This window comes from Hymenobacter sp. UYAg731 (genome assembly GCF_054061335.1).
The window spans coordinates 57,672-115,342 of the sequence record NZ_JBSSEC010000003.1; the positions used below are offsets into that span (position 1 = coordinate 57,672).

Genomic DNA, 57,671 nt, shown 5'->3' on the forward strand with positions numbered 1-57,671 from the left:
ACGGGCGGCAGTTTCAACGCCCGCATCACGCTCTCCTACGCCACCGACGATTATGTGACCAATGCCACTACCACCTCACTGGTAGTGGCCAAGCGCAATGGCGGGGCCTGGGCCAGCATCGGCTCGACCAATGTAGGGACGAGTACCACGGCCTCCAGCACTCCGCTGACTGGCACGCTTACGTCGGGCACGTTCACTTCCTTCTCCGACTTTACCCTGGCCAGTACAACTCCCAACGTGGCCGGTACCTACCCTGGGTTCAACCCCCTACCCGTTGAGCTCACCCGCTTCGAGGCCACCGCCAAAGGTGCGGGCGTGAACCTGACCTGGGCCACCGCCAGCGAAAAAAACAGCGACCAGTTCGAGATTCAGCGCAGCGTCACGGGCAGCGAATACGCCACCATTGGCACGGCAAAAGGCCAGGGCAGCACCATTATGGCGCACGAATATTCGTTCGTGGATGGCCGCCCGTTGGCCGGCACCTCCTACTACCGGCTGCGGCAGGTGGATGCCGACGGCACGTTCAGCTACTCGCCGGTAGCGGCCGTGCAAACCGAAGCCAGCACCAAAGTGGAGCTTTACCCCAACCCCAGCGCGAACCAACTCATCCTACCCACCGGCGTGGGCGCGGTGCAGTACCGCATTTTCAATGCCCTGGGCCAGCTGCTGCTCAACGGCAGAGCGACCGATAATGACCGCCTCGACATCAGCAGCTTGCCCAAGGGCCCCTTCTTCCTGGAGCTGAGCAGCGCAACCGGCCACCATACCCAGCGCCTGCTGCGCGAGTAGCCCCCGCGTTGGCCCCGGCAACCAAGGGGGCCCCCACTTGCTGACCAAGCCCCGCCCCTACCCTGCGTAGCGGCGGGGCTTTTTTTGGACGGATTAGGCAGTGGCCCCATGCCGGCATTGCCTTTTTTGGCGTGCCGACGTAAACGGTATCTGATATAACCGCCTTTCATCGTCCGTTTTATGCGTATTTCTGTTCTTTCCATGGGGCCGGGTGGCCGGCTGCTGGCGCTGGCCAGCACGTTGCTGCTGGGGGCCTGTAGCAGCGGTGCCCCGCTGGAGCAAGCCAGCGGCGGCAACGGCCTTTCCACCGCCGTGCAATCGGATACCACGGCCACGCTGCCCACGGAGGCCTGCGGCCTGCTCACGCCCGGCGAAGTGGCCAGCCTCACGGGCCGTCCCGTGCAGCAGCAGGCCCAGGGTAACGTATGTCGCTTCGTGGAAGCCGACCAGCCCGCCAGCCCCGATGCCGTGGTGATGGTATCGTTCCGGCCGGCCGCCGCTTTCCAGATTGCGCAGGCCGGCAACGACCTGCGCCGCAGTATTTCGCCAGTCAGCGGCCTGGGCCATGAAGCTTATTACGACGACAGCCACGGTGACCTTTACGTGCGGTTGCCCAACCGTACCCTCGTCATCGGGATGCCGCGCCGCGTGAAAAGCTACTCACGCGAGCGCATTGCGCCGGAGCTGGGCCGCCTGGCCTTGGCGCGCCTCACGGCCGCCCGCGCACCGGCGCAATAAGGCCGGCGGGTACGCGGGCATGCGGCCGCTTCGTAGCTTGCGGCACATTCCCATTCGCTTCATGAAAAAACTTGCTTTGGCCGGCCTTGTCGCCGCCGCCCTCACCACGGCCTGCAACCAGACCAAAACCACCGAAACCGCCACCACCAGCGCCAACGGCACGGCGGCAGACTCCACCAAAGGAATCAACGGCCTGTTTGCCAGCTTCTGGGAGCGGCAGTCGCGGCTCGACCCGCTTTCGGCCACGGCCCAGGGCGACAACCGCTTCAACGACCGGTTGCCCAACGACCAGACCCAGGCGTTTCGGGACACGCTGACCACGTTTTACCAGGACTACCTGACGCGGCTGGGCAAGTTTGACCGGGCCGGGCTGGATGAGAACGATAAAATCAGCTACGACATCTTTCAGTACGACCTGAAACAGCGTGTGGCGGGGCTGAAGCTGAACACCTGGATGATGCCGTTTCAGCAGTTCTGGGGCTTGCCCATCTCGATGGGGCAGTTTGGCTCGGGGCAGGGCAACCAGCCGTTCAAAACGGTGAAGGACTACGACAACTGGCTGGGCCGGGTGCGCGGCTTCACGGTGTGGGCCGACTCGGCCATTGGCAATTTCCGGCGCGGCATGAAGGCGGGCGTGGTGCTGCCTAAATCGTTGGTCGAGAAGATGATTCCGCAGATGCGCGACAAGACCATGGTGGTGACGGACCCCGCGAAGTCGCTGTTCTACGGGCCGATAAATGCTTTCCCGAAGGACTTTTCGGACGCTGATAAAAAGCGCCTGACTGAGGAATATCAGAAGGCCATTCTGACGGAAGTTGTGCCGACATATCAGAAGCTGGGCAACTTTCTGGCCAACGAATACCTCCCCAAATCCCGCCCCACCAGCGGCATCAACGCCGTGCCCGGCGGGCCGGAAATGTACCGCTACTACGCCAGCTACTGGACCACGACGGACAAAACCCCGGCCGAAATCCACGCCCTGGGCCTGCGCGAAGTCGCCCGCCTGCGCGCCGAGATGGAGCGCATGAAAACCGAACTGGGCTTCAAAGGAACTTTGCGCGAGTTCTTTGAGAGCCTGAAGCACGACCCCAAGGCCATGCCCTTCAAAACGGCCGAGGAAGTGCTGGCCGGCTTCCGCAAAATTCAGGCAACCATCGACCCGAACCTGAAAAAGATGTTCGGGCGCGTACCCAAGTCGCCGTTTGAAATCCGCCGCACCGAGGCTTTCCGCGAAGCTTCCGCGTCGGCCGAGTACAACCAGGGCTCGCCGGACGGCACGCGGCCGGGCATTTTCTACGTGCCCCTGCCCAAGCCCGCCGAGTACAACGTGACGCAGGGCATGGAGTCGCTGTTTCTGCACGAGGCCATTCCGGGCCACCACTACCAGATTTCGCTGCAACAGGAAAACACCGCCCTGCCCAAATTCCGCCAGTTTGCCGGTTACGGCGCCATGACGGAGGGCTGGGCCCTCTACTGCGAAAGCCTGGGCAAAGAGCTGGGCCTCTACAAAGACCCCTACCAATACGTGGGCGCGCTCAACGATGAGATGCTGCGCGCCGTGCGCCTAGTGGTGGACACCGGCCTGCACACCGGCCAACTCACCCGTGAGCAGGCCATCGAGTACATGCTCGACAACATGCCCGCCAGCAAGGAGGACGACACGTCGGCCATTGAGCGCTACATGGCCATTCCGGGCCAGGCGCTGGCCTACAAAATCGGCCAGCTGAAAATCCAGGAGCTACGCGCCCGCTACGAGAAGCAGCTGGGCAGCAAGTTCTCGCTCAGCAATTTCCATGATGAGCTCCTGAAAGACGGCGTGATGCCGCTGGCCGTGCTAGAAACCAAGATGGACGCCTGGGCCGCCAAGCAGTAATTGCGTCGGAACGCTGAGTAGAATTGAAAGAACGTCATGCTGAGCGAAGTCGAAGCATCTCTGCCGCGCAACTAATCCTTTCGATTGGATTTGGTATTGCGGTAGAGATGCTTCGACTTCGCTCAGCATGACGTTTCTTTTATTTTATTACTTTCCGCATTGCATGACATTCTTTATATATTCTGCCCTTCCCGCATAAAAACTGGACTATTTACAGCCGTTTGTGTAGCTTGCCGGCTCACTTACTGGTTAATGAACAGATTTTTTGTTGCCCTACTGGCAATGTGGTGCCTTTTGGCGCACCCGGCCGGCTCCCAAACCCCACCCACCGGCGGTACCTCCGCCACGCTGCTCGCCGGATTATTCAACTCGTATTGGGAAGACCGCGCCCGGCTGTTTCCGCTGATGGCCACGGCCCAGGGCGACAACCGCTACAACGACCGCCTGCCCAATGACCAGACCCGCGCCTTCCGCCAGCAGCAGACACGCTTCTACCGCCGCTACCTCAATGACCTGCTAAACATTGACCGCGCCCGCCTTTCCAGCGACGACAAGCTCAGCTACGACATCTTTCAGTACGAGATGCGCAGCCGCCTCGAAGGCCTGCGGCTGACTACGTGGATGATGCCGTTTGCCCAGTTTTACAGCCTGCCCACCACGCTCAGCCAGCTGGGGGCGGGCACCGGCGCGCAACCGTTCAAAACGGTGAAAGACTACGACAACTGGTTGGCCCGGGTGAACAAATTCCCCGTGTGGGCCGACTCGGCCATCGGCAATTTCCGGCAGGGCATGAAGGCGGCCGTGGTGCTGCCCCACGTGCTGGTGCTGAAAATGGTGCCCCAGCTGCAGTCCCAGGTGACGGCCGATGCCGCCAAAAGCCTGTTTTACGGCCCCATTACGCACCTGCCGGCCAGTTTTTCAGAGGATGACAAGGCCCGCCTCACCAGTGCCTACCAGCAGGCCATTCTTACGGAAGTGGTGCCCACCTACCGCAAGCTGGCCGACTTCCTGAACACCGAATACCTACCCCAGGCCCGCAGCAGCACCGGCCTGGGCGACGTGCCCGGCGGGGCCGAAATGTACCGCTACGACGTGCGCCTGATGACCACCACCGACCGCACGCCCGACGCCATCTACCTCACCGGCCTGGCCGAGGTGAAGCGCATCCGGGCTGAGATGGAAGTGGTGAAAAAGCTGGTCGGCTTCAAAGGTAGTCTGCCCGGCTTTTTCAGCTACCTGGGCTCCAGCGCCAGATTCATGCCCTATAAAACGCCGGACGACGTGCTCAACGCCTTCCGCGCCATCCAGGCCCGCATCACGCCCAATTTGCCCAAGCTGTTCGGGCGTGCGCCAAAGTCGCCGTTTGAGATTCGGCAGACGGAGGCCTTCCGCGCCGCCACGGCTTCGGCCGAGTACAACCGGGGCACGCCGGACGGCTCCCGGCCCGGCATTTTCTACGTGCCCATTCTCGATGCCACCAGGTTCAACGTGACTTCCGGCATGGAGTCGCTGTTCCTGCACGAGGCCATTCCTGGGCACCACTACCAGTTGTCGTTGCAGCAGGAAAACACCAGCCTGCCCAAGTTCCGGCGCTTCGCCTCCTACCCCGCTTTCAGCGAGGGCTGGGCGCTGTACTGCGAAAGCCTGGGCAAGGAGTTGGGACTGTATACCGACCCCTACCAGCGCATCGGCGCGCTGGGCGATGAGATGCACCGCGCCCTGCGCCTGGTGGTAGACGTGGGCATGCACGCCAAAGGCATGAGCCGCGAGCAGGCCATCGACTACATGATGGCCAACGAACCCATCTCCGAGCAGGCCGCCACGGCCGAAATCGAGCGCTACCTGGCCATGCCCGGCCAGGCGCTGGCCTACAAAACCGGCCAGCTCAAAATCCGCGAGCTGCGCACCCGCTACGAAAAGCAGTTGGGTAAAAAATTTAACCTCAGGGCTTTTCACGATGAGATTCTGGCCGGCGGCTCCATGCCCCTGGCCGTGCTGGAGCGCCGAATGGACGCCTGGGCCGCCCGGCAGCGGTAAGAATAGCGTGGTCAGCATCCACCTGTCATCCTGAGCTCGCGAAGGATGACGGTACCGACACCCCGTGCCCCAAACTGTTACCTTGCCCCATCTTTCGTACTCTCCGAATCTCATCCTTGATGTCGCACTTCAATTCCCGCCACCGGCTGACTGGTTTTCTGGCCGGCCTCGGCCTGGCTTTCACCCTACTTCCCACCCCTGGCATGGCCCAAAACCCCGCTCCCGCTACGTCGGTTATCGTCCGCGCCGGCCAGGCCCCGCTGCTCCAGCCCTGGGGCGGGGCCCACGGCAGCGTGCCGGCTTTTGATAAAATTCAGGTAGCCGATTTCAAGCCCGCGCTGGAAGCGGCGATGGCCGAAAACCTGGCCGAAATCAACGCCATTGCCACCAACCCAGCCGCGCCCACGTTCGAAAACACCATCGCGGCCATGGAGCGCAGCGGCCGCACCCTCGACCGCGTGCAGGCCGCTTACGGCGTGTGGAGCAGCACCCTGAACGACAAAGCCTTCAGCGCCGTGGAAACGGAAATGGCCCCGAAGCTGGCGGCGTTCAGCGACCAGATTACGCAGAACGCGGCGCTGTTCAAGCGCATTGAGGCATTATATCAATCGCCCGAAACCAGGAAGCTGACGGCGGAGCAGCAGCGGCTGGTGGAGGTTGATTACAAGCAGTTTGTGCGGGCGGGTGCTAAGCTCGATGCCCCAGCCAAGGCCCGGCTCTCGCAAATCAACCAGCAGCTGGCGGGGCTGTTCACCAACTTTTCGCAGAACGTGCTGGCCGACGAGGCCGATTCGGTGCTGGTGCTGAAAACCGACCAGGACCTGGGCGGGCTGCCGGCCTCGCTGCGCGACGCGGCTAAAACCACGGCCGGCAGCCGCAAAATCGTGGCGGCGGGCGTGATTACCAACACCCGTTCCAGCATCGACCCGTTCCTGACCTACTCGGACCAGCGCGGGCTGCGCGAGAAGGCCTGGCGCATGTTCACGAACCGGGGCGACAACGGCGGCGCGCACGACAACAACGCCCTCATCACCCAGATTTTGCAGTTGCGGGCCGAGCGCGCCAAGCTGCTGGGCTATGCCACCCACGCTCACCTGCGCCTCGACAACACGATGGCCAAAACGCCGGAAGCCGCCATGCAGCTGATGGAGCAGGTGTGGAAGCCCGCCGTGGCCCGCGAGCACGAGGAAGTGGCCGATATGCTGGCCCTGGCCAAAAAGGAAGGTGCTCCCACCAGCTTCAAAATTGAGCCCTGGGACTACCGCTACTACGCCGAGAAGGTGCGCAAGGCCCGTTACGACCTCGACCAGAACGAGGTAAAGCAGTACCTGCAATTGGATAAGATGCGCGAAGGCATGTTCTGGGTGGCCGGCGAGCTGTTCAACTTCGCCTTCGTGCCCGTGACCGATGTGCCCGTGTACCACCCCGACGTGAAGGTGTGGCAGGTGAACGACAAAACTACCGGCAAACAGGTGGGCCTCTGGTACTTCGACCCCTACGCCCGGCCCGGCAAAAACTCGGGCGCGTGGATGAATGCCTACCGCAACCAGGAGCGCCTGGACAAGCCGGTGACCACCATCGTGTCCAACAATTCCAACTTCGTGAAGGGCAAAGACGGCGAGCCGGTGCTCATTTCCTGGACCGACGCGACCACGCTGTTTCACGAGTTCGGCCACGCCCTGCACGGGCTGTCGAGCAACGTGACTTACCCCTCGCTTTCGGGCACCAGCGTAGTGCGCGACTACGTGGAATTCCCCTCGCAGCTGCTGGAAAACTGGCTGGCTACGCCCGAGGTGCTCAACCGATTTGCGCTGCACTACCAGACTGGCCAGCCCATTCCGAAGGTGCTGGTAGACCGCATCAACAAGGCCAACTCGTTCAACGAAGGCTTCGCCACCACCGAGTTTCTGGCCAGCGCCCTCATCGACATGAAGCTGCATTTGGCCGGCGCGCAAAAAATTGACCCCGATAAGTTTGAGCGCGAAACCCTGGCCGAAATGGGCATGCCCTCCGAGCTGGTGATGCGCCACCGCACGCCGCAATTCTCGCACGTTTTCTCCTCCGACGGCTACTCGGCGGGCTATTATTCCTACCTCTGGTCGGTGGTGCTGGCAGCCGATGCCTTCAGCGCTTTCACCGAGGCCGGCGGGCCCTACGACAAGGCCGTGGCCGCCCGCCTGCGCAAAAACGTCTTCACCGTGGGCAACACCGTGGACCCCGCCGCCGGTTACCGCGCCTTCCGGGGCCGCGACCCCAAGATTGACGCGCTCATGAAGCAGCGCAACTTCCCGCTGGCGGGGGCCAAAACCAGCAACCCGGCTCTGACCAAAAAGCCGGTTGGCAAAGCCAAGCCGGCGGCGGCGAAGGGCAAATAGCCGTTCGTTGGCAATTGTTAATTCCAGGAAAGCCCCGTTATTGGGGCTTTCTTTTTACCATTGAAAAGTAGGGTGCGGGGCTTGTCCCCGCCTATCGTTGAACATAATCGCGGAAGCGGCGCAGACGACGGGCGGGTCCCCTACACATCAAATCTGAGAACGGCTTCAATTCACTACAGCCAGCATTAGCTGAAATCAACGCAACCTAACCGGGCCACCCGCCGACCTTTCGCGCCCAATCATACCACTCTTTAGCCTGCTCCTTCTAAAGCCTATGCATAAGTACGTACCGGCCCTGCTCGCGGCCGCGACCTTTTTCGTTTCCGCCGCCGCCTCGGCCCAGCAGTTGCCCGTTCTCACGGCCGAGGACTACGCCCGCGCCGAGCGCTTCCTGAGCTACAACACCCAGCCGCTGGTGGACCACAGCGCCGGCCAGCCCAACTGGCTCGCGGGCGACCGGTTCTGGTACCGCGTGCTCACGGCGCAGGGCAGCGAGTTCGTCCTCGTGGACCCCGCCCGCAAGACCCGCATGGCCGCCTTCGACCAGGCCAAGCTGGCTGCCGCGCTATCCACGGCCACCGGCAAAACCTACGAGGCGGCCCGGCTGCCGTTTCGCACGCTCACGTTTTCGCCCGATGAAAAGACCATTTCCTTCGCGGCCAGTGGCAAAAGCTGGAAATACGACGTGGCCAGCGGGCAGCTGAGCCCCGACGCCGCCCCCGCCGCCAAACCGAGCCCCAACGCTGAGAACGAAATCGAGTCGCCCGATGGCAAGCTGGCCGCTTACATCAAGGACTACAACCTGTGGGTGCGCGACACCAAAACCAACCAAAGCACCCAGCTCACCACCGACGGGGCCAAGGATTACGGCTACGCCACCGACAACGCCGGCTGGACCACCAGCGACAAGCCGGTGCTGCGCTGGTCGCCGGACTCGCGCAAAATCGCCACCTTCCGGCAGGACCAGCGCGCCGTGGGCGATATGTATTTGGTGAACACCAACGTGGGCCATCCCACCCTCAAATCCTGGAAATACCCGCTGCCCGGTGATAAGGACATTGCCACCATCGAGCGGGTAGTCATCGAAGTAAACAGCCCGAAAGTGGTGCGCTTCCAGATGGCCCCCGACCCGCACCGGGGCTCGCTCTCGGATGACATTTCGAGCAGCGGCACCTTTGATGATGTGGACTGGAGCGCCGATGGCCGCGAGCTGGCCTTCGTGTCGACCTCACGCGACCACAAGGAGGAAAAAATGCGGGTGGCCGATGCCGCTACCGGCGCGGTGCGCGACGTGTTTTCGGAAACCGTAGCCACGCAGTACGAATCGGGCCAGGGCGATATCAACTGGCACTACCTACCCAAAACGAAGGAAGTTGTCTGGTATTCGGAGCGCGACAACTGGGGCCACCTTTACCTCTACGATGCTGGCAGCGGCAAGGTAAAGAACCAGATTACCAAGGGCAACTTTGTGGTGACGCAGCTGCTGAAAGTGGATGAGACAAAGCGCCAGCTCTACTTTCTGGCCGATGGCCGCGAGCCGGGCAACCCGTATTTCACCCATCTCTACCGCGTGGGGCTGGATGGCAAAAACCTCACGCTGCTCACGCCGGAGGCTGGCAACCACCAGGTTATGCTTTCCCCTTCGGGCAAATATTTCGTCGATACATACTCGCAGCCCGACCGGCCCGGCGTGACCGTGTTGCGCGGGGCCGATGGCAAGCTGCTGGAGACGCTGGAGAAAACCGATATTTCCCGCCTCACCGCTACCGGCTGGAAGGCTCCCACGCCTATCACGGTGAAAGCCCAGGATGGCCAGATTGACCTGTACGGCCTGATGTTCACGCCCACGAACCTGGACCCCAACAGGAAGTACCCGATTATCAACTACATCTACCCGGGGCCGCAGGGCGGCGGCGTGGGCAGCTGGTCGTTTGCCTCGGCGCGGAACGACCACCAGGCGCTGGCTGAGCTGGGCTTCGTGGTGGTCGTCATCGAAGGCAGCTGCAACCCGCTGCGGTCCAAGAGCTACCACGATGCCTGCTACGGCAACATGGCCGAAAACACGCTCTCGGACCAGGTGACCGGCATGCGCCAGCTGGCGCAGAAGTATCCGTACATCGACCTGAACCGGGCCGGTATCTGGGGGCACTCGGGCGGCGGCTACGCCACGGCGGCGGCCATGTTCCGCTACCCGGATTTCTTCAAAGTCGGCATCTCGGAATCGGGCAACCACGAAAACCGCAACTACGAGGACGACTGGGCAGAGCGCTACATCGGCCTGCTGAAAACCAACGCCGACGGCACCACCAGCTACGATAACCAGGCCAACGCCACCTTCGCTAAAAACCTCAAAGGCAAGCTGATGCTGGCCCACGGCCTGATGGACAACAACGTGCCGCCCTACAACACCATGCTGGTAGTAGAGGCCCTCACCAAAGCCAACAAGAGCTACGACCTAGTGGTATTTCCGAACGCCCAGCACGGCTACGGCGCTTACTCGCCCTACATGATGCGCCGTCGCTGGGACTATTTCGTGCAGAACCTGGCCGGTGAACAGCCGCCCCACGACTACGAGATGAAGCCCCACGCCGACCCGCGCAACGCGGTGCAATAGCGGAACGAGGAACAAGAGGAACGTCATGCTGAGCGCAGTCGAAGCATCTCTACCGCAGCAAGTAATCCATTCGGTTTACTATTGCGATAGAGATGCTTCGCCTCTGCTCAGCATGACGTTTTTTATTAGTCTAATGCGTCCATGAAAAGTCTTCTGCTTCAACGGCTCCCAGTTCCCAAGTTTCTCTGGCTGCTGCCGCTGCTGCTGCTCCAGCCCGGCTTCGGCCATGCCCAGCGCCGCTTCGAGCTGGCCGATATCAGCCGGCTGGTGAATGTGGGCGACCCGCAGCTTTCACCCGATGGCAAAAGCATTCTGGTAACAGTAGCGCGGCCCAACCTCGCTACCAACCGCCACGATGCCGAGGTAGTGCTGGTGGACGTGGCCACCGGCCGGCAGCGCCTACTCGTAGCCGACCGGCCCACGGTGAAGCAGCCGCGCTGGTCGCCCACCGGCGACCGGCTGGCTTTTCTGGCGCGCACCAGCACCGGCAAGGACGCGCACACCCAGCTATTCGTGCAGAACCTGGCCTCCGGAGAAGCCCGCCAGCTCACCACGGCCGTGGCCAACGTGCAGCTTTACAGCTGGAATCCCGATGGCACGGCCCTCGCCTACTCGGCCGCTGATGCGCCGGCCAATGCGGCCGAAGTGGCCCGGGGCAACGACAGCTTCGAGGTGGGCAACAGCAGCGCCACCCTCACGGCTCCGCCCGCGCCCGACCACCTGTGGCTGGTTTCGGCCAATGATGGGCAGCCCGCCCGCCGCCTCACCAGCGGCCCGCTGAGTTTGCCCGATGACTCCTCGGCCCCCTTCGCCTGGGCTCCCGACGGCCGCACGCTGGCGTGCGTGCTGCGCCCCAGTGCCCAGACCGGCGACCCGGAAAGCGCCATTTACACGCTGGACGTGGCCACCGGCACGGCACGCGAGCTGCCCGGCTCCCCGCACCGCGTCGATTTGCCGGCCTACTCGCCCGACGGCCGCTGGCTGAGCTACCAGACGCCCCGGGAGCCGCCCTATTTTGAGTCGTTGGAATTTGACGTAGTGCCCGCGGCTGGTGGCCCGGTGCGCCACCTCTGCCGCGTCCTCGACCGCAACCTGCAACGGGCCATCTGGAGCCCGGATAGCAAAAGCCTGCTGGTGGGTGGCAACGACGGGGCCACGGTTTCCATCTGGCAGCAGGAGCTGAACGGGCGCAGCCGCAAGCTGCCGCTGGGCGTGGTGTCGCCGAATGGCAGCTACTGGGTGGAAATGGCGGTGGGCCGCCGCAATGCCGTGGCTATCACCGCCAACGAGCCGGGCCGCCCGGCCGAGCTATACTACCTGCCCACGCCCACGGCCGCCCCGCGCCGCCTCACCGATTTCAACCATGAAACCGCCGCCCTGGCCCTGGGCCGCATGGAAGCCGTGGAATGGCAGTCGGACAACCTGCGCCCTGATGGCATCCTCACCTACCCGCCCGGCTTCGACCCTGCTCAAAAATACCCGCTGGTGCTGATGATGCACGGCGGGCCGTCGAATGCCTCCCGGGCGGCATTTTATGGGCTGGGGCAGGCGGTGTCGGCGCACGGCTACGTGGTGTTCCAGCCTAATTACCGGGGCAGCGACAACTTGGGCTACGCCTTTCAGCGGGCTATTCGGGATGATGCGGGGGCCGGGCCGGGGTGCGATGTGCTGGCCGGCATCGCCGCGCTGGAACGGCGCGGCTGGGTCGATACCAGCCGCATTGCACTGTCGGGGGCCAGCTACGGCGGCTTTATGACGGCGTGGCTCATGGGCGAGTCGCGCCGTTGGTGCTGCGCGGTGGCGGCGGCCTCGGTGGTTGATTTGCTGGACAGCTACAACCTGAGCGACAACAACATTGCCAATGCCGGGCACTACGGCCCCTCGCCCTGGCTCAGCGCCGAGAACCTGGCGCACTACCAGGCGCAGTCGCCCATTTCGCGGGCCACGCGCTGGCGCACGCCCACCCTCATTCTGCACAACGTGGGCGACTTTCGAGTGCCCATTGCCAATTCCTACAAGCTCTACCACGCCCTGCAAGACCACCACGTACCGGTGCGTTTCGTGGCCTTCCCCATCGCGGCCCACGTCCCGTCCGACCCCGTGCGCAGCGCCGAGTGGAACCGCCTGTGGCTGGAGTGGCTCGACCGGTACCTGCGGCCTGTGGAGCCGGCCACTAAGTGAGCGTGAGCGCCGGATAGTCGGGCGGGCTGCAAACTTTTCATTGCGCCGATACTTCTGTTGCCGACCTTGCAAAAAATTCTTCTTTTTCCTGCTACTCATGATAAAAATCCCTTCCCGTGCCGCCCGCCTGTTGCTGGCCAGCCTGGCGCTAGCCGCCCCGTTAGCCGCCGCTGCTCAGAAAAAACCAACGCCGAAAGCCCCCAACGCCGAAAGCGCCATCCGCGAAAGCGACATCAAGCGCGACCTGTTTGCGCTGGCCAATGACCATTTTCGGGGCCGGGAGGGCGGTACGCTCGATGAGTTGAAAGCCAGCGTGTGGCTTGCCGACCAGATTCGGGCCACCGGCATGCTGCCCGCCGGCGACGACGGCACCTACTTCCAGTGGTTCAACCTGCAACGCACCCGCTTGGGGAAGAGCAGCACGCTTCGCATTGGCACCCACGAGATTAAGCTGAACGAGGATGGCGCGGTAGTGGCTCCCACCAATGCCAGCATCAACGCGCCGCTGGTGTACGTGGGCACCGGCTCGGCGGCAGAGCTGGCCAAAGTTGACATCAAGGGCAAGGCCGTGGCCGTGCAGATTGCCGGTGCGCCGACGGACGGCATTAGCTACCGGCGCTACGTGTTTGGCAAGTTTGCCGGACAGGCCGGCGAACTGGTGAAGGCCGGTGCGGTGGCCGTGGTGTTTGTATCGGATGCGCCTTCGCAGGCCCTTTACGACCATTGGAGCCACATTTATGAGCGCGGGCGCTACAGCCTGCCCGGCGCGGCCAGCACCAAAGTAGTGAGCACGCCGCCCGTGGTGTGGCTGCCCGCCAGCGCCGCCAGCTGGGTGCAGCAGGCCGGCCAGCAGTTCAGCACCGAGCTGAAAGTGGAGAGCTTCCAATACCCGTCCGTCAACATCGTGGCCAAAATGCCCGGCACCGATGCCCAATTGAAAAAAGAATACGTCCTGTTCAGCACCCACCAGGACCACGATGGCGTGCGTGCGCCCATCGCCGGCGACTCAATTTATAACGGGGCCGATGACAATGCCACCGGCTGCGCGGCCCTGCTGGCCATCATGCGCGCCTTTAAGCAGCAGCCGGGGCGGCGCTCGGCGCTGTTTGTGTACCAGGGCTCGGAGGAGCGCGGCCTGATTGGCTCGACGTACTTTTCGGCCCATCCCACGGTGCCGCAGTCTTCCATCGTGGCCGTGCTGAACGCCGAAATGATGGGCCGCAACGTGGCCGACAGCGCCGCTCTGCTAGGCTCGACGCCGCCGCACATGAACTCCTCCGACCTCGTGAAAACCGCGCTGGCCGCCAACCAGGCCGGCCCCAAATTCAAGCTCGATACCGAGTGGGACAAGCCCACGCACCCCGAAGGCTGGTACTTCCGCTCCGACCACCTGCCCTACGCCCGCCTGGGCATCCCGGCCATCATGTACACCTCGCTGTTGCACGTGGACTACCATACGCCGCGCGACGAGGCCAGCCGCATCGACTATGCCAAGCTCACGCGCATGACCACCTGGATGTACCTCACCGGCTGGGCCGTGGCCAACCGCACCGCCCCGCCGGCGCGGGAACCCGGCTTCAAGCTGGAGCGGTAACGTAGCGCGGACTCTGCGCGTCTGCGCGTGAACGAAGGTCGTAAGACTCTTATCATGTGCGGACTCGCAGAGTTCACAGTACACCCACCAGCCGCCCACATCGTATGGAAAACTATGCTTAAACTGACTAATCCTGAACTGGCCTTCGTGCTGGGCCGCCTGCTGCTGGGCGTGAATTTTCTGACCCACTTTCTGGTGCGTTTGCCCAAGCTGGCCGGCTTCAAAGCGGGCTTGCTGAAGCAATTTGCGGCCACGCCGCTGCCCGCGCCGCTGGTGGAGCTGTTCGCCACCGTGCTGCCTTTCGCGGAAGGTGCCATCGGGCTGCTATTGCTGCTGGGCCTGTTCACACGCCCGGCGCTGGCCGCCGCTATGTTGCTGATGACGAGCCTGGTTTTCGGCAGCAGCCTGCTGGAACAGTGGGACACGGTGGGCACCCAGATGCTTTATGGTCTGTTCATTTTCGCGCTGGTTCTGCATAGCCAGCATAACCGCCTGTGCCTCGACCGCGCCCCGGCCCCGGTTGCCCCCTGAAAACGGCCTGAACATTTGACGGGATGAGCGGGTCTTGGCTCTGCTTCTCACTCCCCGCTCCCATTTCCCGCTCCCAGATACATGCGCCACCTCACTGCCGCCGACATCGCCGGCTTCGATAAAATCTACCGCCTCAACCTCGTCAACGGCTTGCCGGGCTTCAAATCAGCCAACCTCGTGGGCACGGCCTCCGCCGATGGCGCGACTAACCTGGCCGTGTTCAGCTCGGCCCTGCACCTGGGCTCCGACCCGGCCCTGCTGGGCATTGTGACGCGCCCCACCACCGTGCCGCGCCACACCTACGCCAACCTCAAAAGCAGCGGCTGCTACACCCTCAACCACGTCCCCGAGGCCCTGGCCGCCCAGGCGCACTACACCTCCGCCAATTTTCCGGATGATGTTTCGGAGTTTGATGCCTGTGGCTTTACGGCCGAATACCGCGACGGATTTCCCGCGCCCTACGTGGCCGAAAGCGCCGTCAGCATTGGCCTGCGGCTGCTGGAGGAGCACCACATCAGCAACGGCACGGTGCTGCTGGTGGGCACCGTGGAGCACGTTTATTTGCGCGACGAGCTGCTCCGCCCCGATGGTACCCTCGACTTAGTGGCGGGTGGCACGGCCACCATTTCGGGCCTCGATGGCTACCACGCCGTGCTGCCGCCCGTGCGCTTTGGCTACGCCCGGCCCGGCCAATTGCCAAAGCCGGAGTAGCCCGGCCACAGCCCGCCCGCAATTTCAACACAAAAAGCCCGCTACCGTCATGGCAGCGGGCTTTTTGCGTTTTGGGCAAGTGCCGGAGAATTATTTTTTGGCCTGCGCCTGGTCTACCGAACCCATCTGGCCGCTGGCGTCCTGTGGCGAGGTGGCGCTGGCCCCGGCCGGGGCCGAATCCAGCTTGTCTTTCACGGTGCCTTTTTTGATGGCCGTGGCCGAGCCGGTGCCCGTGGCGGGCTCCACGCGCTGCTGGTTGTTGATGCTGTCGCGGTCCACGTCCGATTTGTGCCAGCCGGGGGCGTTGGTGAAACCGTGTTTGAACTGCGGGTTTTTGCCGGGGCTCCAGTGGTATTCGCAGGACGAGAGCGAGGCCGCCAGGGCGGTGCCCAGCAACAGGGCCAGGGCGGGACGAATGGAAAGCTTCATGAAGTAGTACTTGGGATTGGTGGTGCAAAGTACGTTGATTTCGGGCGGAAGGCCAACGCAATACCGGCGGCGGCGCTACTTTCGGGCAATACTGCACCTTTCCGACCGTCCATGCCCGATTCTGACCCCAAGCCGCCCTCCCGCTTCCGCCGCGCCCTGGGGGCCGTGGGGCGGGCCGCCCTGCTGCCCGTGCGCGGGGCCAGCTACGTGGTGCGCGTGGGCCAGGCGCACCAGCATTTTTTCCTGCCCGTGCTCAACGGGGCCCTCGGCGACCAGCTGGCGGCCCGCTTCGACCCGCGCGCCATCCGGATGAGTTTCCGGCGCGGCGGGCAGGACGTGCCCGTGGCCGACCTGCGCCTGAGCGAGCCCCACCAGAAAACCGTGGTCTACGTCCACGGCCTGATGGGCGACGAACTCATCTGGCAAACCGGCTTCCAGGACCCGGCCGGCAGCCGCCGCTACGGCCCCCGCCTGGCCGAAGAAACCCACAGCCGCGCCCTCTACCTGCGTTTCAACTCGGGCCTGCACCTCTCCGAAAACGGCCGCGAGCTCAACCGCCTGCTCACGGAGCTGGTCGAAACCTACCCCGACGCCATCGGCGAGCTCGTACTGGTGGGCCACAGCATGGGCGGGCTCATCATCCGCTCGGCAGGGCATTATGGTCAGTTAGGAGTTAAAAGTGAAGAGCTAAAAGTTGTTACTAATGAATCAGCTACTACTCCCGACCCAAATCAACTCTTAACTCCTAACTCTTCACTCTTAACTGAAAAAGCCCCCTGGCTGGCGCATCTGCGCTCCATCTTCCTCATCGGCACGCCCAACGATGGCTCGTGGCTGGAGCAGAACTCGCACTTCACGGCGCGGCTGCTGGAGCGCATCAACCTGTTTCCCACGCGCTTCCTCAGCAAGGCCCTCAACCAGCGCAGCAACGGCATCAAGGACCTGCGCTACTCGATTCTGGTGGATGAGGACTGGCAGGACGCCCACGCCAACGACCTCACGCCACCCCGCACGCCCGTGCCGCCACTGCCCGGCGTGCAGTACCACATTCTGATGGGCTCCTGGCTACGGGCCACCCGGCCCTCGGCCCTGCGCGAGTATTTTGGCGATGGGCTGGTGGGCCACGGCAGCGCCCGGGGCCACGCCACCTTCGGCGACGAGGCGGCCCTGCCCGCCGGGGCCAGCGTGCGCACGGCCGTATTCAGCCAGCAGCACCACGGCGGCCTGCTCACGCACCCGGAGGTGTTCCAGTACCTCAAGCAGTGGGCGTGACGTTGCGCTTAATGAGGAATGAGGAATGAGGAATGAAAGAACGTCATGCTGAGCGCAGTCGAAGCATCTCTACCGCGCTAGTAATATAATTGAAGCAACGAAGCGGTAGAGGTGCTTCGACTGCGCTCAGCATGACGTTCTATTTACGGCACGACACTATGCTTCAATCCTGTCCAAGCTCTTCTCCCAGCTCCGTTTCGCAGTCGCACAGCACCTCACGCACGGGCTTTGCCACTTGGTAATCGGGCAGCGAAACTTCCTTCATATACACAATGGAAAGGTGAGTAAGCGGCGCGTGGGCCGGGTTTTCGTGCCAGATGCGCAGCAGGTAGTTGCAGTAGTAGGGCCGCATCCAGGCGTTGCTTACGAAGAGGTAATTCTCGGAATATTTGCGCCATCGGTCGTTTTTGAACAGCGCCACTATCGCGGCCGGCTTGGTGTGGCGGATAGGCGCGCCGGCCCGGTTCAGGTCGAGATGGCGGTTGTCGGCGGTGGTGGCGTCGAAGATGTACCAGCCATCGTCCTTGAACACCACCGGCGCAAACATGCCCCAATGCTGGTCGACCCGAAACAGCAGCCCGAACCAGCGCACCGGCGCGGGCAGCAAGCGGCCGGTGGGGCGCAGCACGGCCACATCATCAAGGTTCCACCAGCACACGTAGGCCAGCACCAGGGCCACGAAGACTTCGCGCCCGGCGCGCACCAGCCGCCGGCTCCCGGCCGAGGGCGCGCGGGTGTGCTCCAGGCGCAGGCGCCACGGCAGCTGCCAGGCCGGCAGCCGGGTGCGCCAGCCGGCGGCCTGCGCCGCGTGCCGGGCCGTGCGGCCCGTGAGCCAGTCCAGCGCCCCGGGCGGCAGCAGGCCCGGCAGCGAGGCCATGTTTATCAGGAAAAACAGGCCCACGTACAGCGTGAGGCTGATGCCGAGGTGAAACCCGAACAGCACGCCCACCACCAGCAGCCGCCACCACTTCACCCCCACCGGCAAAAACAGCGCAAACGGCAGCAGAAGCTCCATGTAATAGGTAGCGAAGGTGAGGCCGCGCAGCACGTCGGGGTGCGGGTAGAGCAAGCGCCCGCCGGGCAGCAGCAGCTGGTCGAGGCTGAAGGCGTAGTAGAGCGCAGAGCCAGTTTGGGTCCATTCAGTGCCGTTTTTGAGCAGCGCAGTACACCAGTACAGCAGCGCGATTTGCACCACGTAAGCCACCGTGGCCGCGCTGAAATAGTCGAGCCGCGCCGGGGCCGGCCGGTCGCACGCATCCCGGCTCCACACCCGGCCCCAGGGCAGAAACATGCCCCAGAACAGCAGCATCCGCAGCAGGTCATCGCCGCCCTGCCCGATGAGCGGGTTGCGGTTTTGCACCGACACCAGCAGCACCCACGAGGCCACCGTGGCCAGCCGCGTGTGGTAGCCCAGCAGCAGCGCCCCCGCCAGTGCCGCCGCCAGCAAAAACAGCACCGCCTGCGCCTGCCACAACCCACTGGCCGCGTGCAATGAGAACTGATAGGCCGACCACACATGGTCTTGCAGCGCCGCCAGCGGCAGCACGCCCATGTTGGCGTAGTGCGCCTCCAGGTCGGTGCTGCGAATGGCTAAATCGAGCAGCACCACGGCCGCCGTGGCCATGCGCAGCAGCGCCAGCGCCCGTAAATCGAGTACGAATGGCCGGCGTAGCACGCCCCAAAAACCCGGCCGGCCGGGCGCGGGAGCCAGCGGTTCGGCAGCCGTGCGTTGCGGTGGGGGCGTCAGGGCTTGGTTCATAGCGGAGGATGGCGGGCCGGCAGTAGGCCAGGCGCTAATTAACGGGCCGTGCCGGGTTTGCGTTAACATTGGCCCGGCTGGCCCGTTTAGCATAGCGGGCCACTCCTCAATTTCCGCCGCCATCCATGCCTGATTCCGCTCCCGATACCATCCTGTTCGACGGCGTGTGCAACCTCTGCAACGGTTTCGTGCAGTTCGTCATTCGCCACGACCCGGCGGGCTATTTCCGCTTCGCGGCCCTGCAAAGTGAGGCCGGCCGGGCCTTGCTGCTGGCCCACGGCCTGGCACCGGCCGCCGTCGCGGCCGACCCCGAATCGGTGCTGCTGCTCAGCGGCGGGCGGCTGTACTCGCATTCGGCCGCCGTGCTGCGCATTGCGGAGGGGCTGGGTGGTGTGTGGCGGGTGGCGGCACTGGGCCGGGTGCTGCCCGCCACTTGGCGCGATGCGGCCTACCGCTTCGTGGCCCGGCACCGCTACCGCTGGTTTGGCCGGCAGGAAAGCTGCATGCTGCCGACTCCGGCCCTGAAAGCGCGGTTTTTGTAAGGCGCACGCCGCGTATGGCATGCCACCCCAATGCAGGCACTGGCTTGGGCCGAACGAACTAAGCAAAAAGCTGTTTTGACTTTTTTCAACAAATAAGTATTTTATATAAACAATATAAATTCATTGATGGGCGCGTAGAAAAAACACGGCTCTACACCTTCACTTTTGCGTAGCGCTGGGAGCAGAAGGGCTTCTGCGCGATGCAGTCACCGAATCATTTCGTTTTCTAACTTGTATTTTGCACCACGTTAGCCCTCATTTGGCGGGGGCAAAAGGCAATAGTGGTTTTGCACTGTACAATTATTGCATAATACCCGACTGTGCTTGACCTATATGAATTTCGGATACGGCAAGGTTTCTTTTGCGCTGGTTTTTTCCTCCCTGTTGCTGTGCCCCAAACCGGGCCGCGCCCAAACCCCGGCCCCGCTGTGGCAGCCGGCCCCGGCCCTGGCACCGGCCGCCCGCAACGGCGATGCCGGCCCGAAAACCACCGGCCGCTGGTTTACCCTCGATGCCCCGCAGCTGGCCGCCCGCCTGGCCAGCGCCCCGCTCGCAACCAAACCCGCCGGCGCCGTCACGTTGGAGCTGCCCTACCCCGATGGCACGCTGCACCGCTTCGCCCTCACCAAAGTGCCGGTGATGGCCCCGGCGCTGGCCGCCCGCTATCCCCAGATTCAGACCTATGCCGGGCACGGGCTGGACGAGCCCACCGCCTCGGTGCGCCTCGAAACCTCGCCGGCCGGCCTGCACGCTCAGGTGTTGGACCTCACCAGCGCCCTCGTAATTGAGGCCGCACCCGGCACCGCCAACCGCTACCAGAGCCACCCCGACGTGCTGCCGGAGTTTGCCTGCCAAGCCCTGCGGGTGCCGGGCCGGGCGCGGCGGCCCACCGGGGGCACCCCGCCCACGCCGCCGGCACCGTATGGCAGCCAGCTCCGCGTGCTGCGCCTGGCCCTGGCCGCTACCGGCGAGTATACCCAGCAGCTGGGCGGCAACAGCGTAGCCACCACCCTGGCCAGCATGGTGACGCTGGTGAACTCCCTGAACGCGGTGTATGAGCGCGACCTGGCAGTGCGCCTGGAGCTGGTGGGCAATACCGACCAGCTTATTTTTACTAACGCCGCCACTGACCCTTACAACAACAGCGACGTGGTGAGCCTGGCGAACGACAACCAGGCCGTGGTGGACAACGCCATCGGCACGGGCAACTACGACCTGGGCCACGTGCTGGGCTACCTCGGCGGCGGCTACTCGGGCATCGCCTACGTGGATGTGACGTGCTTCGACCAGTATAAGGCCAGCGGGGCCTCGACGGGCAGCTCGGCGGGGTTGATGGCGACGGTGATGACGCACGAAATGGGCCACCAGCTCGGCTCGGAGCATACGTTCAATGGCGACAAAGTCAATTGCAGCGGCGGCAACCGCAGCCTCACGCTGGCCTTTGAGCCGGGCGCGGGCAATACCATCATGTCGTACGACTCGCGTTGCGCCCCCGACAACGTGGGGCCGGGCATCAATTACTTCCACGCCGGCAGCCTGAGCGCCATCGTGCCCAGCCTGAGCGCGGCCTGCGGCACCTTCACGGCCACCGGCAACCAGCCGCCCAGCCTGAGCGTGCCCGCCAGCAACACCTACACCATTCCGCTGGGCACCCCCTTCACCCTCACCGGCAGCGGCACCGACCCCAACGGCGACGCCCTCGCCTACTCCTGGGAGCAGCTGGACATAGGCAATGCCAGCGGCCTGGCCGGCGCGGCCACCGATGCCTCCGGCCCGCCACTATTCCGCAGCTTTGCGCCCGTGGCGAGCCCGGCCCGCACGTTTCCGAACCTAACGTCGCTGCTGGCCAACACGGCCTCGCTGGGCGAAATATTGCCCCAGGTGGCCCGCACGCTTAACTTCCGCCTCACGGCGCGCGACAACCACAGCGGCGTGACCGGGGCCAACGTGACCCTGGCCGTGGCCTCGGCCGGTCCTTTTGCCGTGACGGCCCCCAGCGCGGCCTTCACGGCGGCTCCCGGGAGTTCCTACGCCCTCACCTGGAGCGTGCTAGGCACCGACCAGGCCCCGGTGAGCTGCCCCGCCGTGCAGGTGCTTTTCTCGACCGATGGGGGCCTGACCTTCCCCACCGTGCTGCTGGCCAGCACGCCCAACGACGGGGCGCAATCGGTGCAGCTCCCCAACGTGAGCACCACCAGGGGCCGCTTCAAAATTCAGGCCCTGAACAACGTGTTTTTCGCCGTGAATAATGCCGACATTACCCTAACGGGTGCCCTGCCCGTGGAGCTGACGGCCTTTACGGCCGAGGCCCACGGCCCCACGGCGCACCTGGACTGGCACACGGCTTCGGAGAAAAACAACGCCGGCTTTGCCATTGAAGCCTCAACCGATGGCACGGCCTTCCGCCGCCTGGGCTGGGTGCCGGGCCAGGGCAGCAGCACCAGGCCCCGCAGCTACCAGTTCGACGACGCGGCGCTGGCCACCTACCCCGGCCCCACGGTGTACTACCGCCTCCGCCAGCGGGATAACAACGGCGCGGAAAGCCTCTCGCCGGTGCGGGCCGTGGCCGTCGGGTCGGTGGACCGGTTGCAGGTGTGGCCCAACCCGGCGGCGGGCACGGTCACGGTGGCGGGTCTGGCGGCGGGCCAGCGGGTGCAGGTGCTCGACCTGACTGGCCGGGTGCGGCTCACAGCTACGCAGGCCGGCCGCGGCGCGCTTCAGCTGGAGCTGGCGGCCCTCGCGCCCGGCCTGTACGTGGTACGCGGCAACGGCGCGGCCGTGCGCTTGGTGGTGAAGTAGCTAACCGCCAGCTTCCTTTAAACAGGTTTACGCAAGAATACCTCTACTTATTTCCCGCAGTGTTCGCAGTGGTTAAAACCGCAGTGGGCGCGGTGTCCGGCTAGCAAAACACTGCGCCCACTGCGGTTTTAACCACTGCGAACACTGCGGGAAACAACCTCTTCTACTTCTTAAACCAGTTGGAACGGCGCGCGCGGCGGCATTCGGCCTCGTACATGCGGCGGCCCAGGTCGCGCAGGAAGGGGAAGCCGATGCGGTCGTACTCGTATTTATCGTCGTTCAGCACGCCGTCGGCATTCACGTAGAGCACCGCGCTGAGCAGGAATTCGACGCCATTGCTTTCGTCCTGCACGTAGGCGTTGTCGATGAGGAAGCCGTAAGCCTGGCCGATTTTATTGAACACCCGCACGCCCGGCGGCAACGGCGCGATGCCGCCCCCACCCAGCAGGAATTTGGCGTAGGTATCGGGGTAATGCGCGGCGTCGTAGCGCGGGTGCGGGCTTTGGCGCGGCAGCTGCGAGAGGACCTCGCGCAGCAGGGCATAGTCCTGGGGCAGCAGGCGCAGGCGGCGGGCCGGCGGCTCGCTTTCGGGAAACAGAATCAGGCGCAGCAGGTGCTGCAAGTCGGGCAGTGAAAACGCGTTTTTCCGCGTGAAATCCAGCGGGCCGACCACTGTTTGCGCTCCGTTGATATAGGCTTCGCCGATGTGCTCGCCCCGCAGGCCCAGCCGGGGCCAGGGGCCGGCGTAGTAGCCGGCGGGCCGGGCCAGAATGACTTGCGTGGCGGCGGTATCGGCGTAGAACGCGACGGGGTTGGTGTGCCGGCTGCCGGGCTCCTGGTCGCCCACGGCCAAGCGGTGCAGCAGCCGGCTGTGGCGCAGGCCCAGGCGGGCCAGCTCCCGGTTCAGCTCCTCGGGGCCCACGAACTCATACAGCCGGTTGAAGGCGTCGTTATCGCTCACGAGGAGCGCCTTGCGCACGTAGTTGGCCAGCGTGGGCCGGCCGCTGGCGCTGCTGGTATCACGCCGCACCCGCGTCTGCCCCGCGAAGGCCGAATCGGTGAGCATCGGCAAATCGGGGCCGAGGCCGGGATATTGCGCGCTCAGGCCGCGCATTTTTTGCAGGGCCAGGGCGGCGGCGGCCAGCTTCACGGCGCTGGCCGGGTAGAAGTATGCGCGGGGCCGCAGCCGGTAGCCATAGGTTTTGAAATGGGCCACGCCCGCCGCATCGCGCCGGATGCGGGTGTACTGCACCTGCAAACGATAGAAGCCCGGCCGGGCCAGCACCCGGCCCAGGCCCGTGGTATCGGGGCGCAGCACTTGGCGCAGGGCATTGGGGCGAAGCTGCGCGCCAGCGGGCCGGCTCAGCAGGGCCAGCACCAGCAGCAGGCCGCGGATAAGCATACTCCTTCGCATCAGCAATGCACTTGTTGGGCTTTGCGCAGCCAGGCTTCATCAATGGTGGCCCCCAGCCCCAGGCCGGTGGGCAACTCAATCACGCCGCTGGGGCGGTAGCGGATGCCGCCCACCACGGGGTCCTCGGTGAACAGGAGCGGGGTGTCGAAATCGCAGTGGTGAATGGCGGGGTTGCTCAGGGCCAGGTGGGCGGCGGCCGTCATGCCGAGGCGCGATTCGAGGAAGCCGCCCACTTGCAGCGTGAGGCCGGCGGCCTGGCCCAGCTTCGCAATTTTCTGCGCCCGGTGAAAGCCGGAGGATTTGCCCAGCTTGATATTCAGCAGCTGGCAGGCCCGGAGCTGGATGAGGCGGGCCGCGTCGTGCTCGTCGCCGCAGCTTTCATCGGCCATGATGGGGATGGGCGAGGCGGCCGATACCCGGCTCAGCTCCATGAAATGCTGGCGCAGAATGGGCTCCTCGCAGTGCTCGATGTTGAACTCGCCCAGCGCCTGGAGCACGGCAATCGCGTTATCGGCCGTGGCCCAGCCCTGGTTGGCATCGATGCGCAGCGGGTGCGTGGGGCCGATGCCCGCCCGGATGGCCCGCACCCGGGCCACGTCCTCCGCCAGCGTCCCGCCCAGCTTCACCTTGATGGCCGGGAAGCCCTCCCGCTGAAAGCGCACGGCATCGGCCCGCATTTTATCGGCGGGGCCGAGGCTTACGGTCATGTCGGTGGTGAGGATTCTGTCGTTTTTGCCGCCCAGAAATTCGTAGAGCGGCAGGCCGGCGTGCTGCGCCGCAATGTCGTGCAGGGCAATATCGAAGGCGCTTTTGATGCTGCTGTTGCCGTAGATGATGCGGTCCAGCTCGGCCAGGCAGCCGGGCAGGTCCAGCGCGTCGCGGCCCTTGAGGGCGGGGGCAAAGTACTGGCCCACGATGAAGCCGGTGTCCACGCTCTCGCCGTTGATGGTGAGGAAGGGGCTGCACTCGCCGTAGCCGGTGTGCCCATCGGCTGTGCGCAGCACCACCACAATATTTTCGACCGCCAGCAGCGGGCCGAGGGAAATAACGAACGGCTCGCGCAGCGGCACCCGCAGCTGGTAGATACTGATGGCGTGGAGGATGGTACCGGGCATGGAATCAGGAGTTGGGCCGCAAAGTAGCGCGAACTTTCAGTTCGCGTCTCCGCGCCGCTCGGCACAGTCGTGTACCAGCCGGCGTTTCTTTATTTCCGGCCGGCCGGCTGCTGCTTTAGCTCGGCCAGGGCGCGCACGACCACGGGGTCTGCCATCCGCGCCAAATCCTGGCGGGTGTTTTTGACGGTGATGCCGACCGGGGTGCCGGTGCCTTCGTAGCACACCTTGCGGGCATCGTAATACCGCTGGTTGGAGAGCGAAACCAGCCACTTGTTGGGCAGCGTGAAGCCGTACATATCGGAGTAGATGCCCCGGCTATTCTCGCCGATGAGCTGGGTGTGCGGCAGCTGCCGCATGAGCATGGCAAACACGTCGCCGGCGCTCACGGTCTTGTCGTTGGTGAGCACCGCTACTCTGCCGCGATACGGGGCCGGGCCACGGGGCGCGATGGTCCAGGTTTCGGGTTTTTCCAGTTCCTCGTAGCCGCCGCCGCGCTGGCGGGTTTGCTTGTACATGCCCACCAGCGGGCGGGCGGTGAACCGGCCCGCCATTTCGAAGCTGAACTCGTCGTTGCCGCCGATGTTGTCGCGCACGTCAATAATCAGCCCCCTGGAGCCGGCGAATTTCGGGAAGAGCGTATCGAGCAGCTTGCCGAGGGCCACGGCATCGGGTTTGTTGTCGGCTTCCTGGTCCACGAAGCAGCGGTTGAACCGGAGGTAGGCCCACTGCGCCGACACGGCGTACCGGAACAGCGGCTGGCCTCGGAAATCCGGCCCCAGGGTCTGAACCGGGCCAAAGCCATTCTGGGCCAGCGTGTGGTCCACCATTGCCCAGAACCGGCCGCGCAGGCTGTCGGTGGGAAACTCCCGGGCAAACCGCGAGGGCTTCACCGACTTGAACTGCTTCACGCCCGGCACAATCAGGTTGATGTGGTTGTCCTGAAACGGGGTCAGCATGGCCGAAAACACGGCGTAGAGCGAATCGGGCGGGGTGGTGGCCGTGACGCGGGGCCGGTACTGCCGGTAGGCCTGGTGCCAGTCGATGCGGCGCAGCTTGAAAAACGCGTAGTTGTCCTCGAAGGTGTGCCAGAGCACTTCAAAGTTCAGCTCCGGGGCCGACAGCAGCGTGTCCTTCGGGTATGAAACGGGGTTTTGGGCGTGCGCCACCGTGGTGCAACCCCACAGCATGACCACCAGAAAAAGCTTTTTCATACAGGTATTTGGTATAGCAGCGCCCAAAGTAAGGCCATCCGGCTTATCACTGCGGCAAGGCCCTTTACGCCACCACCGACGCCCGCAAATACGCCGACTACGTGGTGACCGACACGCCCGCGCCGGCCGTGCCGCCCGTGCCGGGCAAGGCGTAGCGGCCGGGTGGGTGGGAACGAAACAGGGCACCCCATGGGGTGCCCTGTTTTGGTTTTGGGTGGCTGGCTTGGTTGGCACGCGTCAGTACAGCCTCAAGGGGCGAGCAAATCCTCTACACGGTAGGTGTAGTGGCCCGCGCTCTGTTCGGCGAAGAGGGTACACCGAAGAACCAAGTCGCTCGGAGCTCCATCTACGCACAAGCGGATGTCGGCGAAGAGTTCTGCGTGCTTCCCTTCCCCAAGCGTCAAATAGGCTTTGGGGACTTTGTGCGGTAAGGTAATGCGTTGCCCGTGCTCAGCCAGAACGACGTTGAGGTCTTCGACTGCACATCGACTGGCTTTGCCGCCCCGAAGCGCCTGCTCAATACCCCCACTGCTTAACAGATGTACGATGTGCTGAATAGTTGCCCATACCAATTCCTTGTCAAATCTGTGCATACCAGCAAGGTAATTCTGGTTCAGTAAAACGGCAGTTTTTATTTGTTGCAAACAGAAAAGGTGCCCCATGAAGCGCCTTTTCTGTTTGCAACTTTAAGAAACTTAAGCAGCCGGTGCTACCTCCCCCTTACCCGCCCCCGCCAGCACGACGCGCACGCGCACCTCGCCGAAGCCGACGGGCACCACCAGGCCGGGTAGCACCAGCCCCGTTTCCAGCGTTTCTGCTGATACGGTGGCGGGCTGGCCGTCGGTGGTTACGTCGATGGCACCGGCCACGCCGTGCAGCACCACGCGGTAGGTGGCGTAGCTGGGCGCGTAGTCGCCTTCGATGGCCTGGGTGAGGACGAGGTCGGTGGCGGAGCCGGTGACGGTGAAGCGGCGCACGGTTTTGTGGCCTTCGAGGTAGGCGTAGCCTTCGCCGCCGTCGTCGTAGAGGACGCTCTCGGCGGTGCCGTTTTTGTAGTACACGTGCAGGGTGAGTTCGGTGACGGGGGTTTCGCCCACGTACTGCATTACCGGCTGCATGGTGATGACCGCGCCGGCCTTGACGAAGAGCGGAATGCGGGTGAGGTCGGCCGCCGCCCAGACTTCGCTGCCACCGGCCTGGGGCGTGTCGGTCCAGTAGTAGAACCAGTCGCCGCGGGGCAGGTACATCCAGCGGCCATCGGCGCCGGGCTGGGTGATGGGGCACACCAACAGGTGGTCCCCGAGGCCGAACTCGGCCATGCGCAGGTAGGTTTCGGTGTCGTTCTGGTCGAGGAAGGTGAGCGGGCGCAGCATGGGCGTGCCCTTGGTGGCGTACTGCCAGAAGGCGGTGTACATATAGGGCAGCAGGCGGTAGCGCAGCTCGATGAAGTGGCGGGCCAGGTCGGTCACGGTGTCGCCGAAGCTCCAGGGTTCCTGGTCGCCGTGGTCGCCGGAGGAGTGGGTGCGGAAGAACGGGTGGAAGGCCCCCAGCGCAATCCAGCGGGCGTAGAGCTCGCCGGTGGGCGTATCCACGAAGCCGCCGATATCGGAGCCGATGAAGCTGAAGCCCGAGATGCTCAGGCGCTGGCACTGGATGTTGGCCAGCCAGAGGTGCTCCCAGCTGGCGATGTTATCGCCGGTCCAGCCGGAGGAGTAGCGCTGGCCGCCGCTGTAGGTGCTGCGCGTGATGGTGAAGGGCCGGTTGGGGAAGCTGAAGCGCGCCACCCCGTCGTTGGTGGCGCGGGCCATCTGCATGCCGTAGATGTTGTGGGCCTTGGCGTGCGAGGCGGCGTGGCCGTCGTAGTCGAAGCGCACATCGGGCGGGAAGGTGCCCTTCTCGAACACCGCCGGCTCGTTCATGTCGTTCCACACGCCCTTCACACCAATGTCCTGAATCAGCTCTTTGAAGAGGCCGGCCCACCACTCGCGTACGCGGGGGGCGGTGAAATCGGGGAAGTTGCAGAGGCCGGGCCACACGGAGCCCTTCATCAGCGGACCATCGGCGCGGCGGCAGAAGTAGTCGTTTTCGATGCCCTCTTTATAGACCGAATATTCGGGGTCAATCTTGATGCCGGGGTCGATGATGACGATGGTTTTGAAGCCGTCGGCGGCCAGCTCCTGCACCATGCGCTTGGGCTCGGGAAAGTGCGATTTGCTCCAAGTGAAGCAGCGGTAGCCCTCCATGTAGTCGATGTCGAGGTATAGCGCGTCGCAGGGAATCTGGCGGTCGCGCAGACCGCTCGCAATTTCCTTCACGTTGCTTTCCGGGAAGTAGCTCCACTTGCACTGGTGGTAGCCCAGCGTCCAGAGCGGCGGCAGCTCGGGCGGGCAGGTGAGCAGGGTGTATTCCTCGGTCACCTCCAGCAGCGTGGGGCCGTAGATGAAGTAGTAGTTCAGCTCGCCGCCCTGCGCCCAGAAGCTGGTGACGTCGGCGCGCTCGGCCGCGAAGTCGAAGCTAGCCTTAAAGGTGTTGTCGAAGAAGATGCCGTGCCCGATTTTCTGGTGCAGCACATGATAGAACGGGATGTTCTTGTAGAGCGGGTCGGAGCCCTTCACGTAGCCGTAGGTGTCGGAGCCCCAGTTGGTGAAGCGCTTGCCGCGCAGGTTCATGTTGTCGGGCTTGTCGCCGAGGCCGTAGTAATGCACGCCGGCGGGCACCTGCTTGCTCATCTTCACGATATCGTTGCCGGTGTCGTAGTCGTACTCCCAATGGAAGCCTTTTTCATCATCGCTGAGAATAGTGCCAGAGCGGTCGAGCACCCGGGCCTTCAGATTTTCCTTCTGCACAATGCAGATGAGGCGCTCGGTGGTGATGCGGTAGTGGTCGGGCTTTTCGCGAAATTCCACCTGCGCGGGCGTCAGGCGCGAGACGGCATCGGCGGGCACGGCGTAGGAGAAATCGGTATTTAAAGGCCCGTCGGTGAGGTAGCGGAAGCGGATAATCTTGTCGCTGAGTACGTGCAACAGCAGGCGCACGCCGTTCTGGCAATTGAAGAGGAAGCGGTGGTTGCCGAGGTCGTCGGCCCGGATGATTTCGCCGGGATAATGTTCCTGGTGGCTTTGGGCCGCCAGGTCGTTCACCATGTAGTTATTTTCCTGAATCGTGGTATCCATAAAGTAATTCTGAGCAGAAGGCAAAAACCGGAACGAAGCCGGGCAAAAAAAGACCGGCCGGGCCGGTGAGACACGCAAGTTACTTTTTTCTGAATCCGCCAAACGAGTTTTTTCGGCAAATGCGACCTCGTTGCCGTAGCATTGGGAGTTAATTCACGGCCAAGCGCCACCCCCCAGTGGTCGGCCGACTGAATTCCCTTCCCGTTTTGCCCATGACCCCGCCCGAATTTTCCGTTTTGCTGCTGGCCTGGGACGATGCCGACCCCACCGTGGCCGTGCTCGGCGGCGCGGCCCTGCCCCCCACCCTGCCCCTGGTGTACCAGTTGGCCGCCCGGCAGCCCGTGCTGGCCGTTTATCCGCACCTGCCGGCCAGCAAAACCCCGGTTAAAAATGCCGCCAATGCACCGCAAGCCCCGGCAGCGCCGGCTGCGGCCACCTCAAAAATGACCAGCCCGAAAACCGCCACTGCGAATGATTCCGCAGCTGTTGCGGCCGCCTCTGAGGCTTCCATAGATGCATTGGCTACGGCGGTGAATGGGCCGGGCGTGCAGGTATTGCCCACGCTGGTTTCGGGGACGCAAACGGTGGTTGCGGCCTTGCAATCGCGCATTGTAGGGCTGGCCGATTTGGCGGCTGCTGCTGCGGTGGAGCCTGCGGGGCGGCGCGCCTCGGCGGCTCTGCGGAAGCCTTTGGCGGGTTCGCCGCTGGCGCCGGCCCCGGCTCCCAGCCGCAGCCAGTGGCCTACGGGTGCCAATGCGCCCGCGCTGGCCGGCCAGTGGCAAGCGCCGGCCGCGCCGTACCTGGGCGCGGGTTCGGGCGGGTTTTTCCCGCCGCCGCCCGCGCCGCCCCGGCCGCTGACGGCTGGGCAAGGTACCAGCGCGGGGCAACCGGCAACAAGCTCCGGTGCCGGGCAGCCGAATGGAGCCGCGACATCCGCCGCCACTTCAACACCCACGGCCACCCTGCGCCTCCGGCCGCACCCGCAGGCCGGCGACCTGAATTTCGACCCCGACCCGGAGCTGCCGGCCGTGCAGCACCCCGCCATTTTTCAGGAAACCACGGAAGAAATTGGCGCGGCCGAAGCCGCCGATATTTCGGCTCCCGAAGATGATATTGTACCCAACGCGCCGGCTGCTGATACTGAAAGGCCTGAAGCGGCCCGCGCAGTCCCTGTTCCGGCCCCAACCGCTGCCACACCTACCATCCCCGCCGTGCTCACGCCCCGGCTCGACGGCCTGAACTTCCGCATGATTCAGTATGCCCGGCAGGCCGCGCAGCTGGTGCGGGGCCGCTCCGATTTCGGGGTGATTTATGCGCCCAGCTGGCCGGCGTGGCTGGCGGCGCTCGAAATCCGCAACAGCTCGGGCCGGCCGCTGGTGCTGTATGTAGCCAGCCTGGCCCTCGACCTGCCCAACCCCGCCGAGCACGGCTACCAGCTCGAAATGGAGCGCATGGCCATGCGCCGCGCCCGCCTCGTGCTGGTACCGGACGAGGCCCTGCGCCGCCGCCTGCTGGCCCTGTATGAGGACGCCGCCGGCAAGGTACGCGTGGTGGCGGCCGACGACGAAACCGCCGTGCAACAGGCGCTGGGCGAAGTGGCAATGGGCTAAGCCCGCCACGGCGGCTTCATTGCGAAATGGCTTACTTTGTTGAAATAAGCCCTTTTTCAACCCCAAAACTCCGCCCCGTATGCAGCCTGAACACGAATTTGAAGCCGTATTGGAAGCCGGTGATGGCGATGGCGGCGTGTTCGTCGTAATACCTTTTTTGGTGCCCGAAGTGTATGGCACCAAGGGCCGCGTGCCCGTGCAGGTCACCTTCGACGGCTACCCGTACCAAGGCAGCATCACGCCCCTCGGCGACGGCCACCACGCCCTGCACGTCCTCAAGCAAATCCGCAAAGCCGTGGATAAAACCATCGGCGACACAGTGCGCGTCACGCTTTCGCGCGATGTGGTGGAACGCAAAATGGAAGCCCCCACCGACCTCGCCGAACAGTTGGCTACCAACCCCGCCGCGGCCGCCTATTTCGACAAGCTGGCCTACACCCACCAGCGCGAGTTCGTGCGCTGGCTGGAAGGAGCCAAGCGCCCCGAAACCCGCGCCCACCGCCTGGCCGAGACAGTGGAAATGCTGGGGCAAGGGCGCAAGCGCGGGTAAAACGACGCTCTCGAATATTTTTTGAAGAAAATACGGTCATGCTGAGCGCAGCCAGAGCATCTCTACAGCTGTAGTAAATCTTTCGTTTGGATTACTTACACAGTAGAGATGCTTCGACTACGCTCAGCATGACGTTCTAATAATCGAAATTACTAACAACCCACACCGTCAGTTTCCCACCGACTCTCGTCATGAAAAAACGCTACCTGTTGCCTTTCCTGGCCCTGCTACTCCCGCATCTATCCAATGCCCAAACCGCCGCCAGTATCGACCGCGTGAACCCCACCAACTGGTGGGTGGGTATGAAAAACCCCAGTGTGCAGGTACTCATCCACGGCCCTGGCGCGGGCACGCTGGCCTACAGCATCAGCTACCCCGGCGTGAAACTGGTAAAAAGCAGTACGGTTGAAAATCCCAACTATGCTTTTCTCGACCTGACCATTGCGCCTACGGCCAAGCCCGGCCGGGTTCAGATTATCGGTAAAAAAGGTAGTCAGACGATAACCCAGACCTGGGAAATCCGCGCTCGCGATAACGCCCCCAAAGCCCAGGGCGTGACCGCCGCCGACTTTATCTATCTGGCCATGCCCGACCGGTTTGCCAACGGCGACCCGGCTAACGACAAGTTCGCCGATATGCGCGACCCGAACATGGACCGCGCCAATCCGTTCTTCCGCCACGGCGGCGATTTGCAGGGCGCGGCCCAGCGCATCCCCTACCTCAAAGACCTGGGCGTGACGGCCGTATGGTTCACGCCGGTGCTGGAAAACAACCAGCCGCTCACCAACGAGGGCGGCACTATGCGCGCCTCCTACCACGGCTACGGCTTCACCGACCAATACAACGTGGACCGCCGCCTGGGCGGCAACGCAGCCTACAAAAGCTACGTGCAGCAGGCCCACGCCGCCGGCCTGAAGGTGGTGCAGGATGCCGTGTACAACCACGTCGGCAACACGCACTGGTTCCTCCAGGATTTGCCCATGAAAAGCTGGCTGCACCAGTGGCCCACCTACACCAATACCACCTACCGCTACCAGCCCATCACGGACCCGCACGGCGCACCTTCGGACCGCAAAGTCACGCTCGACGGCTGGTTCGTGCCCTTCCTGCCAGACCTGAATCAGAGCAACCCCTATGTGGCTAATTACCTGATTGAAAATGCCATCTGGTCGGTGGAGAATTTTGGCATTGATGCCTGGCGCATCGACACCTACATGTATAATGACCAGCCGTTTATGAACCGCTGCAACGCGGCGCTGCTGGCCGAATACCCCCGCATTCACATCTTCGGCGAATCGTCGGTGAACAACGTGGTGGACCAGTCCTATTACACTAAAAACACCATCGGCTTCCCCTTCAAATCGAACCAGCCGGGCACCCTCGATTTCGTGCTCGAAAGCGCCATGCTTGATGCCCTGAGACAAGGCGTGAGCTACGATGGCGGCGTGCAGCGCTTCTACCAGACCCTGGCCCAGGACGCGGTGTACCAAGACCCCACCAAGCTCGTCACCTTCCTCGACAACCACGACCACAACCGCTACCTCTCCGAAATCGGCGACGACCTCGACAAGTATAAAATGGGCCTGACCTGGTTGCTCACCACCCGCGGCATCCCGAGCATGTACTACGGCACCGAAATCCTGATGAAGAATTTCAAAGACCCCACCGATGCCGAGGTGCGCCGCGATTTCCCCGGCGGCTGGCCCGGCGACAAGGAGGACAAATTCACTCCCGCCGGCCGCACCGCCCGCGAAAACGAAGCCTTCGACTTCGTGAAAAAACTGGCCACCTACCGCCGCGACCACAAAGTACTGCACGACGGCCAGCTGATGCAGTACCTGCCCGAAAACGGCCTCTACGTGTACTTCCGCTACGATGCCAGCGGCACGGTAATGGTGGCCTCGAATACCAGCGACAAGCCCGCCACGCTGTCCACAGCCCGCTTCGTGGAGCGCGTGAATGGCTTCTCGAAAGCGCGCAACGTGCTGACGGGCGAAAGCCTGAGTAGCATTGCGAGCCTGGCGCTACCCGCCAAAACCGCCGTGGTGCTGGAGCTGCTGAAGTAGCGGCTTGACTGGCGCGCTGCCAATCAATCGGAGCAAAATAAGCTGCTCGAAATGACTCTTGAAATCTGCTTTTCGAAGTTTACGAAACTCATGTCTAAATCGAGTTTCGTAAACTTCGAAAGGTGAACCTGTTTACTAGACTCTACTTGGACAGTAAACACTATTCAAATTACTCACAGGTTCCTATAGGCATCGGTTCACGGAAAGGAGGGTTCATGACAAGCCATGAACCATTCATATTCAGCACAATGGCTATCTTCACGCTTTCATCAACCCCTACTCCCATTGCCATGTTGCAACACCAAAATTCCATGCGCCGCTGGAAGCAGTGGCCCGTGCTGCCCATTCTTATCGCGCTGGCGCTGGCTGGTGGGGCTGCCAAAGCACAGTCTACCCCGGCGGGCGTTCAACTCTCTTTTCCACGCAATGCCGATAAGAAAACTTTTCAGGGCAAGGTATCGGAAGCAATGCGACAGGACTCGCTGCGCACGGGTGGCAAATTTGAGCCGGGAACCAAGCAGCGGGTTTCCGTGGACAGTCGCTCTGACCAACCCAATCAGACGATTACGGTCACCCGGGTGCCCATCACCCCGCCTGGAGTGCCGCCCGTTACGCGCAGCGGCCATAAGATATATACCTACGTAGAGCAAATGCCGCAGCTAGGCGGTGGTGGGGGCATTCCGGCGCTGGTGCAGGCCGTGCAAAGTAAAATCAGCTATCCGAAAGCCCTTCCTGGGGAAGTATTGCCCAGTGGTAGGGCCTTTGTCAGCTTCGTGGTCGATACGGATGGCACGGTGCAGGATGCCAAAATTGTAAAAGGCCTGAACTCGGCATTCGATGCGGCAGTGGTGGCAGCCGTGAAGCAGTTGCCCCAATTTGAACCCGGCAAGCAGGCTGGACAGCCGGTGGCGGTGGTCTATACCATACCGGTTGAATTTAAGGCCAAGCCCTAACGAGCACCTAACCAAACGGTGATATAACTTAGTATTCGCGCAAAAGCAGCCGTCATGCAGAGCGTAGCGAAGAACCTCGCTCGCATCTTTAAACTATTGATTTACTGCGGCGAGCGAGATGCTTCGCTGCGCTCTGCATGACGTTCTCTTACTCGTTTACTTTTGCGCGACTACTTAAATTCACCGCCGCTCAACGTTTCTAAGCATTACTCCCGTGCCAGCACCAGCGCCACCCGGCTCGGCACGTACAGGCTGAGCTGGTGCTCAAACGTCTCGTACTCAAATGCTTCATCGGGCCGGTCGAAGCCGCCGAAACGGCTGTTGTCCGACGAGAGCACCACGCGGTACTTGCCTTCCTCCGTCACCCAGAAGCGGTAGTCGGTCAGGCTTTTTTCGACGTGGAAATTGACCACGAATACCAGCCCCGCGCGCTCGAAAATCAGGACTTTGTTTTCCTCGTCGTGCTTCAGTAAAACGGCCGGGCCGGCCCCTAGCAGGTGGCGGGCTTTGGCCAGGTGAATCATGGCTTTGTCGAACTCGCCCAACTGGTGGTATTTCAACTCGGGGTTGTCGCCCAGGCTCCACTGGCGGCGGGCGAAATGGTAGCTCCAGCCGTTGCCCTGGCGGGGAAAATCGACCCATTCGGGATGGCCGAACTCGTTGCCGATGAAGGTGAGGTAGCCCTCGCCGCCGGCCGCCAGCGTGAGCAGGCGGATGAGCTTGTGCAGCGCCACGCCACGGGCCGCGCCCGGGTCGCCGTCCATGACGTGCATGTGGGTGTAGATGCCGGCATCAATCAGCCAATGCAGCAGGGTTTTGTCGCCCACCAATGCTTGGTCGTGGCTTTCGGCGTAGGCAATGGTTTTCTCGCCGGCGCGGCGATTGGTGAGGGTGTGCCAGAGGTCGCCGAGGGGCCAGTTTTCATCAGGCGTGTGCTTGAGCAGCTTAATCCAGTAGTCGGGGATGCCCATGGCCAGGCGGTAGTCGAAGCCCACGCCGCCCTCCTTAATGGGGCGGCACAGGCCGGGCAGGCCGCTCATGTCCTCGGCAATGAGGAGGCTCCCTTTTTTGAACTCGTGGGCCAGCGTGGTCGCCAATTGCAAATACAGAATGGCGTCCTCATCGGCAGCCGCGCCAAAGTAGTTGTCGTAGCCCACAAAGGCCACGCCCTCGCCGTGGTGCTGGTAGAGCATGCTGGTCACGCCATCGAAGCGGAAGCCGTCGAAGTGGAATTCCTCCAGCCAGAAGCGCAGGTTGCTGAGCAGGAACTGCTGCACCTCGGGCCGGCCGTAGTCGAACAGCTTGCTGTCCCAGCCGGGGTGGTTGCCGCGCTCGCCTTTGTGGAAATAAAGGTTGCCGGAGCCGTCAAAATCGGCCAGACCCTCGGCCTCATTTTTCACGGCGTGCGAATGCACGATGTCGAGCAATACGGCAATGCCGCGCCGGTGGGCTTCATCAATGAGAAACTTCAGGTCTTCGGGCGTGCCGAAACGGGAGCTGGCAGCAAACAAATTGGCGACGTGGTAGCCGAAGGAACCATAGTACGGGTGCTCCATTATAGCCATGAGCTGCACAGTGTTGTAGCCGTCGGTCTCGATGCGGGGCAGGATATTTTCGGCGAATTCGCGGTAGGTGCCCACGCGGCTTTCCTCGGTGGCCATGCCTACGTGGGCCTCGTAGATGAGCGGCTCGGCCACGGCGGTAGCGGGCTTGAACTTCTGGTCGGTCCAGCGGAATTCGGTTTCCGGCCGCCAGATTTGGCCGGCGAAGTCCTTGGTTTCCTCATCCTGCACGGCGCGGCGCAGGGTTGCCGGCAGGCGGTCTTTGCCCTGGCCGTTGGCCGCGACGTGTACCTTATAGCGGCTGCCATGGCTGAGGCGCTGGTCAAACTCGGTATCGGGCAGAAACACTTCCCACACGCCAAAATCCAGCTTTTGCAACGGGTTGGCCCCGCGGTCCCAGCCGTTGAAATCGCCAACCAGCGACAAATAATCAGCCCCCGGAGCCCACTCGCGGTACACCCAGCCGCCCCGGCCGGCGTCGTGGTTCAGGCCCAGCTGCTGGTGCGCGGTGGCGTAGTTCAGCAGGGAGCCGTGGTATTGCTCGATTTCGGCCAGGCGGGCCTGCAGGCGGGCCAGGCGCTGGCGCAGCACGGGCTCGTAGGGCGCGAGCCAGGCGTCGTTTTTCACGAGGGCGAGCGGGGCCGGGCGGCGGGCCTTGGAAGCGGCGGAGGCAGTGGGTTTCGACGGAGCCATGATGCGGGAAGGTTTGGGCCAAAAGTAACGCGCCGCCACTGCCGGCCCGGCAATGGCAGTAGCTCAACGGCAATTTATAAGAACTGACCGGCAATTTCGGCTCTGCAATAGTAATCCGCTGAAACATGGCGTTATTTTGCCTAATGATGAGATACCGTCTCCTGACCATTCCGCTGGCGCTGCTGCTGGCCTGCTCGGCCGAGCGGCCGGTCACGTCCACCTCGCGGGCCTTCGAGGGCTCGCTGGGTACGCCGCCGCCCAAGGCCGCCGCGCCCAAGCTCGCCCGCTACGCCATGGTGGTATCGGCCCACCCCGAAGCCTCCAGAATTGGCACCCAGATTCTGCTGCGCGGCGGCAACGCGTATGATGCGGCCGTGGCCGTGCAGTTTGCCCTGGCCGTGGCGTTGCCCGTGGCGGGCAACATCGGCGGCGGCGGCTTCCTGCTCTACCGCGACCGCAACGGCTCGGCCGGCTCGCTCGATTTCCGAGAAACCGCCCCCGCCGGCGCTACTCGGGATATGTACCTGGACAAAGCCGGCAATGTGGTGCCCGGCCTGAGCACCGCCGGCCCGCTGGCCGTGGGCACGCCCGGCACCGTGGCCGGCATGGTGACCCTGCACAAGCAGTTGGGCAAGCTCTCGTGGGCCACGCTGGTGCAGCCCGCCGTGGCCCTGGCCACGCGCGGCTTCCCGCTCACGGCCAAAGAGGCCGCCGGCCTCAACCGCACCCGCGCCGATTTTCAGCAGTACAACCCCGGCAACCCGCCGGCCTACCTGCGCCCCGGTGGCGGCGAGTGGCAGGCCGGCGACACCCTGCGCCTGCCCGAGCTGGCCCGCACCCTCACCCGCGTGCGCGACCAGGGCCGCGCCGGCTTCTACCGGGGCGAGACCGCCCGCCTGCTGCTCAGCGAGATGAAGCGCGGCGGCGGCCTTGTGAGCCAGGCCGACCTCGACGCCTACAAGGCCAAATGGCGCGAGCCCCTGCGCGGCCACTACCGCGACTACGATGTCATCACCATGCCGCCGCCCAGCTCGGGCGGCGTGGCCCTGCTGCAAATGCTGCAAATGCTGGAGCCCGTGGACCTGGCCCAGGCCGGCTACCACACGCCCCTGGCCGTGCATTACCTCACGGAGGCCGAGCGGCGCGTGTACGCCGACCGCGCCACCTACCTCGGCGACCCGGATTTCGGCTTCGTGCCCACCCAGAAGCTGCTCGACGTGGACTACAACCGCCAGCGGGCCGCCTCCCTGCGCCCCAGGGGCCGCGCCACCGCCAGCGCCGCCGTGGCCGCCGGGGCCAAGCTGCCCGGCTACGAGAGCGACGAAACCACCCACTACAGCATCGTCGATGCCCTCGGCAATGCCGTGAGCTGCACCACCACCCTGAATGGGGCCTACGGCAGCAGAGTAGTAGTGCCCGGCGCGGGTTTTTTGCTCAATAATGAAATGGACGACTTCTCGGCCAAGGCCGGCGTGCCCAACGCCTACGGCCTGGTGGGCGGCACCGCCAACGCCATCGCGCCCGGCAAGCGCATGCTCAGCAGCATGACGCCTACCATCCTCACCCGCAACGGCAAGGTGGCGCTGGTGACCGGCACACCCGGCGGCAGCACCATCATTACCAGCGTGTTGCAGTCCATAATTGGCATTGTCGATTACGGCCTGAACGCCCAGCAGGTGGTGACCGCGCCACGCCTGCACCACCAGTGGCTGCCCGATATCCTCGACGTGGAAGCCGGCGCGCTGCTGCCCGTGGCGCAGGACACGCTGCGCGCCCGCGGCTACCACCTCAACCCGCGCCTGCCCTGGGGCCGGCTCGACATCATCCACATCCTGCCCGAAGGCACCCTGGAAGGCGGGGCCGACCCGCGCGGCGACGATACGGCGCTGGGATATTGATTAGTGGTCAACGGTTAACCGTTAAAGAAAGAACGTCATGCTGAGCGCAGTCGAAGCATCTCGCGTGTGGTAGTAATTAATTACTTCCCAGGTAGAGATGCTTCGACTGCGCTCAACATGACGTTCTGCTTTTTTAGGGCTTCTTCAACCCAAAAGCTGCGTTAGCGCAACTTAGTGCTGCACTACCTGCGAAGCGGCGATGTGGCGCAGGTTGCCAGCGGCCGAAATCAGCTTTTGGCTAAGCTCGCGGGCTTTGTCGCCTTCGCCGCTGAAGTTGTGGGTGGTGAGGGCGGCCTGAGCCGTCATTTCGCCGAGGCTCTGGAAAGACAGGGCCATGCCGGCGGCGTTGTTGTTATTGACGTGCCCGCGCAGGGTTTCGAGTTCGGTTACCATCAGGCGGGTGGCCGGCTGGTCGATGCTGCGCAGGTGCTGGGTCCAGCTCTCGAGGTGGCTGAGGCCCTTGCTGGGGTCAACGTGGAAGCCGGCGTTGGTGGTGTCGAACAGCATGCGAATGCTGGATTCTGCTTCGGAGATAAAACTCATGAGTGCGATGAGAGGTGATTTATGAAAAAGAACGCGACGGCCGGCAGCCAAGCCGGCCCACATTCAACGGCGAAGATACGCAGCAAGGCAAGCAAACCGGCAAACGGCCGGCCGGGCAATCGCCGCCCACCGCCAAGACAAAAGCCCCGAAAAAGGCCGCCAACCCAATGGCTGACGGCCTTTTCCGGGGCTTGCAGGGCCGCGATTATCGCATTTTAGCCCTTCAACTGGCCGGCGGCGGCGCTCAGCGCCTGGCCGAGCTGGCGCAGCTTATCCTGCGCGTCGGGAGTGGCCGCGTCGGCCACTTTCGTGGTGTGCTCGCCGAGGGTACTCAGGCTGCTGGCCAAGGCCCCGGTGTCGGAAGCGCCGCTGCTCAGGGCGTCGTGCAGGTTTTGCAGCTCCGAGCTGATGCCGGAAAGCTGCGGATTGCCTTGCAGGGTTTTAATCCAGCCGGCAATGTTGGGGCCGGCGGCACCGGCGGCGGCGGCCAAGCCACCTTGCAGGGCGTTGAGGGTAGCGTCGAGCTGGCTGGTGCCCTGGCTGCTTTGTGATGGGTTGTTATCCATGGGAAAAAGAAGGTTGATTAGGTGAACTGATGCCTTAGCAACCCATCAATCACAAGGATGTTAACTTATTAACCAACAAAATTCTGGCATTTATTCATACATGATTTAATAACAAACATTTCAGGCCAAAAGCAGTTAAGCAGCCGCCGCCGGCTATTCTTCACCAGGATGGAGCTCCTGCACGTCGGGGTGGCTGTAGTTGACCACGATGACGGAAAACGGGTGCGGCTCGCCCTCGCGCTTCTCGATGCGGATGGTGCCGGCATCGCGCAGCTTGTTGAGCTGGTCGCGGCGCTCGTAGTCGGGCAGTTCGGGCAGCTCGTCAGTGAGCAGGCGCATGAACGGCCCCAGCCACAGCTCCGTCACGCGGCGCTGCTGCTTAGCTTCGAGCTTCTGAAACTCGGCCAGCATGAAGGCCAGTGTGCGGCGTTCGGTGTCGGTGGCCAGGCGGCGGGTGGGAGCAAATTCGGAGACTTCATCGCGCGTCACAAACGGCCGGGCCAGCACCGGTACAATGGGGCGCGGGGCGCTGGCCGACGGCACGGGCACGACTTTGGGCGAGGGCATGGGCACGGCTTCGGAGCCACTATCGGCGCGGGCGGCCAGGGCAGCGGCCGAGGGCACGCCGGCCAGGCCCTGCTCGCGCAGGCGGCGGCCTTCTTCGATGGTGCGCTGGCGGTCGGTGCGGCGCTTTTCGAGCTGCTCCACGCGCTCGGGCGTGAGCAAATCGCGGGCATCGATGAACTGCGCGGCCCCGATGTTCTGGAGCAAATCGCCGGATACCGACTCGCGGAAGCCGGCCACCAGCACCTGCCGGGCCTGCCGGCGCAGGTGCTGAAGCACGGGAATGTAGTCGCGGTCGCCGGCCACAAGCACGAACGTGCCGATGTCGGGCCGGGTGTACATCACCTCCAGCGCGTCGATGCAGAGCTGCATGTCGGCGGCGTTTTTATGGTCGGTGCCCAGCACGTTGCGGGTGCTCACGCCCATCAGGTAGAGGGCACCCTGGGGGGCGGTGGCCAGGCGCTCGAAGTCGGCGTAGGCGTAGCTGATGAGGCTGTCGAGGCCCTTGTCGCTGAGCTGCTCGCGCAGGGTCCGGACGATATCGAGGCAGATGTCGTTGAGGTCGGGCGGGTCGTGAAAGTGGTTTTTCAGGAAGTAATAGACGTTTTCAAAATCGATGAAAACGGCAGCGTAGGGGGAAGCTGTCGGTTTGGGCAACATGGTGCAGAAATACTAAGTCCTATCACGAAAAAACAGCGCTGAGGGAAGACCAGAACATTTAAACAACACGCGCCTAAGCAGCAAATGGCCCGGCTGTGGGTGCCGGAACAATGTACATGACTGGCTCGCTAACCGGAGCCGTCATTTGGCGGCTCGTCTTTTACGTTGAATGGATGAAGGTACGCAACCTTGCCGCTGCTTGGCTAAATGCCCCGGGGCCGTCGGTGCATTTAGCCCGCTCCCCGCTAGTGGCCGGCGGGCACGGGGCCGAAACGCCCCGCCCGCGCCGGGGGCTGGCGCAGTATCTTCGCCGCTCCTACCCTGCTCATATGCTGCCTTTCGATAGCGCCCGCCTGCATTTTCGCCCCCTCACCGACGCCGATACGGCCGGCATGTTCGCCCTCGATTCGGACCCGGCCGTGCATCGCTACCTCGGCGGCATCGGCGGGCACATGGTGAGCGAGCCCGCCCAAAGCCTGGCCATGATACGCTACATTCAAGGGCAGTATACCACTAACGGCATTGGGCGCTGGGCCGTGGTACTGCGCGAAACCGGCGAATTCATGGGCTGGGCCGGGCTGAAGCTGGTGGCCGGCCCCATCAACGGCCAACACGATTTCTACGACCTGGGCTACCGGTTTTTGCCGCAGTTCTGGGGGCAGGGCTACGGCTTCGAGGCCGCGCGGGCCTGGCTGGATTACGGGTTTGAGATGCTGCACCTGCCCCGCATCTGCGCCTACGCCGACACGCACAACGTGGCTTCGCGCCGCATCCTCACCAAAATCGGCCTGCGCCAGGGAGCGGAGTTCCTGGTAGAAGGGATGCCCTGCGTGTGGTTTGAGGCCGATGCGCCGGCCCCATCAGGCAAGTAGTCGTTCATAAAGAGGAACGTCATGCTGACCGTTCGGTTGGCTTGTTGACCAACTATTCAGCCAGCTCGCGACGCGCCACCAGGTGCATCGCCACCACCCAGGCCACGGCCGCCGCCCAGCCCGCCAGCACATCCGACGGGTTATGGACGCCCAGGTACATGCGCGCCCAGCCCACGGCCAGCGCAAACAGCGCCATCAGCCAGCCCCAGCCGCGTGCCCGGCCGCCCCAACCCAGCAGCAGCAGCGCCGTGGCAATGGCCGCCGTATCCATGGCGTGCCCGCTGGGAAAGCTGAACGTGTGCTCCGGCTGGATGCTGGCCCACACCGCCGGCCGGGGCCGCGCCACCAGCCGCTTGATGACCTGCGTGAGCAGCATCGACCCGCCCACCGACGCGAACCACACCCACGCCGCCCGCCACTGCCGCCACCGCAGCAGCCCCAGCCACACCAGCACCCCAAGGCTCACCATGGGCCAGGTATTACCGATGATGGTGAGGAACACGGCCGTTTTATCGAGGGCCGGCGTGGCGTGGCGGTGCCAGAATTCGAGGACAGGAACATCCCAGGGCAGGCCGCCCGCGTGCGCCACGGCCATGGCTAACCAAGCGAAGATTCCAGCGGAGAGCAGCAAAACCACTCCCAATGCCCTGGCCTGCGGCATTGGGTTGAAAGCAGAACGGGGAGGCGAAAGCATAGGGAAGCCGGGGGAAATCGCCGGCAAATAACAACGGCCGTTGCTAAGCCGGGACGCTTTGCGCGTCCAGCGGCGGCGATACCACGGTGGGCAGACGCCGGTGCAGGACCTCGCGCCAGAACCGCCGCAACTGATGAAACTCGGGCGAAAACAGGATGTGCAGCCCCGCCACCCAGCCCACCGAGCCCGTCCAGCCGGCCAGCACGTCGGACGGGAAATGCACGCCCAGATACACCCGGCTCCAGCCCACGGCCAGGGCAAACAGTGCCCCCAGCACCCAGGCCAGCCAGTGGCCACGGTGCCGCCACAGCAGGAAGCCCAGCGCCGTGGCTACGGCCGCCGCGCCCATGGCGTGCCCGCTCGGGAAGCTGTAGTAGAAGGCCGGTTTCAAACTCAGCCACAAGGATGGCCGGGGCCGGGCAAACAGCACCTTCACCAGCAGATTAAGGGCCATGGCCCCGCCCACCGACAACCCAAAAAACCATGCCTGCCGACGCACGCTCCACACGGCCAGTCCCCCGGTGATGAGTACGGCCAGCACGCCCATGGGCAGCGGGTCGCCGGCGGCGGTGAAGGCCAGCGCCAGCCGGTCCAGCAAGGGAGTGGCGTGGGCGTGCAGGAACTCCAGAATCCGTTTGTCGCCGATGAAGCCGCCGGACTCCCAAATGTCTTCGGCCACGTTCATGAATACTACCCATGGCAGCACTAAGCCAGCCAATAGCGCCAGCAGCAGCATTTTATGCGCCCGCAGGGCGTGGCGCAGGTGGGGCCACAAAGTGGTGAGCATGGCGCGGTGGTGGCTATTCTGGTGAATGGTGAGTTACGAACCGAATTGAGAAACGGCCGTCATACAGAGCGCAGCGAATCATCTCGCCCGCCACCAGTAATCCTTTTTATTGGATTGCGTTGTGCGGTAAAGATGCTGCGCTGCGCTCTACATGACAGCCTTTGTCTACTTACTACCCTACCGCCCAAACTCCAGCACCCGGAACGTGCCGGGCACCACGCTGGGCCGGGGCCGTGGGTTCTCGGTGGTGGGGGCCGGCGCGGGGCCGTAGTCGGCGGTGCAGGTGAAGAGGTGGTGGCTCTTGGGGTCGATGGCGATGGTGCGGGCCCCGCGGGCCGTGGGCAGGTTGGCCACCACGGTGTACTTATCGGGTGTGTCTTCGTGGATGATGGTGAACGTGCCGGAGCCGCCGTTCGACACGATGACGTTGTTGGTGCTGGGGTCGAAGGCGGCTCCGTCGGTGCCCTTGCCGGTGGGCAGCACGGCGATTTGCTTACCGGTTTTGCTGTCCGTCACCACCAGCTTTTCATTGGCGCAGCCGCTGAACAGGCGGTTGGTTTTGGGGTCGTATGCGAGGCCAGTAGGCTCTTCACCGGGGGCCACGGAATGGCGCTGGAGCACAGCCAGGGTTTTGGCGTCGAACTCGATGACCTGGCTTTTGTCTTCGATGTTGACGAAAATGTGGCCCTTGCCGTCGGTGGCCGGGGCTTCCACGTCGCCGCCCAGCTCGGCGGTGCCTACCACGGCCCCGGTTTTGGCATCGAGCACGGTGCTTTTGCCGCCGTCGTTGCTGAACAGGAACACGCGGTTCGAGAACTTATCCACCAGCAGCGCATCGGGCTTGGGGCCGGTGGGAATGGGCGCGCCGATGGGCTGCAGGGTTTTTAAATCGAACACCACGCAGGTGTTGTTGCGTCCGCAGGTAATGTAGCCCCGGTTGGCACTGGGCATCACCTCGATGCCATGCACACCGGGCGTATCCTTGATGGTGCCGATAACCTTGCGGGTCTTCAAATCAATCACCTCTACCCGCGTGCCGTGCGACACGTAGAGGCGCTCGCCGGCAGGGTCCACGCTCAGGTAGTCCCAGCCGCCCTCGCCGCCGATGCTGATGGTGTTGAGCAAATGGTAGGGCGCGGCAGGCGCGGTTTGGGCCAGCGCGGCGGGACCGAAAAAGGAGAGCGCCAGGGGCGCGGCCAGCAGCAGGTTTTTCACAGAGGAAGAGCTTAAGATGAAACCGATGCGGCGAAGGTCGCCGCCGATTCTGTAGCTAGGCTGAAGTCCTGAGCCTTTACCGCGCCACCACGTCGAAGGCCACCTGAAAATCGTTGCGAATGGCGTAGCTGCCCAGGTTCTGAAAGAAGGACGAGGAGTTGAAATTGACCCCAAACTGCGTGCGGTCGATGGTGGCCGTGCCGCGCAGGCGCAGCCCGCCGCCGGGCTCGGCCGCCACCGTCACGGGAAAAGCCACCGGCTTCCGAATGCCCTTGAGGGTAAGCGTGCCACTGGCTTGGCCATTCTTAAAAGCAGTCAGCTCGAACACAGCGGTGGGAAACTTCACGGCGTCGAAGAAATCGGGGCCGCGCAGGTGCTCGGCCAACTGGGCTTGGTCGTGGGCGATGCTGGCCATGTCGACCACCACGCGGGCGGCGCGCACTACTGCGTCCTCGGTCACCACCGTGCCTTCGCGCAGCCGGATGCTGCCCTGCGGAGCCCAGCTGCCGGCTTCGGCGTGGCCGGTCCAGGCGAGGGTGCTGGCGGCGGGGTCTAGGCGCAGGGTGGCGGGGGCCGGACGGGCGGCGAGCAGGGCCAGAAGCGGGAGGAGCAGCGGGAGGAGCAGCGAGAAAATCAGGAGCTTTTTCATGAGAGTTGGGAGGGGGAAATGAGGTTAAGAGAGGTATTCTGCCCGGTCCGACCGCCCTAGGCGGTCCGACCGGTTATCGTTATTATTGAGCAAACCGTATCAGAACGTGCCCCTGACGACCGGTCGGACCGCCTAGGGCGGTCGGACCGGGGGCCGGCACGGGCCTACTTAGCCGGCAGCACGTCGGCTTCGGTTTCAATCAGGCCGTAGCCTTTGTAGAGGCGGCCCTGGGCATCGCGGGCGATGACGAACCAGAGGGCATCGCCGCCATACAGCTGCCGGGCGCTGGCAGCGTACCGGTAGTTGCGGGCGAAGGTGTAGGTGACCCCTTTTTTGAGGTGGCCGCCGGGGCAGTTGAAGAGCTCGGCAAACTCGGCGGGCGTTTCGCGCAGGTTGCGCTGCCAGCCCTCGGCGCTGTACCAGATGTAGCTGCCGCAGGCCACTATTTCGAGGTCGGCATCTTCGGCGCGCACCGTGGTCTGGTGCTTCCAGACGTAGCCGCCCGGCGTGGCGGGGTCGGCCTCGGGATGCACCACACCGGGCGAGTGCCGAAGCGTGAGGCCCACCGGCAGGCGGCGCAGCTCATCGGGCAGGACGCGGGTGCGGTCGGTCCAGGTCGTACCCGGCAGGGCGGCGGCGGGGGTAGTTTGGGCCGGGGCGGGGGCCGGGAGGAGGGCCAGCGCCAGGAGCGCCGGTAGCAGGAAGCGGGTCATAAACGGGGCGTTTGAAGTACGACCCAAAGGTGGCCCTCTGCCCTACCCTCCATCGCCCCAATACCGGATGTGGGACGTACCGAAACATGATTTGGGGCCTTTTCGGGCCCAAATCATGTTATTCGCCTCCCTGGTACTCCCTCGGGGCCACGCCGGTCAGTTGCTTGAAAATCCGGTTGAAGGTGGTTTTGGAATTGAAGCCGCTCTCGAAGGCGATGCCCAGCAGGGTGAAGCGGCGGGCATCGGGGGCGGCGAGGCGGCGTTGCACTTCGGCCACCCGGTAGCCGTTCACCAGGTCGTTGAAGGTGCGGCCGAAGCCGGCGTTCACCGTGAAGGAAATTAGGCGCGGCGGCAGGCCGGTGTGGGCCGAAAGCTCGGCCAGCGTGAGGGTTGGGTTCTGGTAAAGCTGGTCGTCGACCAGCGCCCGGCAGATGCGCTCCATCATGAGCGGGTCGGCCGTTGGAGAGGCTACATTATCGGTGATGTTGGCGGGAACGGCGGGGGCCGTTTCGTTGGCAGCAATGGTTTCAATAGCGCGGGTGGGCACGGTGGTTTCGGTGGCCCCGGCCGGTAGCGCGGCGGTGGGCGCGGCTGCCGCATCCTGCTCGGGCGCGAAATGCACGGCCCGCATATCGGCCTGCCGCAGGCCCACCACGCCAATCACGAACACGACCACGCCCAGCAGCTCGGTGGAGTAGTCGTAGCGATAGTAAATCCCGAAAAACTCGCGCAGCACCAGCTCCAGCAGCCATTGCCCGCTCACGGCGGCCAGTAGCAGCAGCAGCCAACGCAACCAGCGCAGCCGCAGCCGCGACACTTCCGAGAAATTATCCGTCAGCCAGCGGCCGTAGCGCCGCAGCAGGTGCAGGCTCAGCAGCAGGTAGGCCATGAGCGAAAGCCAGGTACCGATGAACTCCAGCCGGTAGGTAACGGGCCGGTGAACGTGCAGCCAGAAGTCGTTGCGCACGGCGTAGGGCTGGAAGCGCAACCACCAGTACAGCCCCGCCTGCAACAGCACCGGCGCAAAATGCCCCCAGTACCGCGCCCGCCACCGAAACCCGTGGTTGACGAGGCTGCGCACGTAGAAAAACAGCAGCGGCCCAAACCCCAACGAGTAGTAGATGGGGGAAAAGTAAAGCCCGGCATCCTGCTCATACAGCCCCGACACCCGGAAAAACCCATCAAGTATCCACAAGGCAATGGCCACCATCAGCAGGGCCAGAAAGCGGTTCGATACGCGGTTGACCGGGGCGCTGGCCAGCAGCCCCGCCGCAAACAGCGCCTGCGCGATAACGGCAAACAGCGCCACCGACATGAAGGAAACCGTGATTTGCATAGCGTTGCGAAGGGAGCCCCCGAGGGCTGCAAAGATGCAGCCGGCCCGCCTGGTCTGGTTGCTGGTTGCGGTGCTTATTTTGCGTCATGGGCTACGGCCCCGGCGCGTAACCCTGGGCACAATGGCCGGATACACAATGCGCCGGGAAGTGGCCAGCGCGCTACGCGGCCGAACGGGCCGCCCGGTCACCGTTTTCAATCCGCCTTTTCCCTCCGCCCGATGACCTCTCCGCTCTTCGATACCGAACAAATCAATACCCTCATCCGCACGCGGCGCAGCACGTTCATCCCGCAGTTTGTACCCGGCCGGGCCATCCCGGACTCCACCATCTGGCAGCTGCTGGAAAATGCCAACTGGGCCCCCAGCCACAAGCAAACCGAACCTTGGCGCTTCGTCGTGTTCACGGGCGCGGGGCTCGAAAAGCTGGCGGTATTTCAGGCCGATTTGTATGAAAAAACCGCCGGGCCAGCCTACAAAGCCGCCAAGCACGCCAAGCTGCGGACTAATCCGCCGCAGTGCTCGCACGTCATCGCCATTGCCATGAAGCGCACCGAGCCGCGCCTGCCCGAAATCGAGGAAATTGAAGCCGTGGCCTGCGCCGTGCAAAACCTGCATTTGTCGGCCCACGCCTACGGCCTGGGCGGCTACTGGAGCAGCGGCGGCATCACGTACACCGAAGAGGCCAAGGCGTTTTTCGGCCTCGGACCGGACGACCGGTTGCTGGGATTTTTCCAGCTGGGCTACATCGACGTGCCCTCGCCCCCGGCCAGCGCGGGCCGGTGCAGGACAAAACCCGCTGGGTGAGCGAGTAGCGACCGGCCCGTTCAGCTTCGGCAATCGTTGAACCGCAATACCGCGCCCACCGCCGCGGAGCCCCGTGCAACTGTAGCCGGACAACTGGCATCAGTGTGCTATCTAACCCCACCCTTTCCATGAAAAAGCTCCTCTACAGCGCCCTGCTCCTGCTGCCCATACTGGCCCAGGCCCAAACCGGTAACTTTATTTTGAAGGGCACCACCGGCGCGAAGGCCGGCGTGACTAAAGCATACCTTTTTTACAGCTTTGACCACACCCAGGTACGGGACTCGGTGGCCGTGCAGAACGGGCATTTCGAATTCCGGGGCACCCTGCCCGAGGTGGCGCAGGGCTCCCTTATGTTGAGCCACCACGGCACGCCTTACAGCGCATCGCGGGACTTCACATTGCAGCCTTTTTTTCTGGAAAAAGGCACCGTTACCTGGGTTACGCCCGATTCGGCCGGCAAAGCCATTGTGCGCGGCACCCCGCTCAACGACGAGAAAGCCCGCCTGCAAGCCTTGCTGAAACCGCTGGATGAGCAAGCCGCAACCCTAAACAAAGAGTTTTACGCCCAACCCGAGGCTACCCGCAAAAACGCCGCCTATCGGAAGCAGTTTGAGCCTCGGTGGGCTGCCATCAACGCCCAAAAGCAGCAGGTGCGGGTCAGTTACATTAAGGCGCATCCCAACGCGCTGTTCAGCCTATTTGTGCTCAAGGAGCTGGAGTGGAACGCCCCCGACCTGGCCCACTACGCCGAATGGTACCAAAGCCTGAGCGCAAACCTGCGGAGCACCCCACGCGGCGTGCTCATCGGGGACCGGATTAAGCGGCTGCAAAGCGTGGCCGTGGGCGCTACCGCTCCCGACTTCACCCAGAACAACCCCGAAAACGTGCCCATGACATTAAGCAGCCTGCGCGGCAAATACGTGCTGATAGATTTCTGGGCCAGCTGGTGCGGCCCCTGCCGCCAGGAAAACCCCAGCGTAGTCAAAGCCTACAATGCCTTCAAGGACAAAGGCTTTACTATTCTCGGCGTATCGCTCGATAATGAGCGCACCCGCGAAGCATGGCTTCGCGCCATCGAGAAGGACGGCCTGACCTGGACGCACGTATCGGACCTGAAATTCTGGGACAATGCGGTGGCCCAGACCTACGGCGTGCAGGGTGTACCGCAGAACTTTCTGGTTGACCCGCAGGGTAAAATCGTGGCCACCAATCTGCGCGGCGAAGAGCTACAGAGCACCCTCAACAAGCTGCTGAGCGCGACCAACTAACATATGCAACTCCTCCTCGGCCTGCACCACGTCGCCGTTATCTGTTCCGATTACGCGGCCTCAAAACACTTCTACACCGAAATTCTCGGGCTGGAAATTCTGGCCGAAACCTACCGTGCGGCCCGCGACTCGCACAAGCTGGACCTGGCCATCAACGGGCAGTACGTCATTGAGTTGTTTTCCTTCCCCAACCCGCCGCCGCGCCCCAGCTATCCGGAGGCCGCCGGCCTGCGCCACCTTGCCTTTGCCGTGCCCGACGTAGCCGCCGCCATCCGGCACCTGGAGGCGCACGGCGTGACCTGCGAACCCGTGCGCGTGGATGAATTCACCGGCCGCCGCTTCACCTTTTTTGCCGACCCCGACGGCCTGCCGCTGGAATTCTACGAGGGGTAGAGACGCAATATTTTTCGTCTCGTCGTTGCATGGAGTCTTTGAAGGAACCGCCGAACGATTCTATCGCGAGTTCAACGACGAGACGCAAAATATTGCGTCTCTACAGCGTCCGGCCAGCAACCGACGCCACTTCAGGCGCGTAGCGGTACACTCCACCGCCCTCGCTCAACATGCCCGACCACCCGCTTGCCGCCCGCTTCACCGTGGCTCACCCCGAGTGGGCGGCCCACGCCACCATCTACGAAGTCAACGTTCGCAATTTCACCCCTGAAGGCACTTTCCGGGCCTTTGAGGCCCATTTGCCGCGTTTGCAAACGATGGGTATCGGCATTGTGTGGCTGATGCCGGTGCATCCCATCGGGGAAGTGGGGCGCAAGGGCACGCTGGGCTCGCCGTATGCCGTGCGCGACTATTTCGCCGTAAATCCGGAGTTTGGCACCCTGGATGACCTGCGCCATCTGGTGCAGGCGGCTCATGCATTGGGCATGAAGGTGCTGCTCGATTGGGTGGCCAACCACACCAGCCGCGACAATGCCCTCATTCAGGAGCACCCCGACTGGTACCAGCACGATGCCGCCGGCCAGCTGGTGCCGCCCGTAGCCGACTGGACCGACGTGGTGGCCCTCGATTACCGCAACCGCGCCATGCGCCGCTACATGATTGAGGCCCTGGCCTGGTGGCTGCGGGAAACCGACATCGATGGCTACCGCTGCGACGTGGCCGGGCTGGTGACCACGGATTTCTGGGACGAGGCCCGGCCCGTGCTTGATACCCTTAAGCCGGTGTTTATGCTGGCCGAGTGGGACGAGCTGTACCCCTCGGGCGGGCTGAGCTGGGAGGAGTTCGACTCTGACACGCGGCTGCTCGAAAAAGCCTTCGACATGACTTTCGGCCTGCGCCTGCACTACCTGCTCGACCGCATTGCCGAAGGCCACGCCGGGCTGCCCGAAATCGACGCCTACCTGGCCGCCGAACGCGAGAAATACCCACCCAGCGTGTACCTGATGCACTTCACCAGCAACCACGACGTGAACAGCTGGGACGGCACTGAGTATGAGCGCCTGGGGCCGCTGGCGCGGCCCTTCGCCGTGCTCACGGCCCTGCTGCCGGGTATGCCGATGCTGTACTCGGGCCAGGAAGCGGGCCTGAACCGCCGGCTGGAGTTCTTCGACCGCGATACTATTGAGTGGGGAGATTTACCACTCCAGGATTTCTACACCCGCCTGTTTCAGCTCAAAAAAAGCCACCCGGCCCTGCTCAACGGCGACCCGGCCAGCGCGTTCCAGCGCCTGCCCGGCCCGCCTGAGGTCTACGCCTTCCTGCGCACCAAGGGCGACGCGGCCGTGCTGTGCGCCGTGAATGTGGCAGCCGGAGCGCAGCGCGCCCCCGCCGTGCCGGGCCAGTGGCGCGACCTGTTCAGCGACGAAACTTTGACCCTTTTGGCCGGCGAGGAACTACCGGTACCGGCCCACGGCTGGCGGGTGTTGGTGGCAGTTGAGCCCACCGTCGGCTAACCTTCGGGCGGGTTTTTCAGTTAGGGAGGCTCATTCCCTGAATATTCAAACTGCTATGCAAACCCGTGAACTTGGCCGCTCCGGCCTCCAAATTTCGCCCCTCATGCTGGGCGGCAACGTCTTCGGCTGGACCATCGATGAAACCACGTCCTTCGCCGTGCTCGATGCCTTCGTGGCCAACGGCGGCAACGCTATTGATACCGCCGACGGCTATTCCGTGTGGGTGCCCGGCCACGTCGGGGGCGAGTCGGAAACCATTATTGGCAAGTGGCTGCAACGGCGCGGCCGGCGCGATGATATCATCATTGCCACCAAAGTGGGCTGGGAAGTAAACGCCGACAACAAGGGCCTGAAAAAGGACTACATTCTACGGGCCGTGGAAGGCTCGCTCAAGCGCCTGCAAACCGATTACATCGACCTGTACCAGTCGCACAAAGACGATGAAACCACATCTGTGGAGGAAACCCTCGAAGCCTACGCCCAGCTGGTGAAGGAAGGCAAGGTGCGCGCCATTGGGGCTTCCAACTTCACGGCCGCCCGCTTGCAGGAGTCGCTGGAAGCCAGCGCCAAACATGGTTTTCCGCGCTACGAGACGCTGCAAAATCTTTACAACCTGTACGACCGGGCGGACTTCGAGCAGCACCTCGCCCCGCTCCTGCTGGAGGAGAACATCAGCGCGATTCCGTATTACGGCCTCGCCGCCGGCTTCCTCACCGGCAAATACCGCGACCAGGCCGACCTGCAAAAAAGCGCGCGCGGAGCCGGCGTGGGCCAGAAATACCTCAACGAAAAGGGCCTCGCCCTGCTCACCGCCATCGATGCCGTGGCCGACACCCACTCGGCCACGCCCGCCCAGGTAGCCCTGGCCTGGCTGATGCAAGCCCCCGGCGTAACCGCCCCCATTGCCAGCGCCACCAGCGTGGGCCAGGTGAAGGAGCTACTCGAAGCCACCGGGCTACGCCTGACGGCAGATGATTTGGAAACGCTGGAAAAAGCCCAGCCGGTGCAGGCAGAGTAGTGTGGTGCTTAAAGGAACGTCGTGCTGAGCTGGTCGAAGCATGACGTTCCTTTTTATTCCCATTCCCCCATTTCCTAACCTAGGTCAAGCCTCGGCTTTTGCAACTTGCGCCTCCATACCCTCCCACCCTCAATACCCCAAACACCATGGCCCTCACCAACACCCGCGTCAAACTCGCCTCGCGCCCCGTGGGGCTACCGCAGCCGGCCAATTTCGATATCGACACCGTCGATGTGCCTGCGCTGGAGGAGGGTCAGGTGCTGGTGAAAATCAGCTTTATTTCCCTCGACCCCGCCATGCGCGGCTGGATGAATGAGGGCCGCAGCTACATCAAGCCCATTGCCGTTGGCGACGTGTTTCGGGCGGGCGTGGCCGGGCAGGTGGTGGAGTCGCACAACCCCGCCTTCGCCGTGGGCGACTATGTGACCGGCAACCTCGGCGTGCAGCAGTACGCCGTGGTGGGGGCTGGGGCCACAGACCCGCGCAGCCCCGAGTACCTCGTGAAAGTTGACCCCGCCATCGTGCCGCTCGAAGCCTATCTGGCCACGCTGGGGATGCCGGGGATGACGGCCTACTTCGGCCTGCTCGACACCGGCCAGCCCAAACCGGGCGAAACCGTAGTGGTATCGGGCGCGGCCGGGGCCGTGGGCAGCGTGGTGGGCCAGATTGCCAAGCTAAAAGGCTGCCGCGTGGTGGGCATCGCCGGCGACCAGGAAAAGTGCGACTACTGTATGCAAACGCTCGGTTTCGATGCCTGCATCAACTACAAAACCGACAACGTGCGCCAGGCCCTGCGCGCCGCCGCCCCGCAGGGCATCGACGTGTATTTCGATAACGTGGGCGGCGAAATCCTGGATTTGGTACTGGAGCAAATCCGGATGAAAGCCCGTATTGTCATTTGCGGGGCCATCTCGCAGTACAACAACACCACGCCCGTCAAAGGCCCCAGCAACTACCTCTCCCTGCTGATGAACCGCGCCCGCATGGAAGGCATCGTGGTGTTCGACAACGCCGCCAACTACGGCACGGCAGCCCGCGAAATGGCCGGCTGGATTCAGGAAGGAAAGTTGCATTCGCCTAAAATCCAGGTCGAGCACGGCGTGGAGAACTTCCTCCCGGCGCTGCTGAAGCTGTTTTCGGGCGAGAACTTCGGCAAGCTGGTGCTGGCCCCGTAGCTACGTAGCGCGGACTTTGCGAGCCCGCGTGTACCAAACCTCCCCGAGAATCATGAAAAAAAACAGCCCCGCCGGCCAATGCCGACGGGGCTGTTTGCATGCAAATCCGGCCCGCTACTCGCGCACGAAGCGGCGGGTGGCCGTGCTTCCATCGGGCGTGTTGGCGCGGAGCAGGTACACGCCGGTGGGCAGGGCGCTCAGGTCGAGTGGCTGCGCGGCGGCCGAGGCCGGCACCGCTACCCGGTACACCACCTGGCCCAGGGCGTTGAGCACGCTGAGCTGCACCGCCGGGTGGGCGTTGGCCAGCGTCAGGGTCAGCTTGCCGTCGGGCGTGGGGTTGGGGTAGAGCTGGAGCGTGGCATCGGCCAGCTGCCGGGCCGTGGCCGTGACCACGAGCGGGGCCGAGGGCAGCGAGACGCAGCCCTGCGCCGAGGTGGTCGTGACAGTGTAAGAACCCAACTGGGCGGCCGAATTCACGACGTAGGTGGGGCCGGTAGCGCCGGCAATGGCCACGCCGTTGAGGTACCACTGATTGCCGGTGGCGGCGCTGCTGGTGAGCGTGGTGGTGGGGCCGTTGTACTGGGCGCTCACCGTGGGGCGCGTGGGCAGGGCGTTAATCGTGACCGTAGCCGTGGCCGACGTACCGCCGCAGGCGCTGGTGCTGCTTACCGTGTTGGTGATAGTGTAGGTACCGGGCGTACTGGCCAACAAGTCGATAGCTCCGGTCGTAGCATTCAGGGTCAGGCCGGTGGTCGAGGTGAAGCTGCCCGCGCTGGCCCCCGTGGCCAGGGCCGGGGTGGCCGTGCCGCTGGCGCACAGCGAAGCACTGCCGTAGCTAAATGCCGCCGAAGCCGGAGCCGAAATCGTTACGCTGGCCGTGCTGCTGCTTGGGCAGGTGCCGCCCACGCTGTACGTCACGGTGTAGGTGCCGGGCGTAGAAGTGGCGGGGCTGATGGCTCCCGTGGTCGTGTTCAGGCTCAGGCCCGAAGCCGCAGCAAACGTGCCGCCCGCCGTGCCCGTGATGCTGGGCGTGGAGGTCGAACTGCTGAGGCAATACCCGGTAGCCGGGTAGTTGAAGGCCGCCGAGGTAGCGGGGTTCACCGTGACGGCCGTGGCCGCCGAGGTAGCCGAACAGCCGCTGCCGCTGGTGACCACCACCGCATAGCTGCCCGCCGCGCTGGCCGAGTAGCTACCCGCCGTAGCCCCGGCAATGGCCTGGCCATTCAGCAGAAACTGATACGTGGCCGCCGCCCCGCCGCCGCCGGCCGTCAGCAGCACCGCAGTGCCCTGGCAGATGGCCGTGGAGCCGCTGGCCGCCAGTGTGGCCACCGGCGCGGCGCTGATGGTAATTGCAGCCGTAGCCGTAGTGGCCGCACACGAGCCCGAAGCTGCGATGGTATTCGTCACGGTATAGGTGCCGGCCTGGCTGGCGGCCAGGTTCACCACGCCGGAGGCGGGGTCGAGGCTCAGGCCGGTGGTGGAGGTGAAGGTACCGGCGCTGGCTCCGCCGCTAAACACCGGGGCCACGTTGCCCTGGGCCGCCGCGCAGAAGCTGCTGGCCGGGTAGCTGAACGTCGCTACCGGCGCTGTCGTGATGGTCACGCTGGCCGAGGACGCCGCCGAGCAGGTGCCGCTCACGGTATAGGTTACGGTGTAGGTGCCGGCCGTGCTGGCCGCCAGATTAATTGCCCCGGTGCTGGCATTCAGACTCAGGCCGCTGGCCGAAGCAAACGTGCCGCCCGCCGTGCCCGTGATGGCCGGCGTGGCCGTGCCCCCACTGGCGCACAGCGTGGAGGAAGCGTAGGCAAACGCCGCGCTCGGGGCGGCGCTGATGGTGACGCTGGCCGTGGCCGTGCCGGGGCAGGGGCTGCCCGCCGCGTAGCTCACGGTATAAGTACCGGGCTGACTGGCGGCCAGGTTGATAACGCCGGTGCCGGCATTCAGGCTCAGGCCCGCCCCCGCCGAAAACGTGCCGCCCGCGATGGAAACCGTGGGGCCGGGGTTGGTGCCCGCGTTCTGGCAGTAGCTGGTAGCGCCGTAGGCCACGGTGGGCGTGGCCACGGGGTTCACCGTGATGGTGGTGCCGGCCGAGGTAGCCGTGCAGTTGCCGGGATTGGTGACAACCACGCTGTAGGTGCCGGCCTGAGCAGCCGCGTAGGTGGCGCTGGTGGCTCCGGCAATGGCTTGGCCATTCAGCAGAAACTGGTAGGTAGCGCCGGTGCTGCCGCCGTTGGCCGTCAGCGGCACGGTGCTGCCCTGACAGATGGTGGTGGGGCCGCTCACGGCCAGTGCCGCTGCCGGCACCGCGCTGATGCTCACCTGCGTGGTGGCCGAGGCGGTCTGGCAGGCCCCGTTGGCCGATACGGTGTTTGTCACGGTATAAGTACCCGGCTGGCTGGCGGCCAGATTGATGGCCCCGGTGCTGGCGTTCAGGCTCAGGCCCGTGGGCGAAGCCGTGAAGGTGCCGGCTGCCGCGCCGGCCATTAACGTAGCCGTGGGGTTGGCCCCGCTGGCGCAGTAGGCCGCGTTGGCGTAGCCGAAACCGGCCGCGCCGGGCGTGGCCACCGTCACCGACTGGGTGCTGGTGCTGGGGCAGGGGCCGCCCACGCTGTAGGTCACGGAGTAGGTGCCGGCCGTGCTGGCAGCCAGGCTAATCTGGCCGGTGGCGGCATTGATGCCCAAGCCGCTGGCCGCTGTGAACGTGCCACCCGCCGTGCCGCTAATGGTGGGCGTGGGGTTGGCGCTGCTCTGGCAGTACGAGGCCGCGTTATAGGTGAAAGTGGCGGTGGTAGCCGGATTCACCGTCACGTTCACGGTGCTGGTGCTGGAGCAGCCGTTGCTGGAGGCCGTGAGCGTGTAAGTGGTGGTGACGGCGGCGCTGGTGGTATTGGTCAGCGTCACGGTGGGCTGGGCGGCGGTGGCGCTGGATAAGCCAGTAGCGGGGCTCCAGCTATAGGTGTAGCCCGTGACGGCGGCCGTGCCCAACTGGGCCGAGCCGCCCGAGCAGAAGGTTTGCGCCGCGCCGGCATTCGCGGTCACGGCGGGGTTCACCGTCACGCGCACCGTGCTGCTGCCCACGCAGCCCGTGGCCGATACGGCCGTGAGCGTGTAGGTGGTGGTGCGTGGGGCCGTGCCGGTATTAGTCAGGGTGATGGTGGGCTGGGCACTGGAGGCGCTGCTCAGGCCCGTGCTCGGCGACCAGCTGTAGGTGAGGCCAGCCACGGGCGCGCTGCCCAATTGGGCCGACTGGCCGGAGCACAGCACGCGGTCGGGGCCAGCGCTGGGCGTAGGCAGGGGCTCCACGGTCACGGTCACGGTGGCCGTGGCCGAGCAGTTGCCGTTGTCGCCGGTCACGGTATAGGTGGTGGTGGCGGTGGGCGAGGCGACGGGCGTGGCCGAACGGGGGTTGTTCAGGCCCGTGCTCGGCGACCAGGTGTAGTTCTGCGCGCCGCTGGCTGAAAGCGTGGCCGAACTACCGGCGCAAATCGTCGTGTTGGGCGACACGGTGAGCACCGGCGTGGCGCGCACCGTCACCGTGGCCTGGGCCGTGCTGGAGCAGCCGGCGGCGTTGGTCACCGTTACCGTATAAATAGTGGAGGCCGTGGGCGATGCCGTGGGGCTGGCCACTGTGCTGCTGCTAAGGCCGGTGGCCGGGCTCCAAGAGTAAGTGCTGCCGCCGCTGGCATTCAGCGTAATGGACTGGCCGGCGCAGATGGCCGTGGCCACCGGGTTCACGCTGGCCGTGGGCAGCGCGTTCACCGTCACCGTCACCGACGACGTGGCCGAGCAGCCGTTTGAGCTGGCCGTCACGGTGTAGGTGCCCGAGCGGTTCACGCCCACGTTGGCGATGGTGGGGTTTTGCAATAGCGAGGTAAAGCCGTTGGGGCCGGTCCAGGAATAGCTGGCCCCCGGCACCGTGCTGGCCGTAAGCAGCAGGTTGCCCCCGGCGCAGAGCGGCGAGTTGCTGCCCGAAGTCACGGTCCCGATGTTGGTAATGGTGAGGTCCTGGTCGTTATCGGTGCCAATGGTGGCGGGGCTGGAGGCCACCACCCGCACGCGGTAGCCCGAGCCCGTGACCACGCCCGCCGGCAGCGCCGCCGTGATGGTGCCGCCCGCCGTGCCCGTGAGCGAGCCAATGGCCACCGGCGCGGCAAAGGAGCCGGTTTCGTCCGAGAGCTGGGCCGTGAACACGTTGCTGGGGTCGATGCTGCCGCTCACCGCGTAGCTCACCCGCACGGTGGTATTTTGGCAGAAGTTCGGGCCGTTCAGGACCGAGGTGGTGATGGTGGCCGCCGCGCCTGTGCGGCCCCAGGCCAGGCTTACCAATAAGAGCAGTAAGCTAAAAAGTAACCGGTGCTTCATGAGAATTGGAGAAAGATGAATGAGAGCAGCTGGCCAGAAAGCCGGCTAG

Annotated in this window: 43 protein-coding genes (1 of these 43 only partly in view); 25 read left to right on the forward strand and 18 right to left on the reverse strand. The window is 64.0% G+C overall.

The features are described from left to right. From ACVWYF_RS08445 to ACVWYF_RS08490, 10 genes are all read left to right on the forward strand, one after another. Positions 1–789, forward strand: the 3' end of a protein-coding gene (locus tag ACVWYF_RS08445; RefSeq protein ID WP_457066591.1) for a T9SS type A sorting domain-containing protein. 1,419 nt of this gene lie to the left of the window's left edge; only the last 789 of its 2,208 coding nucleotides appear in the window; its start codon lies beyond the left edge, outside the window; it ends in the stop codon at positions 787–789. Positions 790–969: 180 nt separating this feature from the next. Continuing rightward, positions 970–1,527, forward strand: coding sequence for a hypothetical protein (locus ACVWYF_RS08450; protein WP_457066593.1), 558 nt, complete (start codon positions 970–972; stop codon positions 1,525–1,527). A 61-nt stretch (positions 1,528–1,588) separates the two neighbouring features. Then, positions 1,589–3,400 carry a DUF885 domain-containing protein gene (locus ACVWYF_RS08455; protein ID WP_457066595.1) on the forward strand — a complete coding sequence of 604 codons (1,812 nt, stop codon included), beginning with the start codon at positions 1,589–1,591 and terminating at the stop codon, positions 3,398–3,400. A 282-nt stretch (positions 3,401–3,682) separates the two neighbouring features. Continuing rightward, positions 3,683–5,437 carry a DUF885 domain-containing protein gene (locus ACVWYF_RS08460; protein WP_457066597.1) on the forward strand — a complete coding sequence of 585 codons (1,755 nt, stop codon included), beginning with the start codon at positions 3,683–3,685 and terminating at the stop codon, positions 5,435–5,437. Positions 5,438–5,556: 119 nt separating this feature from the next. Next, the gene (locus ACVWYF_RS08465; protein WP_457066599.1) at positions 5,557–7,812 is read left to right on the forward strand and encodes a M3 family metallopeptidase; all 2,256 of its coding nucleotides are present in this window, start codon (positions 5,557–5,559) and stop codon (positions 7,810–7,812) included. A gap of 274 nt (positions 7,813–8,086) precedes the next feature. Next, a complete protein-coding gene (locus ACVWYF_RS08470) occupies positions 8,087–10,426 on the forward strand; it encodes a DPP IV N-terminal domain-containing protein (protein WP_457066601.1) in 2,340 nt (779 codons plus the stop codon). Positions 10,427–10,567: 141 nt separating this feature from the next. After that, the gene (locus ACVWYF_RS08475; protein ID WP_457066603.1) at positions 10,568–12,607 is read left to right on the forward strand and encodes a S9 family peptidase; all 2,040 of its coding nucleotides are present in this window, start codon (positions 10,568–10,570) and stop codon (positions 12,605–12,607) included. Positions 12,608–12,704: 97 nt separating this feature from the next. Beyond that, positions 12,705–14,201: a M28 family peptidase gene (locus ACVWYF_RS08480; RefSeq protein ID WP_457066605.1), complete on the forward strand. Its 1,497-nt coding sequence runs from the start codon at positions 12,705–12,707 to the stop codon at positions 14,199–14,201. Between the two features lie 114 nt (positions 14,202–14,315). Continuing rightward, the gene (locus ACVWYF_RS08485; RefSeq protein ID WP_457066607.1) at positions 14,316–14,732 is read left to right on the forward strand and encodes a DoxX family membrane protein; all 417 of its coding nucleotides are present in this window, start codon (positions 14,316–14,318) and stop codon (positions 14,730–14,732) included. 81 nt (positions 14,733–14,813) lie between these two features. Then, positions 14,814–15,443 carry a flavin reductase family protein gene (locus ACVWYF_RS08490; protein WP_457066609.1) on the forward strand — a complete coding sequence of 210 codons (630 nt, stop codon included), beginning with the start codon at positions 14,814–14,816 and terminating at the stop codon, positions 15,441–15,443. Positions 15,444–15,533: 90 nt separating this feature from the next. Here the strand turns inward: ACVWYF_RS08490 and ACVWYF_RS08495 are convergent, their stop codons facing one another. After that, positions 15,534–15,872: a hypothetical protein gene (locus ACVWYF_RS08495; protein WP_457066611.1), complete on the reverse strand. Its 339-nt coding sequence runs from the start codon at positions 15,870–15,872 to the stop codon at positions 15,534–15,536. A 111-nt stretch (positions 15,873–15,983) separates the two neighbouring features. On the opposite strand from ACVWYF_RS08495, the gene ACVWYF_RS08500 reads away from it, so the two are divergent. Beyond that, positions 15,984–17,144 (forward strand): esterase/lipase family protein, encoded by a 1,161-nt coding sequence (locus tag ACVWYF_RS08500; protein WP_457066613.1) that lies wholly within the window; start codon positions 15,984–15,986, stop codon positions 17,142–17,144. Between the two features lie 163 nt (positions 17,145–17,307). Here the strand turns inward: ACVWYF_RS08500 and ACVWYF_RS08505 are convergent, their stop codons facing one another. Next, positions 17,308–18,903: a hypothetical protein gene (locus ACVWYF_RS08505; RefSeq protein ID WP_457066615.1), complete on the reverse strand. Its 1,596-nt coding sequence runs from the start codon at positions 18,901–18,903 to the stop codon at positions 17,308–17,310. A 125-nt stretch (positions 18,904–19,028) separates the two neighbouring features. On the opposite strand from ACVWYF_RS08505, the gene ACVWYF_RS08510 reads away from it, so the two are divergent. Together ACVWYF_RS08510 and ACVWYF_RS08515 are read left to right on the forward strand one after the other, a co-directional pair. Beyond that, complete coding sequence (locus ACVWYF_RS08510) at positions 19,029–19,445, forward strand: thiol-disulfide oxidoreductase DCC family protein (protein ID WP_457066617.1); 417 nt, start codon at positions 19,029–19,031, stop codon at positions 19,443–19,445. A 333-nt stretch (positions 19,446–19,778) separates the two neighbouring features. Next, positions 19,779–22,244 carry a reprolysin-like metallopeptidase gene (locus ACVWYF_RS08515; RefSeq protein ID WP_457066619.1) on the forward strand — a complete coding sequence of 822 codons (2,466 nt, stop codon included), beginning with the start codon at positions 19,779–19,781 and terminating at the stop codon, positions 22,242–22,244. Positions 22,245–22,407: 163 nt separating this feature from the next. Here ACVWYF_RS08515 and ACVWYF_RS08520 read toward each other — a convergent pair whose 3' ends face one another. The 5 genes from ACVWYF_RS08520 to ACVWYF_RS08540 form a co-directional block, all read right to left on the reverse strand. Next, positions 22,408–23,646 (reverse strand): serine hydrolase, encoded by a 1,239-nt coding sequence (locus ACVWYF_RS08520; protein WP_457066621.1) that lies wholly within the window; start codon positions 23,644–23,646, stop codon positions 22,408–22,410. A gap of 11 nt (positions 23,647–23,657) precedes the next feature. Beyond that, positions 23,658–24,773, reverse strand: a complete 1,116-nt coding sequence (locus tag ACVWYF_RS08525; protein ID WP_457066623.1) for a mandelate racemase/muconate lactonizing enzyme family protein — start codon at positions 24,771–24,773, stop codon at positions 23,658–23,660. Positions 24,774–24,862: 89 nt separating this feature from the next. Continuing rightward, positions 24,863–25,984: a S41 family peptidase gene (locus tag ACVWYF_RS08530; protein ID WP_457066625.1), complete on the reverse strand. Its 1,122-nt coding sequence runs from the start codon at positions 25,982–25,984 to the stop codon at positions 24,863–24,865. 248 nt (positions 25,985–26,232) lie between these two features. Further along, complete coding sequence (locus ACVWYF_RS08535) at positions 26,233–26,628, reverse strand: hypothetical protein (protein ID WP_457066627.1); 396 nt, start codon at positions 26,626–26,628, stop codon at positions 26,233–26,235. A gap of 51 nt (positions 26,629–26,679) precedes the next feature. Next, a complete protein-coding gene (locus ACVWYF_RS08540) occupies positions 26,680–29,157 on the reverse strand; it encodes a glycoside hydrolase family 31 protein (protein ID WP_457066629.1) in 2,478 nt (825 codons plus the stop codon). 212 nt (positions 29,158–29,369) lie between these two features. Between ACVWYF_RS08540 and ACVWYF_RS08545 the strand changes: the two genes are divergently transcribed. From ACVWYF_RS08545 to ACVWYF_RS08560, 4 genes are all read left to right on the forward strand, one after another. Continuing rightward, complete coding sequence (locus ACVWYF_RS08545) at positions 29,370–30,767, forward strand: glycosyltransferase (RefSeq protein ID WP_457066631.1); 1,398 nt, start codon at positions 29,370–29,372, stop codon at positions 30,765–30,767. Between the two features lie 79 nt (positions 30,768–30,846). Beyond that, positions 30,847–31,317, forward strand: a complete 471-nt coding sequence (locus ACVWYF_RS08550) for a YdeI/OmpD-associated family protein (RefSeq protein WP_457066633.1) — start codon at positions 30,847–30,849, stop codon at positions 31,315–31,317. 191 nt (positions 31,318–31,508) lie between these two features. Next, positions 31,509–33,383 (forward strand): glycoside hydrolase family 13 protein, encoded by a 1,875-nt coding sequence (locus tag ACVWYF_RS08555; protein ID WP_457066635.1) that lies wholly within the window; start codon positions 31,509–31,511, stop codon positions 33,381–33,383. Positions 33,384–33,673: 290 nt separating this feature from the next. After that, complete coding sequence (locus tag ACVWYF_RS08560) at positions 33,674–34,336, forward strand: TonB family protein (RefSeq protein ID WP_457066637.1); 663 nt, start codon at positions 33,674–33,676, stop codon at positions 34,334–34,336. Between the two features lie 206 nt (positions 34,337–34,542). Here the strand turns inward: ACVWYF_RS08560 and ACVWYF_RS08565 are convergent, their stop codons facing one another. Next, positions 34,543–36,591 carry an alpha amylase C-terminal domain-containing protein gene (locus tag ACVWYF_RS08565; protein WP_457066639.1) on the reverse strand — a complete coding sequence of 683 codons (2,049 nt, stop codon included), beginning with the start codon at positions 36,589–36,591 and terminating at the stop codon, positions 34,543–34,545. Between the two features lie 146 nt (positions 36,592–36,737). Here ACVWYF_RS08565 and ggt point away from each other — a divergent pair, with 146 nt between their 5' ends. Beyond that, positions 36,738–38,489, forward strand: a complete 1,752-nt coding sequence (gene ggt, locus ACVWYF_RS08570; protein ID WP_457066641.1) for a gamma-glutamyltransferase — start codon at positions 36,738–36,740, stop codon at positions 38,487–38,489. Between the two features lie 171 nt (positions 38,490–38,660). Here ggt and ACVWYF_RS08575 read toward each other — a convergent pair whose 3' ends face one another. The 3 genes from ACVWYF_RS08575 to ACVWYF_RS08585 form a co-directional block, all read right to left on the reverse strand. Continuing rightward, positions 38,661–39,032, reverse strand: coding sequence for a hypothetical protein (locus ACVWYF_RS08575; protein WP_457066643.1), 372 nt, complete (start codon positions 39,030–39,032; stop codon positions 38,661–38,663). A 215-nt stretch (positions 39,033–39,247) separates the two neighbouring features. Then, the gene (locus ACVWYF_RS08580) at positions 39,248–39,598 is read right to left on the reverse strand and encodes a hypothetical protein (RefSeq protein WP_457066645.1); all 351 of its coding nucleotides are present in this window, start codon (positions 39,596–39,598) and stop codon (positions 39,248–39,250) included. 153 nt (positions 39,599–39,751) lie between these two features. Continuing rightward, positions 39,752–40,822 (reverse strand): NYN domain-containing protein, encoded by a 1,071-nt coding sequence (locus ACVWYF_RS08585; protein WP_457066648.1) that lies wholly within the window; start codon positions 40,820–40,822, stop codon positions 39,752–39,754. Between the two features lie 329 nt (positions 40,823–41,151). Here ACVWYF_RS08585 and ACVWYF_RS08590 point away from each other — a divergent pair, with 329 nt between their 5' ends. Beyond that, positions 41,152–41,694, forward strand: coding sequence for a GNAT family N-acetyltransferase (locus tag ACVWYF_RS08590; protein WP_457066651.1), 543 nt, complete (start codon positions 41,152–41,154; stop codon positions 41,692–41,694). 52 nt (positions 41,695–41,746) lie between these two features. Here ACVWYF_RS08590 and ACVWYF_RS08595 read toward each other — a convergent pair whose 3' ends face one another. The 6 genes from ACVWYF_RS08595 to ACVWYF_RS08620 form a co-directional block, all read right to left on the reverse strand. After that, on the reverse strand, positions 41,747–42,289 hold the full coding sequence (locus tag ACVWYF_RS08595; protein ID WP_457066653.1) for a phosphatase PAP2 family protein: 543 nt from the start codon (positions 42,287–42,289) through the stop codon (positions 41,747–41,749). A 142-nt stretch (positions 42,290–42,431) separates the two neighbouring features. Beyond that, positions 42,432–43,175 (reverse strand): phosphatase PAP2 family protein, encoded by a 744-nt coding sequence (locus ACVWYF_RS08600; protein WP_457066655.1) that lies wholly within the window; start codon positions 43,173–43,175, stop codon positions 42,432–42,434. 177 nt (positions 43,176–43,352) lie between these two features. Next, positions 43,353–44,390 carry a YncE family protein gene (locus ACVWYF_RS08605; RefSeq protein WP_457066657.1) on the reverse strand — a complete coding sequence of 346 codons (1,038 nt, stop codon included), beginning with the start codon at positions 44,388–44,390 and terminating at the stop codon, positions 43,353–43,355. 76 nt (positions 44,391–44,466) lie between these two features. Then, positions 44,467–45,039, reverse strand: a complete 573-nt coding sequence (locus tag ACVWYF_RS08610) for a YceI family protein (protein ID WP_457066659.1) — start codon at positions 45,037–45,039, stop codon at positions 44,467–44,469. A gap of 164 nt (positions 45,040–45,203) precedes the next feature. Continuing rightward, the gene (locus tag ACVWYF_RS08615; protein WP_457066663.1) at positions 45,204–45,752 is read right to left on the reverse strand and encodes a hypothetical protein; all 549 of its coding nucleotides are present in this window, start codon (positions 45,750–45,752) and stop codon (positions 45,204–45,206) included. Positions 45,753–45,870: 118 nt separating this feature from the next. Then, positions 45,871–47,088 (reverse strand): helix-turn-helix domain-containing protein, encoded by a 1,218-nt coding sequence (locus ACVWYF_RS08620; protein WP_457066665.1) that lies wholly within the window; start codon positions 47,086–47,088, stop codon positions 45,871–45,873. Positions 47,089–47,307: 219 nt separating this feature from the next. Between ACVWYF_RS08620 and ACVWYF_RS08625 the strand changes: the two genes are divergently transcribed. The 6 genes from ACVWYF_RS08625 (at position 47,308) to ACVWYF_RS08650 (ending at position 53,260) form a co-directional block, all read left to right on the forward strand. Then, complete coding sequence (locus tag ACVWYF_RS08625; RefSeq protein ID WP_457066668.1) at positions 47,308–47,892, forward strand: nitroreductase family protein; 585 nt, start codon at positions 47,308–47,310, stop codon at positions 47,890–47,892. A gap of 128 nt (positions 47,893–48,020) precedes the next feature. Continuing rightward, on the forward strand, positions 48,021–49,160 hold the full coding sequence (locus ACVWYF_RS08630; protein WP_457066670.1) for a redoxin domain-containing protein: 1,140 nt from the start codon (positions 48,021–48,023) through the stop codon (positions 49,158–49,160). Between the two features lie 3 nt (positions 49,161–49,163). Further along, on the forward strand, positions 49,164–49,553 hold the full coding sequence (gene gloA2 / locus ACVWYF_RS08635) for an SMU1112c/YaeR family gloxylase I-like metalloprotein (protein WP_457066673.1): 390 nt from the start codon (positions 49,164–49,166) through the stop codon (positions 49,551–49,553). 170 nt (positions 49,554–49,723) lie between these two features. Continuing rightward, complete coding sequence (locus ACVWYF_RS08640) at positions 49,724–51,067, forward strand: alpha-amylase family glycosyl hydrolase (RefSeq protein ID WP_457066676.1); 1,344 nt, start codon at positions 49,724–49,726, stop codon at positions 51,065–51,067. A gap of 55 nt (positions 51,068–51,122) precedes the next feature. Continuing rightward, on the forward strand, positions 51,123–52,085 hold the full coding sequence (locus tag ACVWYF_RS08645; protein ID WP_457066678.1) for an aldo/keto reductase: 963 nt from the start codon (positions 51,123–51,125) through the stop codon (positions 52,083–52,085). A 146-nt stretch (positions 52,086–52,231) separates the two neighbouring features. Beyond that, a complete protein-coding gene (locus ACVWYF_RS08650) occupies positions 52,232–53,260 on the forward strand; it encodes an NADP-dependent oxidoreductase (protein ID WP_457066680.1) in 1,029 nt (342 codons plus the stop codon). A gap of 114 nt (positions 53,261–53,374) precedes the next feature. Here ACVWYF_RS08650 and ACVWYF_RS08655 read toward each other — a convergent pair whose 3' ends face one another. Next, positions 53,375–57,622 carry a T9SS type A sorting domain-containing protein gene (locus ACVWYF_RS08655; protein ID WP_457066682.1) on the reverse strand — a complete coding sequence of 1,416 codons (4,248 nt, stop codon included), beginning with the start codon at positions 57,620–57,622 and terminating at the stop codon, positions 53,375–53,377. Positions 57,623–57,671 lie beyond the last annotated feature (49 nt).

What these genes read in the sequence shown, in the direction of transcription:
- ACVWYF_RS08450 (WP_457066593.1), top strand. Translation starts at nt 970, where the DNA reads ATGCGTATTTCTGTTCTTTCCATGGGGCCGGGTGGCCGGCTGCTGGCG.
- ACVWYF_RS08455 (WP_457066595.1), top strand. Translation starts at nt 1,589, where the DNA reads ATGAAAAAACTTGCTTTGGCCGGCCTTGTCGCCGCCGCCCTCACCACG.
- ACVWYF_RS08460 (WP_457066597.1), top strand. Translation starts at nt 3,683, where the DNA reads ATGTGGTGCCTTTTGGCGCACCCGGCCGGCTCCCAAACCCCACCCACC.
- ACVWYF_RS08465 (WP_457066599.1), top strand. Translation starts at nt 5,557, where the DNA reads ATGTCGCACTTCAATTCCCGCCACCGGCTGACTGGTTTTCTGGCCGGC.
- ACVWYF_RS08470 (WP_457066601.1), top strand. Translation starts at nt 8,087, where the DNA reads ATGCATAAGTACGTACCGGCCCTGCTCGCGGCCGCGACCTTTTTCGTT.
- ACVWYF_RS08475 (WP_457066603.1), top strand. Translation starts at nt 10,568, where the DNA reads ATGAAAAGTCTTCTGCTTCAACGGCTCCCAGTTCCCAAGTTTCTCTGG.
- ACVWYF_RS08480 (WP_457066605.1), top strand. Translation starts at nt 12,705, where the DNA reads ATGATAAAAATCCCTTCCCGTGCCGCCCGCCTGTTGCTGGCCAGCCTG.
- ACVWYF_RS08485 (WP_457066607.1), top strand. Translation starts at nt 14,316, where the DNA reads ATGCTTAAACTGACTAATCCTGAACTGGCCTTCGTGCTGGGCCGCCTG.
- ACVWYF_RS08490 (WP_457066609.1), top strand. Translation starts at nt 14,814, where the DNA reads ATGCGCCACCTCACTGCCGCCGACATCGCCGGCTTCGATAAAATCTAC.
- ACVWYF_RS08495 (WP_457066611.1), bottom strand. Translation starts at nt 15,872, where the DNA reads ATGAAGCTTTCCATTCGTCCCGCCCTGGCCCTGTTGCTGGGCACCGCC.
- ACVWYF_RS08500 (WP_457066613.1), top strand. Translation starts at nt 15,984, where the DNA reads ATGCCCGATTCTGACCCCAAGCCGCCCTCCCGCTTCCGCCGCGCCCTG.
- ACVWYF_RS08505 (WP_457066615.1), bottom strand. Translation starts at nt 18,903, where the DNA reads ATGAACCAAGCCCTGACGCCCCCACCGCAACGCACGGCTGCCGAACCG.
- ACVWYF_RS08510 (WP_457066617.1), top strand. Translation starts at nt 19,029, where the DNA reads ATGCCTGATTCCGCTCCCGATACCATCCTGTTCGACGGCGTGTGCAAC.
- ACVWYF_RS08515 (WP_457066619.1), top strand. Translation starts at nt 19,779, where the DNA reads ATGAATTTCGGATACGGCAAGGTTTCTTTTGCGCTGGTTTTTTCCTCC.
- ACVWYF_RS08520 (WP_457066621.1), bottom strand. Translation starts at nt 23,646, where the DNA reads ATGCTTATCCGCGGCCTGCTGCTGGTGCTGGCCCTGCTGAGCCGGCCC.
- ACVWYF_RS08525 (WP_457066623.1), bottom strand. Translation starts at nt 24,773, where the DNA reads ATGCCCGGTACCATCCTCCACGCCATCAGTATCTACCAGCTGCGGGTG.
- ACVWYF_RS08530 (WP_457066625.1), bottom strand. Translation starts at nt 25,984, where the DNA reads ATGAAAAAGCTTTTTCTGGTGGTCATGCTGTGGGGTTGCACCACGGTG.
- ACVWYF_RS08540 (WP_457066629.1), bottom strand. Translation starts at nt 29,157, where the DNA reads ATGGATACCACGATTCAGGAAAATAACTACATGGTGAACGACCTGGCG.
- ACVWYF_RS08545 (WP_457066631.1), top strand. Translation starts at nt 29,370, where the DNA reads ATGACCCCGCCCGAATTTTCCGTTTTGCTGCTGGCCTGGGACGATGCC.
- ACVWYF_RS08550 (WP_457066633.1), top strand. Translation starts at nt 30,847, where the DNA reads ATGCAGCCTGAACACGAATTTGAAGCCGTATTGGAAGCCGGTGATGGC.
- ACVWYF_RS08555 (WP_457066635.1), top strand. Translation starts at nt 31,509, where the DNA reads ATGAAAAAACGCTACCTGTTGCCTTTCCTGGCCCTGCTACTCCCGCAT.
- ACVWYF_RS08560 (WP_457066637.1), top strand. Translation starts at nt 33,674, where the DNA reads ATGTTGCAACACCAAAATTCCATGCGCCGCTGGAAGCAGTGGCCCGTG.
- ACVWYF_RS08565 (WP_457066639.1), bottom strand. Translation starts at nt 36,591, where the DNA reads ATGGCTCCGTCGAAACCCACTGCCTCCGCCGCTTCCAAGGCCCGCCGC.
- ggt (WP_457066641.1), top strand. Translation starts at nt 36,738, where the DNA reads ATGAGATACCGTCTCCTGACCATTCCGCTGGCGCTGCTGCTGGCCTGC.
- ACVWYF_RS08575 (WP_457066643.1), bottom strand. Translation starts at nt 39,032, where the DNA reads ATGAGTTTTATCTCCGAAGCAGAATCCAGCATTCGCATGCTGTTCGAC.
- ACVWYF_RS08580 (WP_457066645.1), bottom strand. Translation starts at nt 39,598, where the DNA reads ATGGATAACAACCCATCACAAAGCAGCCAGGGCACCAGCCAGCTCGAC.
- ACVWYF_RS08585 (WP_457066648.1), bottom strand. Translation starts at nt 40,822, where the DNA reads ATGTTGCCCAAACCGACAGCTTCCCCCTACGCTGCCGTTTTCATCGAT.
- ACVWYF_RS08590 (WP_457066651.1), top strand. Translation starts at nt 41,152, where the DNA reads ATGCTGCCTTTCGATAGCGCCCGCCTGCATTTTCGCCCCCTCACCGAC.
- ACVWYF_RS08595 (WP_457066653.1), bottom strand. Translation starts at nt 42,289, where the DNA reads ATGGCCGTGGCGCACGCGGGCGGCCTGCCCTGGGATGTTCCTGTCCTC.
- ACVWYF_RS08600 (WP_457066655.1), bottom strand. Translation starts at nt 43,175, where the DNA reads ATGCTCACCACTTTGTGGCCCCACCTGCGCCACGCCCTGCGGGCGCAT.
- ACVWYF_RS08610 (WP_457066659.1), bottom strand. Translation starts at nt 45,039, where the DNA reads ATGAAAAAGCTCCTGATTTTCTCGCTGCTCCTCCCGCTGCTCCTCCCG.
- ACVWYF_RS08615 (WP_457066663.1), bottom strand. Translation starts at nt 45,752, where the DNA reads ATGACCCGCTTCCTGCTACCGGCGCTCCTGGCGCTGGCCCTCCTCCCG.
- ACVWYF_RS08620 (WP_457066665.1), bottom strand. Translation starts at nt 47,088, where the DNA reads ATGCAAATCACGGTTTCCTTCATGTCGGTGGCGCTGTTTGCCGTTATC.
- ACVWYF_RS08625 (WP_457066668.1), top strand. Translation starts at nt 47,308, where the DNA reads ATGACCTCTCCGCTCTTCGATACCGAACAAATCAATACCCTCATCCGC.
- ACVWYF_RS08630 (WP_457066670.1), top strand. Translation starts at nt 48,021, where the DNA reads ATGAAAAAGCTCCTCTACAGCGCCCTGCTCCTGCTGCCCATACTGGCC.
- gloA2 (WP_457066673.1), top strand. Translation starts at nt 49,164, where the DNA reads ATGCAACTCCTCCTCGGCCTGCACCACGTCGCCGTTATCTGTTCCGAT.
- ACVWYF_RS08640 (WP_457066676.1), top strand. Translation starts at nt 49,724, where the DNA reads ATGCCCGACCACCCGCTTGCCGCCCGCTTCACCGTGGCTCACCCCGAG.
- ACVWYF_RS08645 (WP_457066678.1), top strand. Translation starts at nt 51,123, where the DNA reads ATGCAAACCCGTGAACTTGGCCGCTCCGGCCTCCAAATTTCGCCCCTC.
- ACVWYF_RS08650 (WP_457066680.1), top strand. Translation starts at nt 52,232, where the DNA reads ATGGCCCTCACCAACACCCGCGTCAAACTCGCCTCGCGCCCCGTGGGG.
- ACVWYF_RS08655 (WP_457066682.1), bottom strand. Translation starts at nt 57,622, where the DNA reads ATGAAGCACCGGTTACTTTTTAGCTTACTGCTCTTATTGGTAAGCCTG.